The organism is Fontimonas thermophila, from assembly GCF_900113085.1.
Lineage (GTDB): Bacteria > Pseudomonadota > Gammaproteobacteria > Nevskiales > Nevskiaceae > Solimonas > Solimonas thermophila.
Genome location: NZ_FOOC01000003.1, coordinates 57,672 through 115,034, shown reverse-complemented (window position 1 = coordinate 115,034; position 57,363 = coordinate 57,672). Strand labels below are relative to the sequence as shown.

Here is a 57,363-nt window from a genome sequence, read left to right as displayed (position 1 = left end):
GGCGATTCCGGGAACAGCCGGCAGGGATCCGACCTGAACCATGAAGCAGTGCTCGATGCCCCGCCATTCGACCAGGCGCCGGCGCCGTTCGGCCACGCCCGGGAATTCGATCAGCAAAGTCGCTTTCCAGTTACTGCCGTCCGGAATCAGCGGGTTGTAGGCCGACAATTCGTCGGCAATGCCTTCGGGCTCGAAGATGCGCTCGATGCGCAGCATCTCCTGTATCTGGTACTGCACGGTCAGGCGGTCCTCGAACAGCAGCGTCAGGTGCGGACCCAGATGCACGGTACGCCGTCGCTTGTGGGCAATCGCCTGGCGGCGGAAATCGGCACGTTGGCGTGCGTAGGTTTCCAGCGACATCAAGTCTTCCGGCTTCAGCGGCTGCATGGTGTTCAAATCCCGTACGCGCGGCGCAGCAGCGAGATCGGATGCACCGCATGCCGTGCCCGATCGACTCCGTGCGCGAGATGCTCGCCGGCCATCGGACAATCGCTGCTGATGTGATCGGCCTGCACCTGACGGATTCTGGAGACGACCGGCCGTGCGATCTTCATCGCACGCTCATACGTCGCATCGCGCACGCCATAGGTGCCATCGTGACCCGAACAGCGTTCGATGCCTTCGATCTGCGTCCCCGGAATCAGCGAGAGCAGCTCGCGGGTCTTCGGACCGATGTTCTGCACGCGCTGATGGCAAGGCGCGTGATAGGCCACCTTGCCCAGCGGCTGCTTGAACTCGGTATTGAGCAAGCCGGCCTTGTGGCGGTGCATCAGGTATTCGAACGGATCGAAAATCGCCGCGCGCACCGCCTGGGCGTCGGAACTCTCCGGGAACAGCAGCGGAATCTCCTGGCGGAACATCAACACACAGGAGGGAATCGGCGCCGTGATGTCCCAGCCCTCGCGCACCGCCTGGGCGAGCACGGGCAGATTCGTCTGCGCGTAGCGCTCGATGCAGTCGAGATCCCCCAACTCGAGCTTGGGCATGCCGCAGCACTGCTCGCGCTCGAGCAGTCGCACGGAAATGCCGTTGTGGCGGAAGACGGCAACCAAATCCTCCACCACCTGCGGCATGTTGTGGTTGCCGTAGCAGGTGACGAACAAAGCCACGCGGCCGCGGGTCGGCCCGGCGGGTTGCGCATGGACATCCACCGCCTGCTTGCGCAGGCGCCGCCGCGCCGTGGGGTGGTGATATTCCGGCACTCGCGCGTCGGGATGAACCCCCATGATGGCCCGTACGGCCTTGCGCATCGTCGGACTGCGATTGATGGCATTGACCGTCTCGGCGACCACCGGAATCGACGCCAGCCGACCGATGCGCGTCGTATCGGTCAAGCGCCGGTGCTGCGCGCTGACCTCGCCGCGCCGAAACGCCTGCGCCTTGGCGCGCAGCATCAGGTGCGGGAAATCGACGTTCCATTCGTGCGGCGGCACATACGGACACTTGGTCTGGTAGCACAGATCGCAGAGGTAGCACTGCTCGACGACCTTGGCGTAGTCAGACTTCGCCACTGCGTCGAGTTCCATCGTCGGCGAGGCATCGACGAGATCGAACAGCGTCGGAAACGCATGGCACAGGCTGACGCAGCGGCGGCAACCGTGGCAAATGTCGAAAACCCGGTACAGCTCGGCCTCGAGCGCGTCACGGTCCCAGAATTCGGCGCTCCGCCATGGCAGGGGATGGCGTGTCGGCGCCTGCAGCCCCCCCTCGGCAGAGGGCCGATCGCGGAATGATTCGTTCATGGGCTGCCGGCGGGTTCCTCACGGACCCGCCGCCGGATCAGCTGATGTCCTGCAAGGCCTTGCTGAAGCGGTTGGCGTGCGAGCGCTCCGCCTTGGCCAGGGTCTCGAACCAGTCGGCGACTTCGTCGAAGCCTTCTTCACGCGCCGTCTTGGCCATGCCCGGGTACATGTCCGTGTACTCGTGCGTCTCGCCGGCGATCGCCGCCTTGAGGTTCAGCTTGGTCTCGCCAAATGGCAGGCCGGTAGCCGGATCACCACAGGCCTCGAGATACTCCAGATGCCCGTGGGCGTGGCCGGTTTCGCCTTCCGCCGTCGAGCGGAACACCGCGGCGACGTCGTTGTAGCCTTCGACATCCGCCTTCTGGGCGAAGTAGAGATAGCGCCGGTTGGCTTGCGATTCCCCGGCAAAAGCGGCTTTGAGGTTGGCTTCCGTCTTGCTGCCTTTGAGGTTTGCCATCGTCTTCTCCTCCTGGGTGGCACGGTAGACCGAGCCTACGCCTTTTGCAGCGGATGTGGTAGACAGACTTCGCTATCCAGACGATAACCTCGAACTATCGTCTCAGATGCCGGGCAGCGCCTTGCCGGGGTTGAGAATGCCACGGGGATCGAGCGTGCGCTTGATGGCGCGCATGACCCCGAGCGTGGCCTCGGCGATTTCCCAGCCCACATAGTCGCGTTTCTCGATGCCGACGCCGTGCTCACCGGAGAGCGTCCCCTCGAGTGCGAGGACGAGGCGGAAGACATCGCCAAGGCAGGCCTGCACGGCCTGCATCTGCGCCGGATCGTCCGGATCGGCGAGCAGGTTGGTGTGCAGGTTGCCGTTACCGGCATGACCGAAATTCACGATGCGGATGCCGTGCCGGCGCGACAGCGCGGCAAGTCCCTCGACCAGCTCGGGGATGCGCGTGACTGGCACGCAGACATCCTCGTTGACTTTCTTGGGGGCGATCTTGCGCAGACTCGGCGACAAGGCCTTGCGGCAGGCCCACAGTGCCTCGGTCTCGGCTGCGTTCGCAGCCGTGCGTAACTCGATGAGCCCCGGGCCGGACGCGGCGGCACACACGGCCTGCAGCGCTGCGTCGACCGACGCATCGCTGCCATCGACTTCCATCAGCAGCAGCGCGCCGGTACCAAGCGGGATACCGGTCGGCTGGTAGTCTTCCGCCAGACGCACGGCATCCCCGTCCATGAATTCCAGCGCACTGGGCGTCTGCGGCTGGTTCATCACCCGCGCCACGGCCTCGGCCGCCGACTTCACATCGGCGTAGCAGGCGCGCACAGTCTTGACCTGCTGCGGCCGCGGCAACAGCTTGAGTGTCGCCTCGGTGATGATCGCCAGCGTGCCTTCGCTGCCGACCAGAAGCCGCGTGAGATCGTAACCGACCACACCCTTGGTCGTCGTACAACCGGTCTTGATCGAATCACCGGCCCCGGTGACTGCACGCAGTCCCAGCACATTGTCGCGCGCCGTGCCGTACTTGACCGCGCGCGGCCCGCCGGCGCAGCAGCCGAGATTACCGCCGACCGTCGAATACGCGAGGCTGGTCGGATCCGGTGCCCAGAACAATCCGTACTTGGCTGCCTCGGCCTGCACGTCGCCGTTGAGCACGCCGGCCTCGCATTCGAGCAGGCGATCGCCGGGCATGACGCGCAAAATCCGGTTCATGCGCTCCAGCGACAGCACGACGCCGCCGTGGATCGGCACCGTTGCGCCGGTGGTATTGGTACCGCGCCCGCGCACCACCAGCGGCACCGAGAATTCGTTGCAAATCGCAACGACGGCGACGACATCCTCGTGCGACTGGGCGAGCACGACCGCCTGCGGCATCGCCATGCGCTTGGAATTGTCGTAGCCATAGGCGAGACGATCGGCGGGATCGGTATACAGACGCCCGGGCGGGAACACGTCGCGCAGACGCCGCAACACCGGTTCGGGCAAGGGTGGACTGGCCTGGATCTGCGGGGTGTGGACGCTCATCACGACACCGGATAGAGCAGTTCATCGATCGCATCGCACAGACAGTGCAGGAACAAAATGTGCACTTCCTGGATGCGGGCGGTGGCCGTGGCGGCGGCGCGCAGCTCGACGTCCTCAGGAGCGAGCAGCGCGGGGATGCGGCCACCATCGCGGCCAGTGAGGGCGACCACGCGCATGCCGCGTGCATGCGCGGCCTCGATGGCCTGGAGCACGTTCGGCGACCGGCCGGAGGTGGAAATCGCGAGCAGCACGTCACCGCTTCTGCCCAGCGCCTCGACTTGCTTGGAGAAGACGCGATCGAAACTGTAGTCGTTGGCGATCGCCGTCAGCGCCGAAGTATCGACCGTGAGCGCGATCGCAGGCATGCCCGGCCGCTCGCGCTCGAAACGACCAGTCAGCTCGGCGGCGAAATGCTGGGCATCGCCCGCCGAGCCACCATTGCCACAGGACAACACCTTGCCGCCGGCCTGCAGACAGTCGGCGAGCAGCACGGCAGCCCGTGCGAGTGCCGCCAGCGCCGTCTCCTGCGTATCGCGCTTGGCCTGGATGCTGGCTTCGAAATGAGCACGGAGGCGGGCTTCAATCGTCATGGGAAACCGGTACGTCCAGTGGGTTGATTCATTTTGAACCCTTGGTGGCTCAACCGTCGAACGCCGCCTGGATCCACTCGGCACGGTTGCCGTCATAGGCCACGAGGTCGAACCGCACGGCCCGCTGGGCATGGTGCGGATAGGCGAGCAGAAACATCTGTGTGGCCGCGACCAGGCGCGCCCGCTTGCGGGCATCGACCGACTCCGCCGCGCCGGCAAACCCCGGGTGTGTGCGCGCACGCACTTCGACGATGACGAGCACGTCGTCATCGAGCATGACTAGATCGAGCTCACCGCCGCGGCAGCGGAAATTGCGGGCGACGAGCTCAAGCCCTCGGCGCTGCAGCAGCGCAAGGGCTGCGTCTTCCGCCTGGGCGCCGCGGATCACACTCAAGGCAAAGCCGTCGGCACCAAGCCGCTCGCGCGCAGCTCGGCACAGTCGAGCCGCCGTGCCAGAACGCTGCTGCCGATCCATTCCAGGCGGCCGATGGCGCCGGTATAACCGTCACCGACGCGCAAGAACCCACGCTGCAGGGCCACGGCCAGGTCGTAGGCATCGCGGCCGAGGGCATAGAGGCGTGGATAGGCGGCAGCCGCCGGCAGGCGCGCGGCCAGCGCACGCTCTTGCGCCCAGACGCCCTGGGCATCGAGCATGAACGGTATGTCGCAAAACCGCAGACCGGTGAGCTCCGGATCGGGTTTGCCGTCGTAGGCCAGCGCCGTGGCGTAGTGCGGCAGGCCTCCGGCGCGATAAAAACGGAACTGCGGCAACAGCACGCGCGCATCCTGACTCCGTGCGCCGAGAAAGACGACGTCGATGTCGCCACGCCGGCGGGCTTCGAATACAGTTCGCGTCCCCAGTACGCTGGTCAGCGCGCGGTGGCGCTCCTCGCTCTCCGTCATGCCCATGAGCCGCGCGATCGACTCGCTCTGATCGCTGACGCCTTGGCGGTAGCGCGCAACGTCGATGATGTGTCCTCCCCCTTGCTGAAGTTGGTCCTCGAAGGCCGCAAGCACGCGCGTGCCCCAATCTCCTTCGGGCACGAGAACCACGGCGCGGCGGAGGTTCTTGCGAAGGGCATCGTCGGCCGCGGCACGAGCCTCGTCTTCGGGCGCAAGCCCCAACTGGTAAAAATTGAACGGCACCACGGCTCCCGGATCGAGGTAATTCAGCCCCAGCACCGGCACCGGCGGCTGCAGCATCGCGAGCTGGGCGACGCTCTCCTTCTTCAGCGGTCCGACGATGAAACCCGCCCCCAGATCGAGCGCGTGCTGATACGCCGACAACAAGGTTTGTGGACTGTCGCCGACGTCATAGATCCGGATCTCGCCATCATGCCCGCTATCGAAATGGCGCGACAAGAAACCGTCGCGCACGGCCTCCGCCGTGCTCGCATAAGGCCCGCTCAAGGGCAACAGCAGCGCCAGATGCCCGGTGTGCATCGCCGGCGGCGGTTCATGCAGCCAGGCTTGGACCTCGGCCGGCATGGGTTCGGGCTCGGTGGACGTGCGCTGCTCAAGCGGCGGCGATGTGTCGGGCGCTGGTTCGGATGCCGTCTGTGGCGCCGGCAGGTGACTGGCGCAGCCGAACAGGCTGGCGCCGATAACAACGGCCAGAACAACGGCCAGGGTTTGGGTTTGCATGCGCTCCAGAACCATAATCGCAAGTATGACATGCGACCTTCCTGATGCGCCGTGACCACGGCCTGCGTCACCCCGGGCACACTGTACGTCGTCGCCACACCGATCGGCCATCTCGGCGATTTGTCGCCGCGGGCACAGGCGGTGCTCGCGGCGGTCGATCGAATCTGTGCGGAAGACACCCGCACCAGCGGACATCTGCTGGCGCATTACGGCATCCGCCGGCCGATGACGGCACTGCATGAGCACAACGAAGCCACGCTCGTCGATGGCCTCGTCGCGGCGCTGCGCGACGGTGCGGCGCTGGCGCTGATTTCGGACGCCGGCACTCCGCTGATCTCCGATCCGGGGTTCGCTCTGGTCCGTGCGGCACGCACCGCCGGCGTGCCGGTCATCGCCGTCCCGGGCCCCTGCGCGGCAATCGCTGCGCTGTCGATCAGCGGACTGCCCACTGATCGCTTCGTCTTCGAAGGCTTTCTGCCGGCCAAACCGGCGGCACGCCGCCGTCGTCTGCAGACACTCGCGACGGAGCCGCGCACGCTGATCCTCTATGAATCCAGCCACCGCATTCTGGACACCGCAGAAGATCTGGCCGCCGTCCTGGGGTCGCGCAGCGTCTGCCTTGCGCGCGAACTGACCAAGCTGCACGAGCAAAGCGTCGTCCTGCCAGCGACGGCGCTCCCGGCCTGGCTGCGCGAGGATACCCACCGCTGCCGTGGTGAATTTGTGCTGCTCATCGCCGGCGCGCCGGCCCCGGAAGCCGATCATGGTGCCGAAGCCGAGCGCGTGCTGCGCATCCTGCTGCGCGAGCTGCCGGTCTCCAGCGCCGTCCGCATCGCCGCCGACATCACCGGCGCGCGCAAGAAAGAACTGTACGAGAGAGCGCTGCAACTGGCTCCACCGGGAGAACGCGATGCGCATGCGTAAGACCGCCACCGCGACCCTGCTCGCACTCGCCTTGTCGCTGCCGGGAACTTCCTTTGCCGATGCAGTCGCCGACCTGCATGCCCTGTTCGATGCAGAGTGGCAGCGCCAGCTCCGCGAGCAGCCGGAGCTGGCGAGCCATCTGGGCGACCGCCGCTACGAGGACCGCTGGACGGATCTCTCGCTCCAGGCGATCGCCGACCGCCATGCCGCCGATCGGGCAGCGCTTTCGCGCCTGGCCGCGATCGACCGCGCGCATCTGCCGCCCGATGAACAGCTCAACTACGACTTGTTCCAGCGCCAGTACCGCGAGGCGATCGAGGCGCACGCATTCCGCCGGTTCCTGATTCCGCTGAATCAGCGCGGCGGAATCCAGACCCAGGATGAAATCCTCGACGTGCTGCGCTTTGACGACGAGCGCGCCTACGAGAACTGGCTGGCGCGTCTGCAGGCACTGCCGCGCCTGATCGAACAAACCGAGCTGCTGATGCGCCAAGGGATGCGCGAAAAGCGCCTCAACCCGAAGATCGTCATGCAGCGGGTCGGACCGCAGCTCGAAAAACAGTTGGTCGAAAATCCGCAGGACAGCCCGTTCTACAAACCCTTTCTGCGCTTCCCCGATGCCATCCCACCGGATCGACGCGCGGCGTATGCCGCACGCGCGCGTGAACTGATCGCTGAAGCCATCGTGCCGGCGTACCGGCGCTTTCACCGGTTCTTCATCGAGGAATACCTGCCGGCCTGCCCGGACCAGGTCGGGGTCTGGGCTCAACCCGATGGCCGCGCGCTTTATGCGTTTCTTGCGCGCCAGTACACGACGACCACACTGACCCCCGCGCAAATCCACGATATCGGCCTGCGTGAGGTCCGGCGCATCCGCGCCGAGATGGAACAGCTCATCCGCGAGATTGGTTTCCAGGGCGACTTCAAGGCCTTTGTCGAACAACTACGCAGCGACCCTCGCCACTATTACCGGACCGGCGAAGAACTGCTGCAGGCCTATCGTGCGCTGGCCAAGCGCATCGACCCCGAACTGCCCCGGCTGTTCAAGACGATTCCACGCCTGCCCTATGGCGTGCGTCCCGTCCCGGACGCCATCGCTGCGGATACGACGACGGCTTATTACCTGCCCGGCGCGGCCGATGGCACGCGTCCGGGCTGGTATTACGTCAACCTGTACCGGCCGGAGACGCGACCCAAGTACGAGATGGAAGCACTGAGCCTGCACGAAGCCGTGCCCGGCCACCATTTCCAGATCGCCCGCGCGCAGGAGCTGGGCGACCTACCGGAGTTCCGCAGAAACGGCCCCGGGTTCACCGCCTTCGTCGAGGGCTGGGCGCTGTACGCCGAATCGCTGGGCGAGGAACTGGGGCTTTATCAGGATCCCTACTCGAAGTTCGGCGCGCTCACCTATGAGATGTGGCGTGCAGTGCGACTGGTCGTCGATACCGGCATCCACGACCGGCAGTGGACCCGACAGCAGGCGATCGACTTCTTCATGACCCACGCGGCGAAATCCGAGCTCGACATCGTCAACGAAGTCGACCGCTACATCGCCTGGCCCGGTCAGGCGCTCGCCTACAAGATCGGGCAACTCAAAATCCGCGAGCTGCGCACCCGCGCCGAACAGTCGCTGGGAGAGCGCTTCGATCTGCGCGAATTCCACGATGTCGTCCTGGGCAGCGGCGCTGTCCCGCTCGACATCCTCGAACGCACCGTCGAAGCCTGGATCGCCCAACGGCAGCCTGCGCGCCCATAAAGTCGCTCGCTGCGCGAAATCCCGCGTCTAGCCCACCCAACCTGCGCGCCGTGTGCGAGCACGGGGTGCGGCGCAGCGGGACACAGACCGCGCCGGATGGCGCGCGATTGACTTGTAGCAGGGCGAATGCGTCCGTACAATGCGCGGCCTTGTCCCCGCTGGGCATGCGTGTCCGTGCGCGCCTCAAGCGGGTTTGGGGCCCCAATCCGCGGGCCGATTTTGGGAGATTTCGCATCGCTTTGGAACGTGAAGACCGGCGCAACCATCAGATCACCGCGCCGCGCGTACGTGTCATCGCAGAAGACGGCAGCCAGCTCGGCATCCTGCCGACCCGTGAAGCGCTGCTGAGGGCCGAGGAGGCGGGGCTAGATCTCGTCGAGGTCTCCCCCAATGCCGATCCGCCGGTCTGCAAGATCATGGATTACGGCAAGTACCTTTACCAAAAGGACAAGGCCGCGCAAGCTGCAAAGAAAAAGCAGAAGCAGATCCAGGTCAAGGAGATCAAATTCCGGCCGACGACCGAGGAAGCGGACTACCAGACCAAGCTGCGCGCGATCCTGCGTTTCCTCGAAGACGGCGACAAGGTCAAGATCGTCGTCCGCTTCCGTGGGCGCGAGCTGGCTCATCAGGAACTCGGCATGCAGATGATGGACCGCCTGCGTAACGATCTGGGCGATCTGGTCGTGGTCGAGCAACTCCCGAAAATGGAAGGCCGCCAGTCGGTCATGGTCATCGCACCCAAGCGCAAGTAGCGAATCGCGCAAGCTGCGGCGGCGCCGGCGTATACCCTGCGCCGCCGTGCGACTTGAAACTTCCTGCGGGAACGGCAACAATCGCGCCCCTTTCTGCGGTCGCCGCAGAATTTTTTGGAAGTCCTCCCCGTTCCGGGGAGGCCCGGCCAGCTCCCGAGGCATGGATGCGAAGCCGGCAACGACCCAACAGGAGCCCAAGAAATGCCTAAGATGAAAACCGTGAAAAGCGCGGCCAAGCGCTTTGCCAAAACCGGCAAAGGCGGCTTCAAGCGCTCCCACTCGCACAAGCGCCACCTGCTGACCAAAAAGTCGGGCAAGCGCATCCGCCAGCTTCGCGGCGAGACGCAAGTGCATCCGTCCGATCTGCGCGAAGTCCGCATCATGCTGCCGTACGCTTGAGCGATAAGGAGACATCACGATGGCACGCGTCAAAAGAGGTGTGACCGCCCGCGCCAAGCACAAGAAAGTGCTCAAGCAGGCCAAGGGCTATTACGGCGCCAAGTCGCGTCAGTTCCGCTCCGCCAAGGAGCAGGTCATGAAGTCGGGCCAGTATGCCTACCGTGACCGCCGCGTGAAGAAACGCGATTTCCGCGCGCTGTGGATCATCCGCATCGGTGCGGCGGCCAAGGCATTGGGTCTGTCCTACAGCCGGTTCATCAGCGGGCTCGCCAAGGCCGGCGTCGCCCTCGACCGCAAAGTGCTCGCAGATCTCGCGGTTCACGACAAGGCGGCGTTCAGCGCCCTGGTGGCCCAGGCCAAAGCCCAGCTCGGCGCCTGAAGTCCCTTCGTCGTCTTCGCAGTACCCGACAAGGGGAACGGCTGGCCGCCGTTCCCCTTTCGTTTTTTCCGAGCCGAGCCGAAACTTCATGCGCCGCCGGTCCGATCGATCAGGCCGGCGCATGCATGATCGATCCATCTTCCGCCATGACGACTGCATCCCTCGAAGACCTGTTGCATCAGGCCCAGGCCGACATCGCCGCAGCCGCGGACACCCGCACACTCGATGCGCTGCGCGTCGATTTGCTGGGCAAGAAAGGCCGCATCACCGAGCTGCTCAAACAGCTCGGCACCATGGCTCCGGACGAACGCAAGGCTTTCGGCGAGCGCGTCAACCGCCTCAAGGAGACGGTGGCGCAAGCCATCGAACAGCGTGCCCGCGCGCTCGAGGCCCAGGCGCTCGCGCAAAGGCTCGCCAGCGAGCGCATCGACGTCACCTTGCCGGGCCGCGGCGAGCTGCCCGGCGGCCTGCATCCGATCACGCGCACGATTGAGCGTATCAGCCGTCTGTTCGGCGAACTCGGTTTCGAAACCGTCGAGGGGCCGGAGATCGAGGATGATTTCCACAATTTCAGCGCCCTCAACATTCCAGAGGCGCATCCGGCGCGGGCCATGCAGGATACGTTTTACGTCATGAACGGAACGCGCCTGCTGCGCACGCACACAAGCCCCGTACAAATCCGCACGATGCAGACGCGCAAGCCACCGATCCGCATCATCTGCCCGGGCCGCGTCTATCGCTGCGATTCGGATCGCACGCACAGCCCGATGTTCCATCAGGTCGAGGGCCTGTACGTCGCCGAGAGGGTGACGTTCGCCGATCTCAAGTATGACCTGCAAACCTTTCTGTCGCGTTTCTTCGAACGGGAAGTCGAGGCCTTGTTCCGCCCGTCGTACTTTCCATTCGTCGAGCCGGGCGCCGACGTGCACATGCGCTGGGGTGACCGCTGGCTGGAGCTGCTCGGCTGCGGCATGGTACATCCCAAGGTATTCGAAGCCGTCGGCATCGACCCGGAGCGTTACACCGGTTATGCCTTCGGCATGGGCGTCGAGCGCATGGCGATGTTGCGCTATGGCGTCGATGATCTACGCCTGTTCTTCGACAACGATTTGCGCTTCCTGGAGCAGTTCAAGTGAAACTGAGCGAAACCTGGCTGCGTGAGTGGGTCAACCCGCCCGCCACGATCCACGACATCGCCCAGCGCCTGGTGATGGGCGGATTCGAGCTGGACATCGAGCCGGCCATGGACACTTTGCCGGAAGGTGTCGTCGTCGGCCGCATCGTCTCCGCCGAAAAGCATCCGCAGGCCGATCGTCTCCAGGTCTGCCGCGTCGACGTCGGCACGGGCGAGCCGCTACAAATCGTTTGCGGCGCACCCAATGCGCGCCCCGGCCTTCATGCGCCTTGCGCACTGGTGGGCGCGCGTCTGCCCGGTGGCATGGAAATCACGCAGGCCCGGCTGCGGGGCGTGGACAGCTTCGGCATGCTGTGTTCGGCCAAGGAGCTGGCATTGTCCGATAAGTCGGAGGGGCTGCTGGAGCTCGACGCCACCGCCAAGCCGGGCCAGCCGATCACCGACTATCTGAATCTCCAGGACCACGTGCTGAACCTGGAGATCACCCCCAACCGCGGGGACTGCCTGTCGGTCCTGGGTCTTGCACGCGACATCGCCGCGCTCTACGGCGTCAACATGAAGCGGCCCAATCTGCCACCGGCAATCGTCGTCGGCCACCAAATGCTCAAGGTGGAAATCGACGATCCGGCAACCTGCCCGACCTACGCCGGCCGCATCATCTCCAGGCTCAATCCCAAGGCGCGCACCCCGGACTGGATGCGCGAGCGCCTGCGCCGCAGCGGCTTGCGGTGCATCCACCCGGTCGTCGATGTCACCAATTACGTGATGCTCGAGCTGGGCCAGCCGCTGCATGCCTTCGACCGCGAAAAACTCACGGGCACCGTGCGCGTGCGCCGCGCCCGCGCCGGCGAACATCTGGAGGTATTGACGGGAGAAGTGCTGACGCTGGCGCACGGTGAGCTGCTGATTGCCGACGACAAAAGACCTTTGGCGCTGGCAGGCGTGATGGGCGGCCGCGACTCCGGCGTCACCGAGACCACCACCTGCATCTTCCTCGAGTCGGCGTGCTTTGCACCCCATGCGATCTCCGGCACCGCGCGCCGCCACAAGCTCACCTCCGATGCCGCTTACCGCTTCGAGCGCGGTGTCGATCCGGCCTTGCAGCGCGCGGCCCTGGATCGTGCCACCCAGCTCATCACCGAGATCTGCGGCGGCGAAGTCCATCCGGTGACGCAAGTCGGTCGCACCCAGCCGGAGACAGTCATGGTGCGTCTGCGCCATGCGCGCCTGGTGCAGCTGCTCGGCCACGACATCCCGCCACGCGAGGTCGAACACTTGCTGGGTCGGTTAGGTATTGCCCTACGCAACGAAATCGGCGACAGCTGGGTCTGCCGCATTCCCAGCCACCGGTACGATCTGCGCATCGAAGCCGACCTGATCGAAGAGGTCGCGCGTCTGTACGGCTATGACCGCATCCCGGCCAAACCCTATCTCGCCGCGTTGGCACCAGCGCAGTCATCCGAGAGCACGCGCACGCTCAGCGCCGCGCGCGCGACCTTGACCGCGCGTGGCTGGCAGGAGGTGGTGACGCTTGCGTTTGCCGATCCACGCTTGCAGCAAGCCCTATCACCGCAGACCACACCGGTTCCGATCGACAATCCGATGGCCGACACCCAGTCGGTCATGCGCACCACGCTGTGGTCGGGCCTGATTTCTGCCTGGCTGTACAACCGCCAGCGCCAGACCACACGTGTGCGCCTGTTCGAAGCAGGGGTCTGTTTCTCGCTGGAGGCCGGCACCGTCATCGAGACGCAGCGGCTCGCGGGCCTGGCCACCGGCAGCGCCGCCACCGAACAATGGGGCAAGAAAAATCGCCCGGTAGATTTCTACGATCTCAAAGCCGAGGTCGTCGCGCTGCTCGGCGCATCCGCGGACGAATACCGTTTCGAGGCGCTCGCGCACCCGGCGCTGCATCCCGGCCGCTGCGCACGCATCCTGCGCGGTGAACGGCCGGCCGGCTGGATCGGCGAGCTGCATCCGCAGGTCGCCCAGACGCTCGATCTGCCCGAAGCCCCTCTGGTCTTCGAACTTGACTGGAACATCGTCCGCGAGGTGCCGGTACCACGCCCCAGACCGCTGTCGGAATTCCCCTCCTCGCGCCGCGACATCGCCGTCGTCGTCGCCGACGATCTGCCCGTAGAAACGCTGCTGACGGTCGCATGCCGCGCCGGTGGCCCTCTCTTGCAGAAAATCCTCGTGTTCGACATCTACCGTGGCGAAGGTCTCGGAAAGGGCTGCAAAAGCGTTGCTTTGGGCTTGATTTTCAATGACTATTCGCGCACGCTAACCGTGCAAGACATCGACGCGGCGACGGCCTCCATCGCCCAGGCACTGGCGCAGGACGTGGGCGCCGCAATCCGCCAATAAGCATTCCAGAAAGGGACTGTACGTGGCGCTGACGAAGGCAGAACTGGCAGAAGCCTTGTTCGATGAGCTGGGTCTGAACAAGCGCGAAGCCAAGGAATTCGTGGACCTCTTTTTCGAGGAGATTCGCCGCTGCCTGGAAACCGGCGAGGAGGTCAAGCTCTCCGGCTTTGGTAATTTCGAACTGCGCTCGAAGAACCAGCGCCCGGGCCGCAATCCCAAAACCGGCGAGGAGATTCCGATTTCCGCGCGCCGTGTCGTAACGTTCCGTCCTGGCCAGAAACTACGCCTGAGGGTCGAAACCGATGTCACCCGCCGATAGCAAGCCGTTGCCGGAGATTCCGCGCAAGCGCTACTTCGCGATCGGCGAGGTCAGCGCGCTGTGCGAAGTCAAACCACACGTGCTGCGCTACTGGGAGCAGGAATTCCCGCAGCTTAGGCCGGTGAAACGGCGCGGCAACCGCCGCTATTACCAGCAGGAAGACGTGTTGATGGTGCGCCGCATCCGCAGTCTGCTCTACGAGCAGGGCTTCACGATCGGCGGTGCACGCCAGCGCCTCAAGGAAATGGGCAAGGCGCCAACGCCCGTCAACGATCACTCCGCCACCGCGTCCGCCAACAGCGGCCGACCGGTGAGCAATCGGGCCGAGGAAATCAAAAAACTGCGCGACGAGCTGGAATCGCTGTTGCGCATGCTGCCCGACTGAGCATTCGCTTTCATTGCCCGTGGGCGTCGGCTACACTGCGCGCCCCTCATCTTTTCCCGTGTCGGGGCGTAGCGCAGCCTGGTAGCGCACCTCCTTGGGGTGGAGGTGGTCGGAGGTTCAAATCCTCTCGCCCCGACCAGTTCGTTCATACCCCGTCGCCACTGGCACGGCGGGTGATGAGCCTGCAAGGCAATCACCGCCGTTCCGTCGGCGCGCAGCAGATCCGGCTCACCGGGCGATCGCGGCGCGCGCGATCAAGACATCCATCGGCGCATCGGCCGGCAGCGTGCCGTAATTGAGGCCATGTTCGCCGCCCAGGCGCGTCGCACAAAAGGTATCGGCAACGGCAGCATTGCCGGCACGCACGAGCACCGCCGCCTGCAGCGCCAGCGCCATGCGCTCGACGACCATGCGACTGCGCAACTCCAGCGTGGTGACATCGTCGAAGGCCGTGGCGAGCCACGCGATTTCGCGGTCGAGATGGGCGTTGCCGCCCTTGGCGGTCATCAGCTCGCCGAAAAAGACCTCGCGCGTCTCCGGTTCCTTGGACAGTGCGCGCAGCACGTCGAGACACTGGATGTTGCCGCTGCCCTCCCAGATCGAATTCAGCGGCGCCTGCCGGTACAGGCGCGGCAGAATCGACTCTTCGACATAACCGGCGCCGCCCAGGCACTCCTGCGCTTCATTCACGAAAGCAGGCGCGCGCTTGCAGATCCAGTATTTGCCAATGGCCGTGGCGATGCGTGCGAACGCTGATTCGTGGGCCGTGCGCGGCGCGCCGTCCACCGCCCGCGCAACACGCAAGGCGAGGGCCATGCTCGCCTCGGCATCGAGCGCCAGATCGGCGAGCACGTTCTTCATCAGCACCTGCTCGACGAGTCGCTTGCCGAAGGCCTTGCGATGCTGTGCGTGATGGATGGCCTGAACCAGCGCCTGCCGCATCAACGCGCTGGAACCGATCATGCAGTCCAGGCGCGTCAGCGCGACCATTTCCAGAATCGTGGCCACGCCGCGCCCCTCGGGGCCGACGCGCTGGGCCCAGGCCCCGTGGAATTCGACTTCGCTCGACGCATTGCTCCAATCGCCGAGCTTGTCTTTCAGACGCTGGATATGGATCGCGTTACGCGAGCCGTCGGGCCGCAGCTTGGGCATCAAGAAACAGCCCAGCCCAGCATCGGTATACGCGAGCACGAGCCAGGCATCGCACATGGGCGCGGAGAAAAACCACTTGTGCCCGACGATCTCGTAACTGCCATCGGCCTGCGCATACGCGCGCGTCGTGTTCGCGCGCACATCCGACCCCCCCTGTTTCTCGGTCATGCCCATACCGATCGTGCATGCGGTTTTCTGCGCCGCCGGCAGCACGCGCGGGTCGTACTCGTATGCCGTGATTTTCGGCAACCACAGCGCGGCGAGCGCTGGCTCGCGGCGCAACACCGGCACCGCCGAATGGGTCATCGTCAGCGGACAACCCGTACCGGCCTCGGCCTGGCTGTGCATGTATGACAGCGCCGCGCGGGCGACATGCGCGCCGGGCGTGGATTCGTTGCGCCATGCGAAAGCATGCACGCCGTGCTGCATCGCGAGCTGCATCACGCGGTGATAAGCCGGATGGAATTCAACCTCATCGATCCGGTGGCCGTAGCGGTCGAAGGCGCGCAGTTTCGGCTTGTTCTCGTTCGCCGCGAAGCCGAGTTCCATCAGCTCGCCCCCCGCGACGACACCAAAAGCAGCGAGCTCGGGCTCGGCCCAGAGCCCTCCCTCGCGCTCGACCGCCTCGCGCAAGGCGATATCGGTCGTCCAGGCGTCGTAACGGCCCAGCGGCGGCGCCTGGTTTTCGACGACATGGGTCTTGAAGCGCTCGGCAACGCTCATACGCTCTCCGGTGTCGTGGCATGCCATGAGATCTCTATGTTTGCACATTCCACGATTGTTGCCGCGCCAGCGCCCGACCCAAGGACGGTCTCACGCACACCCATCGATGACAGGCATCGATGTACAACCACCTGCGGTAACCTGCGAACACACCGATCGCATCACTGTGAGCGTGCACAAGCTTCGTGCTGGTTGCCGTGATGGTTGTGAACTGAACAAGCTTGAGTTTTACTCGCTGTACCGGTCTGAAACCGGCGCTGAGACAAATTTTTTACCGATATCCGATCTGCTCGGGCACAACAAGCATCCCAGGACGCCGATATGACACCACCCCCCGATCCTTACGGCCGCTCCGCGCCAGATCCGTTCATCCGTCGCTGGCTGTTCATGACGGCGTGCATCGCCGCGCTCATGCTGCTGTGGCAGTTCCTGCCAGCGATCGAGGCTCTGCTGAGTCCGCGCGTGGCGAGCGAACGCACGGTCACGCCACGCGGGGATCTGGCCGCAGACGAGCAGGCGACGATCGAGCTGTTCGAGAAAGCCCGCGACTCGGTGGTCTATATCAGCACCGCACAGTGGGTGCGCGATGTCTGGACCCGCAACGTCTTTTCCGTGCCGCGCGGGACGGGTTCCGGCTTCATCTGGGACGATGCCGGCCACGTCGTCACCAATTTCCATGTCATCCAGGGCGCCTCCGAAGCCACGGTCAAGCTGGCCGATGGCCGCAGCTACCGCGCTGCGCTGGTGGGCACAAGCCCGGCGCACGACATCGCCGTGCTCAAGATCGGTGTCGGTTTCAAGCGCCCGCCGGCCGTGCCCATCGGTACCAGCGCCGATCTCAAGGTAGGACAGAAAGTGTTTGCGATCGGCAATCCGTTCGGCCTTGACTGGACGCTGACCACCGGCATCGTCTCCGCGCTCGACCGCTCCTTGCCAGGCGAAGCCGGCGGCCCGACGATCGACCATCTGATCCAGACCGACGCCGCGATCAATCCCGGCAATTCCGGCGGCCCGCTGCTCGACTCGGCCGGGCGTCTGATCGGCATCAATACCGCGATCTACAGCCCGTCAGGGGCATCGGCGGGAATCGGCTTTGCCGTACCGGTCGATACGGTCATGCGCGTGGTCCCCCAGCTCATCAAGACCGGCCGTTACATCCGCCCGGCGCTGGGCATCGAAGTGGATGAGGATCTCAACGCGCATCTGCAACTGCTGACCGGGCAAAAGGGCGTGTTCGTTCTGCGCGTCATCCCCGGCTCGGCGGCAGACAAAGCCGGGCTGATCGGGGCCCAAATCGTTGGCGGGAATATCGTTCCCGGCGACCGCATCGCACGGATCGATGGCCAACCCGTGGACGATGTCGCCGCCCTGCTCGCGCGGCTCGACGACCGCAACGTCGGCGACGTGGTGACCCTGTCCGTCGAGCGCTCCGGACAACACCGCGACGTGCAGGTCGAGCTGCAGGCCGGAGTGTAATCGCGCGATCACACCCGAATCACGCCGCGCATCGCATGGCAGACGCTCGCGCGCGTCGGGAAATCCCGGCGAGCAGAAATTCTTACTTGTGGGTTTTGAGCAGCGCGGCGACTTTGTCGATGTACTTTTTCATCGCTTCGTCGGTTTTCATGCCCTTGAGCTTGGCCCAGGCGTCGTACTTGGCGCGACCGACCATGTCGAGCATGCCCGGACGGCTGCCGTGGACATCGCCTTCCGTGGCCTGTTTGTAATGCGCGTAGAGAAACAGCATGGTGTCGTTGTCGGGGCGCCGGGTCAGCGTCTTGACGTCTTGCTGCGCCTGCGCGAACTGTGCCTTGAGGTCGGCCATCTCGTCTCTCCGTGAATGAAAGCCCGTGATCGGGCGCGGACATGCTCACGCGAGCATAACAAAGGCGATCAAAACCGCGCGCAAGGGATGCTCAGACACGGCTTGCAAAAATCCGTCCGGAACCGCCATCGAGCGGGATCGCATACCCGATTTCGGCCTCGAAATCGACGAAATGCGAAAAACGAATGCGCAATCCAAGCCCCAGGCTGCCGTAAATGCGATCGAAGCCAACGTCCTGCGGGCGCGCGAACACATTACCGGCCTCGGCGAGGACGACCCAGCGCAGCCAGCGCTTCCAGATCGGCCGCGCGAACTCGACGGTGACGTAGTAGTAAGCGTTGCCCTCGATGAAATTGCTGTCGTAGCCGCGCAGGCGGCTGGCACCGCCGAGTCCGTATTGCACGACGCCATCGGGGCCATCGAAGTACTGGCCCGTTTGCGCCAGCAGATGCAGGGTCTGGTGCGCAGTGGTGCCGACCGCAAAACTGCCCACATAGGCGGTGTCCAGACTCACAAAACTGTAATCGCTGCCCCAGCCGTCCGCGGCAAAAGCAGTGCTCACGCTCCAGCGCTGACCGACCTCGCTGTAGATACGGTTGTGAGAATCGCGGTACCCGACGGACAGCGTGGGCGACAGCGCATCGCCGTACGCCGGCGGAGCCGCTGCACCGCTGGTACGCTGCCGGGTCCAGGCCAGACCGGTGCCGAGCGTTAAGCCTTGGCTCGCCGGACCGTCGGAAAAAGTGCGCGACAGACGTACGCTGGCGCGCCGGAAAGTCTCCGTGTACTCCCCGCCGTCCCCGGTAACCGGGCGTGTCGTGTAACTGACACCTCCTCCCAGCCGGTACAGGCCATCGGCAAAAAAGGGCGCATCGTAGCTGGTGAAGACATGCGTTTCCTTGCCGATGCCCTGCCGCTGCGCGTTTTCCTGCTCGGCAACGAGGCGAAAGGTGTGGTTGAGCCCGGCGACATTGTCCCAGCGCAACTGGGCGCCATAGGCATAGCGGCCGTCGCTTTTGATGTCCCCGCGCGGCATCGGCAGCACGTAGTAGCGCTCATCGACGCTGAAGATCACCCGCACGCCGCCCTCGACCGTTTCGGTACGCAGATGCACACGCCGGAACAGACCAAGATCGAGCAGGCCCTGACGGCTGCGTTCGAGTGCGACGGGATCGGCCGGATCGCCGACGCGCACCACCAGCTCACGCAGCATGACGCTGCGACGGGTGACCGCATTGCCCTCGAAAACGATCTCGGCAATCGGCGGATGGGACTGAACTTCGGCGAGCGCCGGAAATCCGCACGCCCACAGCACCGCGGCATACCATCGCTTCACGATTTGCGCTCCAGCAGCTTGAAGCAGTAGGCGTATGGATGGTGCGCATCCGCAGGATGCGGTTCGGCCCACACCTCGCGCCACTGACTGGGCTTTAGCTCGGGAAAATATGTATCGCCGGGCAGTTCCGCGTCCACTTCCGTGAGATAGATCCGCTCCGTTTGCGGCAGCGTTTGCCGATACAGCTCGGCGCCCCCGATCACCATCAATTCACCGTGACGATGCGCCTCGAGGGCTGCCTCGAGGGTGTGGAACACCCGGCAGCCGGGCGCGGCAAAGCGAGGATCGCGTGTCAGCACCCAGTTTTCGCGCTCGGGCAGCGGGCGCCCCAGTGAATCCCAGGTTTTGCGCCCCATCAGCACGGTCTTGCCGACGGTCAGACGCTTGAAATGCCGCAGGTCGTTCGGCAATCGCCATGGCAGCCCGCCCGCGCGGCCGATCAGGCGACTGCGGTCCATCGCGACGATGATGGCCAGCACAGAGGGCTCGATACTCATGGTCGCACACACCCGCCGCCCGGTCCCATCTCGCCCTTCCTTGCGCCCAGGCGCCCGTCCAGAAACGGTCCCTGCTACACCGCCACCGGCGCTTTGATATGCGGATGGGGATCGTATCCGATGAGTTCAAAATCCTCGTACTGGAACGCAAACAAATCCTTGACGTCCGGATTGAGTTTCATCACCGGCAGCGGCCGCGGCGTGCGCGACAGCTGTTCACGCGCCTGCTCCAGGTGATTGAGGTAGAGGTGACAGTCGCCACCGGTCCAGATGAACTCGCCAGGTTTTAGATCCGTGACCTGCGCGATCATCATCGTCAGCAATGCATAGCTGGCGATGTTGAAGGGCAGGCCAAGGAAAATATCGGCACTGCGCTGATAGAGCTGGCACGACAAGTGCCCCTGCGCGACGTAGAACTGGAACAAGGCGTGGCAGGGCATCAGGGCCATCTGGTCCAGCTCGCCGACGTTCCAGGCCGAGACGATCAGCCGCCGCGAATCCGGATTGCCGCGGATCTGGTCGAGCAGAAGTTGGATCTGGTCGATGTAACGGCCATCGGCGGTCGGCCAGGATCGCCATTGCCTGCCGTAGACCGGGCCGAGTTCGCCGTTTTCGTCGGCCCATTCGTCCCAGATGGTGACCCCGTTTTCCCTCAGGTAACGGATGTTGGTCTCACCCCTGAGGAACCACAGCAACTCGTGGATGATCGAGCGCACGTGGAGTTTCTTGGTCGTCACCAGCGGAAACCCGTCGCTGAGACGAAAACGCATTTGGTAACCGAACACCGACAACGTACCGGTCCCGGTACGGTCGCTTTTCTCCACCCCGTGCTCGAGCACGTGGCGCATCAGGTCGTGATACTGGCGCATGGCCCCATTCTAGCCCGAGCCGCGGGCGCTGCCCCCCACGGGTGCATACACCGGATGACGGTAAGCCAGAACCATCATCACCAGACCTGCGACCCACATCGGCGCGCTGAGCACCATCCCCATCGTCAGCCAGTCGGTACCGGCGAGATAGCCGATGTGCGCATCCGGCAGGCGCACGAACTCGACCAGCGTGCGGAACACCCCATACCCGAGCAGGAACAACCCCGACACCGCCATGCGCGGCCGCGGCCTGCGGCCGAACCACCAGAGGATGGCAAACAGCACCAGACCTTCGAGCAGCGCCTCGTAGAGCATCGAGGGATGGCGCGGCACGGCATCCACGCGCGGGAACACCATGCCCCAGGGCAGGCTGGTCGGCGCCCCCCAGAGTTCGCCGTTGATGAAATTGCCGATGCGGCCGGTGAACAAACCGACCGGAATCATCGGCACCGCGAAATCGCCGACATCGAAGAAGTTGAGCCGCTGGATGCGCGCGTACCAGCCGATTGCGACGAGCACGCCGATCAGTCCGCCGTGGAAAGACATGCCGCCCTCCCAGATGCGCAGGACCGACAGTGGCTCCGCGATGAACCGGTCCAGACCATAGAACACCGTATAGCCGATGCGGCCGCCCAGAATCACGCCGAGCACGCCGTAGAACAACAGGTCCGAGACGCGTTCGCGCGGCCAGTTGACGTGCGGTAGCGCCGCGCGGCGCAAACCCAGCCACCAGAATCCGAGAAACCCGAGCAGATACATCAGCCCGTACCAGTGCACGGACAACGGCCCGAGCCGCAGCGCAACGGGATCGATATTGGGATGGATAAGCATGGCGAGCGATTGTAGCCGTTGCCAGTCGGGAAACGCGGGTGGAAAGACCAGGGGTGACGCGCCATAGCGCGTCGTTCAGCCTTTCCACGCGCGACAATAAAACGCCTTCAAGTAACGTGTTTCCGGGATCGCCGGATGCACCGGATGATCCGGCCCCTGCCCGCCCTGCTCCAGGATTTGCAGCCGCCGGCCAACCTGGCGTGACTCCCGCAACAAAACCCGTTGCAGGGCATCGGCGTCGAGATGATACGAACACGAGCAGGCCACGAGGATGCCGTCCGGTGCCAACACGTGCAATGCGGCGCGGTGGAGTGCGGCGTAATGGGCAAGACCGGCCTCGTAATCCTTGCGCCGCTTGATCAGCGCTGGCGGATCGACGATGACGACATCGAAACGGCGTTCGGCTGCGCGCAGGGACTTCAGCGCATCGAGGGCATCGCCGTGGATCGTTTCCAGGGTATGGCCATTGAGCGCGGCATTGCCACGCGCCGCATCCAGCGCGGATGCCGACGCATCGATACACGCTGCCGATGCCGCGCCGTAGCGCAGGGCATGCAGGGCCCAGGCCCCGACGTAGCTGAACACGTCGAGTACGCGAGCGCCGCGCACATAGCGTTGCAAGCGGCTGCGATTGTCGCGCTGATCGAAGAAAAAACCGGTCTTCTGCCCCTCCCGCAGATCGACGCGCAAACGCAGACCGTCCTCGACGACCTCGACCGTCTCCGGCACCACCCCCAGAATCTCGTCATCGGCCGGCAAACCCTCGAGTGCGCGCATGGCGCCATCGCCGCGCAGCACGATGCCGTCGGGCCGCAACGTGCTGCGCAGCGCATCGATCAGCAGCGGCTTGAGCCGCTCCATGCCGGCCGTCGTGACCTGCACGACGAGGATGCCCCCATAGCGATCGACGACGACACCCGGCAAACCATCGGACTCGCCGTGAACGAGCCGGTAGTACGGCTGCGCATACAGCCGTTCGCGCAACGCCAGCGCCGCGTGCAGACGCCGCTCGAACCAGGCAAGGTCGATCGTTGCCCGCGCATCGCTGCTGAGCAGCCGCACGGCAAGCACGGTATGCGGGTTGACGTAGCCAATGCCGAGCGGCTTGCCGCGGCTGTCCACCACCCGGCACAGGCTGCCGGGCGCGATCGTACGAAACTGCGCGTCGGTTTCGATCTCGTTGGAATAAATCCAGAGATGACCGGCGCGCACGCGCCGCTCCTCGTGCGGCTTGAGCGTGAGGGTGAGCATGGGCGCGGCGCCAAAGGCCTCAGGCGAAATCGAAACGGAATTCCCGGCGGAAACGCTCGCGGAATTCGTCGATGTGGAACCGGTGGTTCTGCGTACCGGGCCGTTCGATGTTGTAGGCCCCCATCAACGCGGCGATGCGCCCCGTCGTCTCCCAATCCATACCCTGCAGCATGCCGTACAGCAGCCCGCCACGGTAGGCGTCGCCACAGCCGGTCGGATCGGTCAGCGAATCGGCTCTGGCGCAGGGGATGTCATATACCTTGCCGTTCGCATAAATCTGCGAACCCTTGGCGCCCCGGGTCACAATCAGCGCTTCGACACGTGCGGCGATCTGCTTGAGGGACCAGCCGGTGCGCTCCATCAGCAGCTCGGACTCATAATCGTTGACGGCGACATAGCTGGCCTGCTCGATGAACGTCTTGAGCTCATCGCCGGTGAACATCGGCAGACCCTGCCCGGGGTCGAACAGAAAGGGAATGCCGGCCTGCGCGAACTGGCGCGCATGCTTGATCATGCCCTCACGGCCATCGGGAGACACCGAGCCAATGCGGATTCCCGCCGTCGGAATGTCCTGGGTATGCGCATGGTTCATCGCCCCGGGATGAAACGCGGTGATCTGGTTGTCGTCGAGGTCGGTGGTGATATAGGCCTGGGCGGTGTAAGTGCCGGGAATGGTCTTGATGTACTGCCGCGATATCCCGAGCCTGTCGAGCCATTCGGCATAGCGGTCGAAATCTTCGCCAACGGTCCCCATCGGCAAGACCTCAGCGCCGAGCAGCCTGAGGTTGTACGCGATGTTGCCCGCGGTACCCCCGAACTCGCGCCGCAGCTGCGGCACCAGGAATGCCACGTTGAGGATGTGGACCTTGTCCGGGAGAATTTCGTTCTTGAAGCGTCCCGGGAACACCATGATGGTGTCGTAGGCCAGAGAACCGCAAATCAAAGCCGACATCGTCGATTCGTCCTTTATTTCGGTGAGAGGGTCGTCATACCGCAAACCAGTGTGGCGCAAATACACCGCGCCTGCCGCCTGAAGCTTTTGTGAAACCCATTAGCTTTTCTTAAGGAGCAGCGCAGAAAATCTCTGTTGTTGCAATGCAACAAAACGCCCATAAATAGGTCCAACGGATGGGCCGCAATCCTGTGGTCCTTTGTAAGTCAAGGAGTTGGACAATGGACGTACTTCCTTTGGTCAGTTTCGTGCTGTGGGCCACCGGCCTGAGCGTCGCTGCGCTGGCGGGGCTGATGCTGCTGGACTGGCATAGCGCACGGCAACAACGCCGGGCGTCACCCCAGCCTCCGGTCCATCGGGTCGCTCCTTGCGCGCAAGGCACCACTGCCGCGAACGCGCCCGAGGCTCGCCCCCTGCGCAAGGCGGCCTGAGGTGCCGACAAAAGCCCGCCCACCGGCGGGCTTTTTCGTACCCGTTCCTCCCTTACGCGGGGGGCAGATAACGCAGGTCGAGCTGGCGGGCGGCGCGCACATCGTCAAGCCGGCGCACCGGCATCGTGTACGGTGCGCCCCTGACCTTGCCGATATCGGTCCGGGCTTCCTCCCAGATCGCCACCAGCGCATCTACAAAGGCATCGAGCGTTTCCTTGTCCTCCGTCTCGGTCGGCTCGATCAGCAGGCACTCTGGAACCAGCAGCGGGAAATAAATGGTCGGTGCGTGAAAGCCGTAGTCGAGCAGGCGCTTGGCGACGTCGGTCGCGGTCAGGCCGATTTCCTGCTTCTGGCGCTTGAGCGTGATGATGAACTCGTGGGAGGCGCGACGCCGCGGGAAGGCGAGCTCGAAGCCCTTCTCGGCCAGGCGTGCCGCAAGGTAATTGGCGTTGAGCGTCGCAAACTCGGCGACGCGATGCATCCCCTCGCGTCCCAGCATGCGGGCATAGACGTAGGCGCGCAGCAGCACGCCGGCATTGCCCATCCAGGCGGACAGGCGACCGATGGTCTGCGGTAGATCGCGCTCGTCGAGCCAGCGGTAGCGATCGCCCTGCCGGCCGACGATCGGGATCGGCAGGAACGGCTTGAGCCGCTCGGACACACCGACCGCCCCGGCGCCGGGACCGCCGCCGCCATGCGGCGTCGAGAAAGTCTTGTGCAGGTTCATGTGGATGACATCGAAGCCCATGTCACCCGGCCGCACCTTGCCGAGAATCGCGTTGAGGTTGGCGCCGTCGTAGTACAGCAAACCGCCGGCGCGATGGACGATGCCGGCGATCTCCTCGATGCGCCGTTCGAACACGCCCAAGGTCGAGGGATTGGTGAGCATGATGCCCGCGGTCTGCGGCCCGACCGCTGCCCTGAGCGCCTCGACATCGACGTCCCCATCGGCATTGGTCGGAATCTCGCGCACAGTGCAGCCGAGCATGGCCGCCGTCGCCGGGTTGGTGCCGTGCGCGGCATCGGGGACGAGAATCTCCTTGCGCGCATGATCGTTGCGCGCGCGGTGATAGGCCTGGATCATCGCCACGCCGGCGAACTCGCCCTGCGCGCCGGCCATCGGCGTCAGCGACACGCCGGCCATGCCGGTCACTTCCTTGAGGATTTCCTGCAGCTCGAACAGACAGGCGAGAAAACCCTGTGAGTGGGATTCCGGTGCGAGCGGATGGCGCGCGAGAAACTCCGGCAGCATCGCCAGGCGATTGCAGGCACGTGGGTTGTACTTCATCGTGCACGAACCCAGCGGGTAGAAGTGCGTATCGATCGAGAAGTTCTTCTGCGACAGCCGGGTGAAATGACGCACCGCCTGCAGTTCGGAGACTTCCGGCAGGCGTGGCCTGTCGCAGCGGCGCAAGGCCTGCGGAATGCCGGAGATGTCGATGCCCGCACCGGGGTTTTGCGCAGAAGCGACGCGTCCAGGGCGGGAGATTTCAAAGATCAGCTTTTCGGTCATGGGTAACAGGCCTTAGCTCAACAACTCGGCGAGCGCGGCGCGATAGGCGTCGATATCGGCATCGGTCTTGGTCTCGGTGGCGCAGACGAGCAGGGCATTGCCGAGTTCCGGATAGTGCCGCGACAGGTCGAAGCCGCCGAAGATGTCGCGCCGCGACAGCGCTTCCAGCACCGGAGCGACGGCCTTGGGCAGGCGGATCACGGCCTCGTGGAAACGCGCGCCGGAGAACACGGACTCAACTCCGGGAATCGTGGTCAATGCGGCGACGAGCTTGCGCGTGTTGGCCATGCAGCTCGACGCCACCTGGGCAAGCCCCTCGGGGCCGAGCAGGGACAGGTGGATCGTCGCCGCGGTGACCAGCAAGCCCTGGTTGGTGCAGATGTTGGATTTGGCCTTGGCGCGACGGATATGCTGCTCGCGCGCCTGCAGCGTCAGCGTGAATCCCGGCTTGCCATCGAGATCGACGGTGCGACCGACGATGCGACCCGGCATCTCGCGCACCAGCGCCATCCTGGTCGTCAAAAAACCGAAATACGGTCCGCCCGAGGACAGCGGTGCCCCCAGCGGCTGCCCATCCCCGCAGACGATGTCGGCCCCTTTTGCACCCCATAGCCCTGGCGGCTTGAGCAGCGCCAGTGATACCGGGTTGACGACGGCGACGACCAGCGCATTGTGCGCATGCGCCCAGTCGGTCAGGGCATCGACGTCTTCGAGCATGCCGAAAAAGTTCGGCTGCGGAATCACGACTGCAGTCAGATCCTGCCCCTCGTAGGGCTTGAGTGCATCGAGCAGCGTCGTCCCCGTTGCCGGGGCGTAGTCGAGCAGCACCGGCTGAATCCCCTGCGCCTGCGTGGTGCTGCGCACCACGTCGCGGTAATACGGGTGCACCGTGCGCGGCATCAGCACGCGTCCGGAGGCGTTCGTCCGGTTGGCGCGCAATGCCATCAACAGCGCTTCGCCGAGCGCGCTCGCGCCGTCGTACATCGATGCGTTGGAGACTTCCATGCCGGTGAGCGCGCACATCATGGTCTGGTACTCGTAGAGCACCTGCAGCGTGCCCTGGCTCGCCTCGGCCTGGTACGGCGTGTATGCCGAGTAAAACTCACCGCGCGTGGCGATGTCCCAGACGGCGGCAGGGATGTGGTGCTCGTAGGCGCCGGCGCCGATGAAATTGAGCGCCAGTCCGTCCTGCTCGGCGCGCCGGTGCATCAGCTGCGATACCTGCATCTCGGGCAGGCCTTCTGGAATATTGCGTAGCGATTGGCAGCGCAGCGCTGCCGGAATCTCGTCGAACAGTGCATCGATGCTCGACACGCCGATCGCGGCAAGCATCTCCTTTACGTCGGCTTCGGTATGGGGGATGAAGGGCATGAGCAGTCGTCAGACGCAGTTAATCACAGTGTCTTGAGATAGGCCTGGTAACCGGCGGCATCGAGCAGCGCATCGAAATCGGCGGGATCGGCAGGGCGCTGCTTCCACATCCAGCCCGCGCCATACGGATCGCGGTTGAGCAGCTCGGGATTCGTGCTCAGCGCCTCGTTCACGGCGATGATCTCGCCGGACAGCGGCGCATAGACATCCGACGCCGCCTTCACCGACTCGACCACGGCACAGGCCTCGTGGGCGGCGACCCGGCGTCCGACGGCAGGCACCTCGACGAAGACCAGATCGCCGAGCGCAGCCTGGGCATGATCGGTGATGCCGATCGTGACCGTGCCGTCGGCTTCACGCCGGACCCATTCATGCGACTTCACGTATTTCAGTTCTGCGGGCACCTTGCTCATCGTTCTGCTCCGGATGGATCGATCAAACCAATACCGTGTTGTGACGCACGAAAGGCGGCTTGACCACACGTGCGGGAACCCACTGGCCGCGGATTTCCACCTCACAGTCGCCGTCCGCAGCGGCATCGACACGCGCCAGCGCGATCGACCGCTTCATCGTCGGCGAAAAGCCACCGCTCGTGACCTGGCCGGTGGCGCCATTGGCAAAGCGCACCGGCATGTGCGCACGCAGGATGCCGCGCCCGTTGAGCACCAATCCGACGAGCTTGCGTGCGGATCGGCCGCGTAACGCCTCGAGCGCCCTGCGGCCGATGAAATCGCGTTCGGCCGGCTCCCACGCAATCGTCCAGCCCAGGCCGGACTCCAACGGATGCGTGGACTCGTCCATATCCTGGCCGTAAAGATTCATTCCGGCCTCGAGCCGCAGCGTGTCACGCGCGCCAAGGCCACAGGGTTTGACGCCGGCCTGGAGCAGACACCCCCAGAGTGCGACCAGCGCCGCGTGCGGCAGGATGAGTTCGAAACCGTCTTCGCCGGTATACCCCGTGCGCGCGACGAAGACCTCGCGATCCTGCACGGCCTGGAAAGCACTGAGCGCCTGCGCCGGCGCGCGCAGCGCATCCGGCAGACACGGCAACACCCGGGCACGCGCCTGCGGGCCTTGCACGGCGAGAATGCCGAGATCGCATCGATGCCGCACCTCGACGCCGTATTCGGCGGCATGGCCGCGGATCCACGCCAGATCCTTGTCCGTCGTTGCGGCATTGACGACGACGCGAAACTCCGTATCGGTCAGCGCATAGACGATCAAATCGTCGAGGATGCCGCCATCCTCGCGCAGCATGCAGCTGTACATCGCCTTGCCCGGCTTGGTCAGCTTGGCAACGTCATTGGCGAGCAGACGGCGCAGCAATGCGCGCGCGTGTGCGCCGTGCAAATCGATCGCGGACATATGCGCGACGTCGAACATGCCGGCGTCCTGGCGCACGGCATGGTGCTCGTCGAGCTGAGAAGCGTACTGGATCGGCATCGCCCAGCCGGCGAAATCGACCAGGCGCGCGCCGAGGCGAACGTGCTCGGCGTATAAAGCGGTTTGCTTGAGCGTCAAAGCGGCACTCCGTTGGCGGCATCCACCGGGCGGCAAGCTGCCAGCGGCAGCATGCCCGATCCGGCCTACCCGCCCCTCTGTCCCTTTGACCTGAAAGTTCGGAAGCGACGCCGCGCTTCTGCCTCTTCGGTGGTCCGCACACAGGGCGGACGCTCTCCAGAGTGAATCGACGCTGCGCTCCTTTTACCTGAGCGATTCCGGGCGGATTTGCGCCTTCGGTGCCGCCGGGCATACCGGGCGGTCTCTCGCGCAACGTCGCTGCAACCTGCAGGGTAGGCATCTTAGCCTGCCGCCACGGGCGACGGAAAGATCGATTCTGCACCGCAGACCCGGGACCAGCCCATGTAGACTTGGTCACAGTCGGCGTTGGTGCGCGGTTGGAAGGACCATCTGCTTTCGCTATATAGTCGGCCCACTTCTGCCCGCCGCGCGGGCCGCAGCCGTCAGACCTGGGAGATGCCGCATGCGCATGTGTCTGAGACTCAACCCCGCCGTTTCCGCCGCGCTCATGGGAATCGGCATGCTGATTCATGCCGGCCATACCGCCGCGCAGACCACACAGCCCGGCGCGCCCCTGGTACCCCAGACAAACCCGCTGCCCGCCCAAGAGGCAATACCGCCGGAGGTTCGCACCCGCCCCAGTGCGGGCACGCCCCGTGAAACAGCCTTGGCGACCATCACCGTCCAGCGTTTCGTCTTCGAAGGCAACACGCTGTTTGGGGAGGCGCAGCTCCAGGCACTGATCGAAAGCTACGTCGGCCGCCCGATCACGCTGCTCGACCTCTACGCCGCCGCAGACAAGGTGGCGGCGTTCTATCACGAACAGGGCTACACACTGGCCTCGGTGAACGTACCACCGCAGCAAGTATCGGCCGGCACCGTGCGTCTGAGCGTGAGTGAAGGCCGCATCGCCGCAATCAAGGCTGAGGGCAACGTCTCATACCGCACGCACCAGCTCGCCGGGTATTTCCCCGGACTCAGAGGCAGCATCTACCGATCCGGAACCCTCGAACCCGGCCTGCGCACACTCAACACGCTGCCGGGGCTCAAAGTACGCGCCGTGCTCAAGCCCGGCGAAGCCCCTGGCACCAGCGAGCTCTGGATCAGGACCGAGGAAGACCGCCTCGCCGGCCTCGTCACCGTGGACAACTATGGCCGCGAGAGCATCGGCGAATACCGGCTGACCGGGCTGCTGCAACTCAACAACCCTCTACGCGTGGCCGATCAGCTGCAACTGCTCGCCCTGACCTCCGAAGACGGTCTGCTGAACTATGGTTACGGCGCCTACAGTCTGCCGGTCACCGTCCGCGGCACGCGGCTGACCCTGTCCTATGGCCACGCCGATTTCGAGATCGACGGAGCCCCGGTCGATGGCCGCAGCCGTTCCGGGCGCATCGTGCTGGACCACCCTTTCCTGCGTGACGCGCGTCACGTCCTGACCGGCTCGCTCGGCGCCTCGCGCACGCTGTCGAACGCCGACTTCGGCGGCGCAACCTTCAATGACACTTCCATCACACTTGCCGAGGCCGGGCTCACCTACACTCACACCCATCCGGGCTTTGCGGTGACGCAAGTGGCGACCACGATCGCGTCCAATTTCGACCAAGCAACGCGCGCCGAGCTCAACCCGCCGTCGGGCCGTGTGCGCGCCGACCAGCGCCTGCGCTGGGAGCTGGACGTACAGCATGCGCAGCCGGTATCCACACTGTTCCAGATCCGGGTGCATCTCAACGGTGTCTATTCGCCGGACCCGCTGGCCGCGCCACAGCAGTACGCCCTCGGTGGACCGACGACGATCCGCGGCTATGCGCCGGCCGAGATCCGCGGTGACCGCGGTTATTTTGGCAGCATCGAGCTGCACAAACCGTTCGCGTTCGGGAATGTGCGCGTCAATCCGCGGGTGTTCGCCGACGCCGGCAAGGCGATGCTCGTCGATGCACCGCCCGGCGTCAGCGACACGGAAACCCTGACCAGTGCGGGGGTCGGCGCCGATGCCAGCTACCGCTGGCTCACGCTCAAGCTCGACTGGGCGTTCCCGCTCGATCAACACCCGGCCAGCGACGGTCGCGACGACAGCCGCCTGTACGGTTCTCTCTCCGTCAAATTCTGAGGCGACGGCCATGACAGAGCATGCCCTGACTTGCATCGCGCGAATCCTGCGGCAGCGCACTCCGCTGCTCGCCTGGGGTGGTCTTCTCGCCCCGCTGGGAACGCTGGCGGCACCCACCGGTGCGGATGTCATCCACGGCCAGGTGGGCATTGCCTCGCCAGGCGCCGGCGGACTGGTCATCGAGCAGACTTCGGATACGGCGATCATCAACTGGGAGACGTTTTCGATCGGCAGCGGCGAATACGTCCTGTTCAACCAGCCATCGGCCTCCGCAGCGGTGCTCAACCGCGTGATCGGCGGCCTGCCGTCGGAGATTCTCGGCGATCTCACGGCCAATGGCCGGGTCTTCCTGATCAATCCGCAGGGCATCCTGTTCGGCGCCGGTAGCCGCATCGACGTCGGCGCGCTGGTGGCGACGACCCACGCGCTCTCCGACCAGGACTTCATCGATGGGCGTTACCTCTTCGCCGGCAGCAGCAGCGCCGGCGTCGTCAATGCCGGCACCATTCACGCCAGCGACGGTGGCTTCGTCGTGCTCGCCGCCGACCATGTGTACAACCGCGGCACGATCACGGCGCAAAGCGGCGATGTCGTGCTGGCCGCCGCCGGCCAGCTGTCCCTGCAGCTCGATCCAGAAGGCTTGGTCAGCGTCGCCGTCGATGCAGCGGCGCTGTCGGCTGCGGCCGGCGTGGACAACGCCGGCGCGATTGTCGCCGACGGCGGCAGCGTGTTGCTGCATGCGCGCGTCGCACAAGACCTGCTCCATCATGCCGTCAACAACAGCGGCCGCATCTCGGCACAGGCCATCGAGCAGCGCGGCGGCGAGATTTATCTCGTGGCCGCGGGCGGGGATATCGCCCACAGCGGCATCCTCGATGCTTCCGGCGGCGACGGCCGCATCGTGCTCGCCGGTGACCGCGACATCACGCTCACCAGCGGAGCCCTCGTCGAGGCCTCGGGTGATCGCGGCAGCGTACTGGCCATCGCCGGCGGCAGCCTCGACCATCAGGCGGGCGCGCATGTCGATGTCGGCGGTCAGGGCGGTACCGTGGAGCTGTCGGGACGCGGACGCGTGCGCATTGCCGGCAGCGTCGATCTGGGCAGGAACGGCCATCTGCTGATCGACCCCGCGACGATGACGATCGGCGATGGCGTGGATGCCGACCTGCAGACCTCCACGCTGGAGGCTTTGCTGCAGAACAACGACCGCGGCAGCACCGTGCACATCGTGGCCACGGATACGATCACGATTCAGGACCTGGGCGGCGACAACACGCTCAACGGCGTCAACCCGACGGATGACACCAAAGGCGCTGGCCTGCGGCTCGAAACCGGCACCTGCGATCAGTTTGGCGGCTTCGGCGAATGCATCGGCTCCGTCACACGCTCCAGCGCCGGCTCCATCGCCATCCAGGGCGCCGACGATACGCTGGACATCGCTGGTGACATCTCGATCTTCGGCGGTTCGAGCAGCGGCACGGTGAACGTGAATGCGCGCCTGATCAGCGGCGGTGATGTTTCCATCGAAGCAGCCGATGCCATCGACGTGACCAACACCATCGATGCCGGCGGCAATGTTGCGATGTATGCCAATGGCAACATCCATGTCGGCGGCGACATCCACGCACGCGGTCGTGTGGATCTCATGACCACTGCCGGCGGTATCGATGTGCAGAACGTCACCGTGACCGGACGCACGGGCATCGACGACCTCCACGATGCCGAGATCAACATCGCCCGCACCGGCGCCAGCACCTCTGCTGCCGTCAGCACCGGCACCCTGTCGGCGACGGCAAGTCTTGGTCTTGCCTCGATCGACCTCTTCAACGCCAATGGCGGTATCCAGGTCGGCGGGGACATCGTGGCCAGTGGCGGTGGTTTCAGCGCCTCGAGATCGGCAGAAAGCTCCGCTGCTGGGGTCTTCATGAACGCTTTCTCAGGCGCGATCGACGTCGATGGCGACGTGACCATCACCGGAGAGGCCATCGACTCGACGATCGACGATTCCGGCAGCATCGTCACAACGTCCAGGGGCGACGCCACGCTGTCCGCCTACGGCAGCTCGGTCAACTTCGATGGCTCGGTAACGGTCCACGGCATTGGCTCTGCCTATGTCAGTGCCGGCACTGGCATCGATACAGGCAGTGACATCAATTTCGGCGGCGCACTGACCATCACGGCCGAAACCGCAACCGAAACGGTCGATACCGGCGCGTCCCGGATCGAACGCCATTTCGGCGATGCTTCTGCTTACTTTTACACCGGTAACGGCACAATCACGACCCACGGCATCGACATCTCCGGTCCCAACGCATTTTTCGATGCCCATGCCGACCGTGTGGTCCTGGCAGGCTCGGCAGGCCAGGCGCTCCGCCTGATGGCGCGGCCGGGGGACAACACTTTCACCATACTCGATTCCGGCAACGTCACCGTCGTCGATTCCAGTTACGGTGTCGCTGCCGCCACCATCACCGGAACCGGCGGCAGCGCAACGAACCCCAGCATCATCGCGGGCGGCGACATCACGCTCAGCGGTCCGAGCGCTGCGCTGTTCATGAGCGCGAACCAAAGCGTCGCGATCGACGGTGACCTCGCGATCACCGGCCAGGGGTATCGGATCGAGGGCGACTGGACGGCCTTGGGTTTCGGGCATGCACCGGGTGATGATCAGTCCTTCACGGGAGGCGATGAAGTCACCCTGACCACGGGACACAGTGAATGGGGGGGCGCTCGACTGACGATCGCGGGCTTCGACAACTGGATGGCCGGAGACGTCAGCATCAGCGGCAACCTCAGCGTGAGCGGACAGGGGGGGGTGTACGCCGACATCAGCGCAACAGGCCTTTCCGTGGGAGGCGATGCGACGGTGCACGCCACAACCGGCTTCGTCTCCGGCACGCTCGTCCAGGAGGAGTGTGTCGATTCGCAATGCTACGAGGTTGAGCGCCAGATCGGCGAGACCGTCGTGTTCGATGGCGGCAATCCGACGGTCACGGGCACCGCACGGTACAGCGAAGCCCTGTTCACTTTTAACTCGGGCAACGCGGGAACGGATTTTGACATCGCCGGCACGCTAGAGGCGAGCGGCGACGCTGCGAGCATCGATATCATCCATATGGGCAGCGTGCATCTGGGCAGTGTCCGGGCGCTCGGCGCACTCGGCGCGCAGGCTCCGCATGTCGCCGATGTTGCGAACTACGGACCGCCCGTCGACAACCCCTCGGTGACCCCCATGGGGCCCTTCACCACCGAGGCCATCGGCGCCGTCAGCAGCGTGACCATCGGCTTTGCCGACGGCGGTACGCCGTCGAGCGTGACGATCGACGGCGACGTCCAGGTCCAGGGAACCGGCCTGGTCGGCGCGGTCATCCAGGGGAACACCGTCAGCATCGGTGGGACCATCAGCCTTCAACACGACGCAGGCCGCTACACCAGCGACGATCCAGCCCATTCCGTGCCGCCGCCGGACTTCGCGGCTGCGCTCCTGTACGTCGGCGGGGTCGGAACACCGGCAACGGTTACCGGCATCGACGCACAGGTCGATGGCCGGCTCGTCACCGGACTCGATGTCATTGCCAGCGGTGCCGTGACGTTGCAGGCCGATCGGCTGACGCAGACCCTGCCCGGCGTCTATTCTGACTTCGTACACCCGGCCTCCGTGAACGAGGGGGAGTCCGGCAATCCGGATCTCGTTTTCGATCCGCTGAACATCCAGGCAGACAGCATCACGCTCGACTTTGGCACCGACTCGGATCTGCGCGATGCCGCCCTGACCGCCGCCGGCACGCTGATGGTGAACGGCCATGGAGCGAGCCTCGACCTCGGCACCGCGAGCTGGAGTGCCGACAGCCTGTCGATCCAGAACACGACGATCACCGCCCTTGCGTTCAACGCAACCGCCAACCGCGAGCTGCGCATCATCGGCGGCAGGCTGAACACCGATTCCGCCATGCTCCGGACCCTAAGTGCCAGCGGCGCCGGCATTCTGATCGACCACAGCACGCTTGACTTCGACACCACGGCCATCGAATCCGCGAGCCTGTTCGAGCTGCGTGCGGATACGATCGATGCAGCGGCACTCGACGTCACCAGCATCGACCTCGCCCTGCTTGCCGACACCCATCTGTCCATCACCGGCGCCAATCTGGCCTATCGCATCGGCAGCTTCTCTGCTGGCGGGACACTGACGATCGACAATAGCGGACTCATCGGGGAGCAGACCACCTTGAGCGCACCCAGCGCTCTGATTCGCGACAGCCACATCCTCAGCGACAGCGGCACCGGCACCCTGCTGCTCGCCGGTGCGCAATGGACGATCCATGACAATACCCGCATCGAAGAACTCGGCAGCGTGACTTTCAGCGGAGCCCAGACCATCGAGCTCCAGAACACGGCGATCACGGCCGGCAGCATCGACGCAACAGCGAGCAGTGGCCTGCGCCTGATTCAAACCGAACTCGCAGGCCAGACACTGCGGCTGCAAACCCCGAATGCTGCGGGAAGCGGCATCGTGATCGATCAAAGCACTCTGTCCTTCGACGACACGATCACGCTCGAATCGGCCAGCACGATCGAGCTTCGGACCAGCCGCATCGAGAATTTCAACTCGCTCGAAGCCGTGGCCGGGGGTGATCTCGCGGTCAGCGGCTCTGGTATCACCGGCGGCGAGGTCCTGCTGGACGGCGCCAGCCAGACGCTCGACGGCATCATCGAGGGCGATCATGTCGATCTGATCAGCGTCGGATCCATCACCGCTGCCACCGCCGGGCTTGAGATCAATGCAGGTGCGCTCGATGTCTCTGCGCAATCGATCGACCTGACACACTCGACCCTCCACGTCGGTACGGGTCTTGCCCAGAAAGGCCAAGATCCCGACATGCTCGAACTGCTGGAAGACGTAGCGCCCGGTCTGCTCCCTGCGACCAGCGCGCCCAATGCCGCATTCATCGCGCAAGACGGTGTTTCGCTCGGCACGCTGACCATCGACGGCGGTTATTTGTTCGTGCGCGCGCCCTTCCTGGGCGCTGTATCGATCGCCGCGCCGGGCGATCTGTTCTACAACTACCGGCCGTTCAGCGACAGTGCCCCGATCCAGGTCGATCCGAACAGCGGCAGTTTCGAGGTCGGGGGCAGCCTCACGCTGGCCTTCGGGGGCACCGGCTATGCGGGCGATATCGAGATCTTCGCTCCAGAGATCGATATCCGATCACTCGAAGATGCCAACTACATCTTCTTGACCACGGGCCGACTGCGCAGGCTCGACGGCCTCAGCACGAATGGCCAGGTCGTGGTGCTCGGCGGCGAAATCGTCGTCGGGCCGCAGCAACCCGGGCCCGGCACGAACCCGGATCAGGAAACCGCAAGCGCAATCGTGCTGACCGATGATCTGGGCGGCGAAACGCTCGCCCATCAGAACCCCGAGACGGATGATAAGGCGCGTGATCCCGAATATGGCGATGGCGCGCAGATCGACATCGTCAGCGGCGAGCGTACCGAGCTGGCCTGTCCGTAACGCCGGAGACTTTCGCATGCACAAGTCCTTTACGCTGCTGCTCGCCTCGGTGCTGGCGCTGGGAGCCGGTCGTGGGATATCCGCCACGCCTGCCGGCGAGGTCTTGCTGATCACCGGCCGCGGCACGGCAACCGACCCACGGGCGGGAACGATCCGCGAACTCGCCAAGGGCGATGCCGTCCACGCCGGGGAGATCATCAGTTCATCGACCAACAGCTACATCAACCTCAAATTCGTCGATGGCGGCCATGTGCTCCTGCGTCCGAACACGCGGTTCATGATCGAGGACTATGCCCAGGCGCCCGTCGGGCAACCGCCTGCCACTACCACAGCAGCGGCTGCGCCTCCAGCCACGGCGTCCCCGCCTCCATCGGTTGGCGGCGACTGGTCGGTCATCGTCGAAACCTATGCCACTGCCGACGAGGCGCAGCGGATCGTCCGGCGCATGAATGCGCGCGGGCTCAAGGCCGAGGCGGTTGCAGTCCGCATCCGGCCGGGCACGACCTGGCACCGCGTGTATGTGCGCGAGCTCGCGGACCGCACCGCCGCGGAGAAGCTCATCTCCGATCTCAAACGCACCGGTTTTCGCAAGCCGTCGATCGTGCCGGGCACGACGACAACCCCAACACCGCCGGCACCGACCGTGGCACAGCCCGCACCGACAACCCCACCGGCGCCGGAGACGGTGCCCGTCGCCACCGCGCCCGCCGAGCCGGCCGTTTCGCGCGCCTATTTCCGCCTGCTCAGAGGCGGCTTTCGCGCAGTCTCCGGGCTGATCGGCAAGTCGGATCCGCAGGAATACCGCGTCAGCACGCCGGTTGCGACGATCGGCATCCGCGGCACCGACTATCTCGTCATCCTGTGCGATACCGCCTGCGCCAGGGATCCGGTGCTGTCAGACGCGCTGCCCGCGGGCAGCAGTGCGGAGAACGGGATCGTCGTCGGGGTGATCGAAGGCGGCGTCTTCGTCACCAGTGAGAGCGGCAAAACCGCGGATGTCGGCGCCGGGCAATACCTCGTCACACTGCCCGATGGCGCGCAGATCTATCTGCCGTTTGAGCCGCGCTTCCTGCGCATCGACCCGATTCCCAATCCGCTGACGATTTGCGCCCAGGAGTGAGCACGACGGCCTCGCCACTCCCAGCGCCCCGGCGGGGGAGTCGCGCGCTCGCATGAGCCGATCGCTTCGCCTGGGCGCCCCGCCCGGTTACGGAGGCGTGGTGCCGTTCGACCGTCGGCGCCACGCCGGCATGGGGCTTGTTCCGGGAATCGCCTATACGTGGTGTGCGACGCTCAATGCCGTTTACGTGAGCGCGGCAGAATTCGCGCGTGCCGCACTGGATTATCCGCTTGCCTTCGCACGCGAGCCCGGCGGTGAGTATCAACCGGTTGCCGTCCTTGGCCTGCGCAGCGGCGAAAACCTGTTCGTCGACACGAAGGGACACTGGCGATCCGGCGCCTACGTGCCGGCATACTGCCGGCGCTATCCGTTCTGCATCGCCGAAATCCCGGGTGAAACCCGTGTGTCCGGCGCGCGCCGGCTGATCTGCGTCGATGAGCGCGCGCTGACCCGCGATACCGCCCAGCCGCTGTTCGACGCGGACGGCAACCCGACGCCAGCCTGGTCACCGATCCAGCAGCTGATCGAGACCTTCGAAGGCGCGCGCCTGCAGACCCGTGTCCTGGCACGGCGTCTGGAGGCGCTCAACCTGCTGGTACCGTTCGACGCGCTGGCCTTGCCGCGGCAGGGGCCGCACCGCCGCCTGCAAGGCCTGTTCCGGGTCGACGAGCAGCGTCTGCAGCAGATCGCCGGCCGTGATCTGCGCACGCTGATGCACAAAGGCGAGCTGCGCGCGGTCTATGCCCATTTGATCTCGCTGGAAAACTTCGGCCGGCTGCTGGACCTCGCCACGGCACGCCATTGAGCGGGGGCAGACACTGCGTCGCCGCGGATTGTCCGCGGCTACAGGCCGCAGGCGCGGCGGACCAATGCCTGGCGTAGCGGTGTCAGCGCATTGACCAGACCCAACCCACGCTGGCGCAGCGATACCCAGCCGGGGATGCGTACGCGGTAAGCCCGGTACAAGCCGTCGGTCACCGCGATCATCTCGGTGACTTCGGCACGACGTGCACGCTGGTAGCGCTGGAGTACACGCAGGCTGCCGATGTCCTGCCGCAGGCGCTGGGCGTCTTCGACGACGCGCAGCAAGTCATCGACATCCCCCAGCCCCAGATTCATACCCTGCCCGGCCAGCGGGTGAACCACATGTGCCGCATCACCGGCCAGCACAAAACGCGGCTGCACGTACGTCCGGGCATGCTGCGCGGCGAGCGGAAACGTCAGCCGCCGGGTGCAGGCTTCGACAGCGCCCAGTACCTGCTGGCTCGCCGTCTCCAGCGCTGCGCAGAACGCGACATCGTCGAGCGCCATCAGGTCCGGCGCCTCGGTCGACGACCAAACGATCGAGCAACGTCCGTCGGCGAGCGGCAACAATGCCAGCGGGCCAGTGTCGAGAAAACGCTGATAGGCAAACCCGCGATGCGGCCTTTGTGTCCGCACGTGACAGACGATCGCGGTCTGCGCGTAAGTCTGACTCCACGCCTCGATGCCCTGCAGTTTCCGCAGCGGTGAAGATGGACCATCGGCGGCCACGATCAGGCGCGTGCGCAGCCGCGCGCCACCGTCGAGCGTCAGCACCGCGCTGCTCTCATCGGTGGTGCAATCGACGACGGCAGCGCCCTCCCGCAATACACCAGCCGGCAACGCCCGCCAGAGATGGCGCTGGATCACGCGGCCTTCGACGATGTAACCCAGCACATCGGCACGTATATCCGATGCATCGAAATGCAGCGCCTCGCTGGGTGCGGTCTCCCAAACCTGCATGTGCGTGTACGGGCTGACGCGCTCGGCCGCAATCGCGGCCCAAACCCCGAGCCGCTGCAATAGCCGCACGCTGCGCGGCGCGATGGCATACACCCGCAGATCGTAGTCATCATCGGATTCGGTGAAGGGCGCGCGTTCAAGCAGGCGCACGCGCAGGCCCGCCCGGTGCAAGCCCAGCGCCGCCGCGGCACCGACGCAACCGGCACCGACGACGACGACGTCGCAGTCGACATCAGCGCGCGGCGATGCGCGGATGGTCCGTGCCTGAGCGGACGACATGCTCATCGCGGCGTACGTGCGACCGCCGGCGTGTAGCCGGCATAACCGAGGTTTTGCCACAGTACCGCCTCGCGCAGGGGCGGCAGTAAATCGAGCGCAAGCAGACCGAGATGGCGCAGACCGCGCAAGCCGGGCAGGCGGTTCGAGAACACCCGCACGAGACCGTCCGTGAAATCGGCCACGCGCCGGCGATCGGCGCTGCGTAGATCCGCGTAGCGTTGCAATAGCTCGCCGTCACCGGGATCACCGCGATGCCCGGCGAGCAGCTCGATCAGCGTGGCCGCATCGCGCAGCCCCAGATTGAACCCCTGCGCGGCCACCGGATGCAGCGATTGCGCGGCATTGCCAACGAAAACCACGCGCGGGGCATGCACACGCCTGCTGACGACGCGGGCGAGCGGATACGCCTGCCGTCGGCCCAGCTCGACGAAGCGGCCGAGCCGCTCGCCGAAAGCGGCCTGGGCCTGCGCGAGGAACTCGGCGTCGCTCCAGGCCATGCGCGACGCCACCTCCGCCGCTGGCGTGGTCCAGATCAGCGAGCAGAGATGCTCTTCCGCCGCCCAGGGCTTGGGCAGCAGCGCGAGCGGGCCGCCGCAGGTGAAGCGCTCATAGGCGCAGCCCCGATGCGGGCGCGTGCAGCGCACGGCGGTGACGATAGCCGACTGTGCGTAGTCGCGATGCTCGGTATCGACACCCAGTAAACGGCGCAGCGGCGAATCGGCGCCGTCGGCCGCCACGACCAGCCGCGCCGCCAGCGTACCGCCACCGTCCAGCGCAAGCGCGACATGATGCGCGTGCATCGTGAGCGCGGCGACGCGCATCGGCGCGAATATCCGCGCATGGCCGTGCGCCAGCACGCGCTGCCACAGCAGCTCGCCGATACGGTGGATCGGCACGTTGTAGCCGAGCGCTTCCAAACCCGCCTCGTCGGCGGAAAAACGGGCGACACCGAATCGCCCCTGTTCCGAGATATGAGTGGACAGAATCGGCGCGGCAGCGCGCGACAGTTCCGGCCAGACGCCGAGCGCATCGAGGATGCGGTGACTGACATGATTGATGGCGATGCAGCGCTCGTCCCAGCTCGGCGGCGTGGGCCGCGGCGGGGCCGGTTCGATCAGGGCCACCGACAGCGGCGATCGGGCAAGTCCGAGCGCCACGCTGGCACCGATCAGCCCGCCGCCGACGATGGCGACATCGACCGGCTCGTCGATGCGCGCCGTCTCGGCGGTCTTTTCCGTGCTGCCGGCGCTCGAGCCGTCCGTGCCGGATCCGGATGCTGCCGTCATGCCTGCGCCATCAGCGACTCGATCTCGCGCACGGTCTTGGGCACGTCCGCGGTGAGCACCCGCGGCCCCTGTGTCGTCACGACGACATCGTCCTCGATGCGCACGCCGATCCCCCAGTACTTTCGCGGCACGCCAGGCGTTCCCGGCGCGATGTACAGCCCCGGTTCGACGGTCATGACCATACCCGGCTCAAATGGCCGCGGCTTGCCCTCGATCTTGTAGCGGCCCACGTCGTGCACGTCCATGCCCAACCAATGACCGGTACCGTGCATGAAGAACTGCCGGTGCTTGCCCGCCTTGATCAGCTCTGCCGGCTTGCCCTTGAGCAGACCGAGCTCGACCATGCCCTCGGTGAGCACACGCGTGGCCACCTCGTGCGGCCGGGCCGAAGAGTTTCCGGGCTTGAGCTCCCTGATCGCCTGCACATTGGCTTCGAGCACGACCTCGTAGACGGCACGCTGGGCCTTGCTGAAGCGCCCGTTGACCGGGAAAGTGCGCGTGATGTCGGCGGTATAGCCCTGCAGCTCGCCGCCGGCATCGATCAGGACGAGATCGCCATCGCGCAGCTCGGCATGATTGTCCACGTAATGCAGGATGCAGGCGTTCTCTCCGCTTCCGACGATCGTGCCGTAACCCGGCTCCATGTCGTGGCGCGCGAAGTGAGCGTGGATTTCGGCAGCGAGCTGCCATTCGTAAAGCCCGGGGCGCGCGGTGCGCATGGCGATGCAATGCGCCTCGGCGGTGATCGCGCAGGCGCTGGCCATGAGCTCCAGCTCGGCAGGCGATTTGCGCAGGCGCATTTCATGCAGCGTCGCCTCCAGCGCGATGAAATCCACCGGCGCGGCGGCACCGCGGCGCGACACCTCGCGGATCTCGCGCACGCAGGCGGTGAGCTTGGCGTCCCAGTGCGGATGTTCGCCCAGGGTGTAGTGCAGGTGGGTGCGCCCGGCGATCAGCCCCGGCAACTGGGCCTCGAACTCGGCGAGCGTGTAGGCCTCATCCGCGCCGTAGTCGCGGACCGCACCTTCCGGTCCGGCGCGGCGCCCATCCCAGATCTCGCGTTCCGGATTGCGCTCGCGCACGAACAAGATGTACTCGGCCTTGCGGCCGTTGCGCCGGCGCCCCGGCACCAGCACCGCGACCGCATCCGGCTCGGGGAAGCCGGTCAAGTAACGGAAATCGCTGTCCTGGCGAAACTTGTAATGGGTGTCGCGGGCGCGGATCACCTCGCGTGCGGCCGGGATGATGGCCACGCCATCCTCACCGATCAACTGCATCAGCCGCGCACGGCGCGCGGCATGCTCGGACGATGCGCCGCGGCGGCGCGCCGGAATACGGGTCGGCATGGATTTTTCAATGCACCTGTTGGGAATCGGAAGGGTCGAGCATCGGACGCGGATGCAGTTCCATGAAAACGAGCTGCGCGCCGACACGCACGTATTCGACCAGCTCGGCGTATGCGCTTTCCTCGATGTTCGGATCGGCCTCCTCGCCGACGGCAGCCCGGGTGAGCTCCGTGAAATCGCGAATGATCTCGCGCGTGTCCTCGGAACAGCGCGCCAGATCGAAACCCGGGCGACTGGCGAGGCCATAGAGAAAACCCTCGCACCACGCCGCCAGGGCCTGGACGCGCGGAACCAGCGCCGTATCGTCATCCGGCAGCAGCGGCGCGAAAATCATTTGGTCGTCGGAGAGCGCATCCAGGGTTTCGGCGCGCAAACGCTGCAGCAACTCGAGTGTCTGCGCATCGCGCTGCGCCGGCGCCTGCGCGCCGTGGTCGATCAGCGTGAACAGATCGATGTCGTCAGGCTTGCGCACGGACAAGGCGCCGCACAGGGCGCCGTGATACTCGGCGGCATCGTCGATGTATCCGATCCGCTGCAGGGCCGAGTTCAACTCGTCGTAGCCCAATAGTCGCTTCATGGCGGGATTATAGGCCGCCCTGCGCCAGGCCTGTGCAGAACGGGGCCTGGCGTGACCAGGCCCCCAATTTGGTGGACGGTACAGGGATTGAACCTGTGACCCCCGCCGTGTGAAAGCGGTGCTCTACCGCTGAGCTAACCGTCCGCGCGATAGGGGGCGGAATCATAGAGACGGCATCCGGCGTCGTCAAACCGACGCAGCGCATACACCCGCACAACCCACGTTGAGCCTGGCAAGAGCCGCGGTTAGGCTTGCGCCCCGCACACGACTTGCCACCCCGACACCGATGAGCGCCGTCCGCCCCTTGATGCATGCGATCCAGAGTCGCGACCTCGCCGCCGCCCGCGCCGCTCTGAAACGCGATCCCACGCAGGCGACCGATCCGCTGCCTGGCGGACTGTCGCCGCTGATGTTCGCGCTCTACAACGGCGCCGCCGAAATCGCCGAACTGCTCAAGGGATTTCGCCCGCTCGACGTGTTCGAGGCCGCGGCCAGCAACGATGCGCACCGGGTCGCCGCGCTGGTGAGCGCCGATCCGGCGCTGCTGCGGGCATACAGCGTCGATGGCTGGACAGCGCTGCATCTCGCCGCGTTCATGGGCGCGCGTGACAGCCTGCTGGTCCTGATCGGCCTGGGTGCGGACCTCGACGCGGTATCGCAAAACCCGATGGCGAACACCCCGATGCATGCCGGCATCGCCGGTGCCGACGGCGAGCGTCTGGCTCCCTTGCTCATCGCCCTGGGCGCGAACATCCAACATGTCGGCGGCAGTGGCGTCACCGCACTGCATCTCGCCGCCTCGCGCGGCTTTACGGCACTGTGCAGGCTGCTGCTCAACCGCGGTGCCGACCGCAACGCCCGAACCGAGGACGGCAAGACCGCCGCCGAGATCGCGCGCGATCGTGGCCATCTCGGCACTGCCGCGGCGCTCGAACTGGACTAGCCGGACTCAGCCTGGAGCCATCGCACGGCGCCGCGCACGGAAAAACTGCTTGAGGATGCCACCACAGGCGTCCTCGAGCACACCGCCGTGCCACTCCACGCGGTGGTTCAGGCGCGGCTGAGCGATGACGTCGTACACCGAGCGCACGGCACCGGCCTTGGGGTCCCAGGCGCCGAACACGAGCCGGGCTACACGCGCATGCACGATGGCGCCGGCGCACATCACGCAGGGCTCGAGAGTTACATACAGCGTCGTGCCGGTCAGCCGGTAATTGCCGAGCCGCCGTGCCGCCGCGCGCAGTGCGACCAGCTCGGCATGGGCGCTGGGATCGCAGGTGCCGATCGGGCGGTTCCAGCCCTCGCCGACGATGCGTCCGTCATGGACGACGACGGCACCCACCGGCACCTCACCGGCGGCCTGCGCGCGATGCGCAAGCAGCAGGGCATGGCGCATGAACACGCCATCCTGCGCCGACGGTTCGGACTCATTCTCCGGCGGGCTCCGCAGCGTTGCGGACACGGCGCATCATCCGGTCAGCGCCGAGCGCAAGGTCCAGCCGCCGATCAGGATGAACCCGACGCCAGCGACGAGCTGCAAGTGCTTGGCGCTCACGTGCTGCGACAACCAGGTTCCCGCGAGCACGCCGATTCCTGCTGCCAGCACCAGCGCAGAGGCCGAACCCGCGAACACGGTCCATTTCGACGCCGGCTTGTCGGCCGAAAACAGCAGTGTCGCCAGCTGGGTCTTGTCGCCCAGCTCGGCGAGAAAGACCGTCGCAAAGACGGTCGCGAATACCTTCAGATCCACGCGTACTCCTACTCGGTTTGTCCGCAAACGAAAAGCCCCCGCGCCGATGCAAAAAACCGGTGCGCCTCGCGAGAGGTTTTGCGGCGAATGATACCGCTACGGCAGACACCGCCGCCCCGATCCGTGAAAGATGCAGCACAAACCGCCGGCCATCGGCCTGCGCTCACCCGCCGAGAATCGCGCGCGCGGCGTTGCGCCCCGGCGCGCCGCTGACGCCGCCACCGGGATGTGCTCCGGCACCACAGAGATAAAGCCCCGCGAGCGGGGTGCGGTAGTCGCTCCAGCCCGGCACGGGGCGAAAACCGAACAACTGGTGCAGCGACATCGCGCCGTGGAAGATGTTGCCGCCGGTGAGCGCGAAACGTCTTTCCAGATCGACAGGGGTCAGCACCTGGCGGTGCAGAATCGCGGCGCGGAAATTCGGCGCATAGTGCGTCACGACATCGATGCAAAGATCCGCGTAATCCGCACCGATCTCGTCCCAGTGCCCATCGCGCAGGGCATATGGGGCGTACTGGACGAACAGTTGCGCGATGTGATGTCCCGGCGGCGCCAGTGTCGTGTCCACCGAAGTGGGGAGGGTCAGCTCGATGACGGGTGCGCGTGAGGGCTGTCCCTGCCGGGCATCGGCATATGCCGCTTCGATGTAATCCAGCGTCGGGCTGATATGAATCGTGCCGCGATGCTGCGGGCCGACGGCGTCCTTGCCGGGACAGCAACGGAAGTCCGGCAGCTCGGAAAGCGCGAGGTTGATCTTCATCGAAGCACTCGCATAGTCGATGCGTGCAACCGCCTCGCGGAAAGAGATCGGCAGCACCTCGGCACCGAGCAGCCGCCGGAAGGTGACCTCGGGCGTGGCATTGGAGACGACGATGCGTCCGGCGATGCGTTCGCCGCTCGCCAGACGCACACCGCTGACGTGTCCGCCGGCAGTTTCGATCTGTACCACTTCGGCTCCGGTGCGGATCTGCACCCCGCGCGCCTCGGCGGCCTTGCGCATCGCCGTGGTCAACGCCCCCATGCCGCCTTCGACATAACCCCAGACGCCGCGCGCGCCGCCGGCCGTCCCCATGACGTGATGCAGCAGCACATAGCCGGTGCCGGGCGCGGACGGCGGCGCGAATGCGCCGATGATGGCGTCGGTCGCGAGCGTGGCTTTGAGCGCCGGCGATTCGAACCAGCGATCGAGGATCGGCGTCGCCGCACCGGTCAGCAGTTCCAGCGCCGACGGCAAATCCTCGCCGAGACGCGCAAGGCTGCGGTGGAAGCGCAGCGCGCGGCGCAGATTGGCCAGACGCTCGCGAAAACCGCGGCGGCGAAACGTCTGCGGCAGCGGCAGCAGATCGGCAGGAATGTCTTCGAGCGCCGGTTCCAGCGCCTCGGCGATGCGCGTCAGCCAGGCCTCGTAGCGCGGATAGGCCACCGCATCGCGGGCCGAGAACTTGCCGATCTCGCGGCGGTTGAGCTCGGCATCCGGCCCCATGAGCAGATAACGCCCGTCCGGTAACGGCGTGAACGAGGATGGATGGCGCGTGAGTACGCGATAGCCATGCTCGCGCAAGCCGAGATCGCGCTCGATCTCTGGCAGCAGCAGCGACACCAGGTAGGCGGCGGTCGACGCGCGATACCCTGGCGCGATCTCCTCGGTGACCGCTGCCCCACCGACGATATCCCGGCGTTCGAGGACGAGCACCTTGCGGCCCGCCGCGGCGAGATAGGCGGCACATACCAGACCGTTGTGGCCCGCACCAATGACGATGCAGTCGTAGACATCCGTGCGCATCAGTGCCGGCCTTCGCGGATCAGACCCGTCGATGCATCATCTGCGCCATCGTGCGGTTCAGGGGGTTGCCCGCTGCGGCACGGCGGCGAGCGGCAGCCGTCCGATCGCCGCAGCGGTGAGGCTCCCCATATAAAGCATCTCGCCGGCGCGTTCGACGCTCGTGATCGGCGCATAGGCTCCGTCGCCGCGGTACTGCAGATCGGCGACGAGCCGGCCATCGAGGTCGAAACCAAGCACCCAGGCATGATGCACCGGTGCCGGGTGCAAAAACTCCGGCAGACGGAACACGAGCTTGCGCAGATACGGACGTGGCAATAGCGCGTCGAGCAGCGACTGGCGCGGCGCATACAGCGCCACCCAGATGCGACCCTCGCCGTCATAGCTGAGGTTGTCCGGGAAACCCGGCAGATTATCGACGAACACATCCGACGTGCCGGCCTTCTCACCCTTGAGCCAATAGCGGCGGATGCGGTACTCGGTCGTCTCGGAGACGAGCACATAGGCATCCTCGGGGCCCACCGCGACGCCATTGGCGAAATACAGCCCGCTCAACAGCACGCGCGTCTGGCCGGTGTCGAAGTCGTATTCGAGCAGGCGGCCGTTGGGGCGGTGCTCGAACGCGTCGCTCATCACCTCGTGGATGCCGAATCGCGAAGAGGCATCGCTGAAAAACACGCGCGCGTCGAAGTGCGCACGGTCGACGTCGTCGACGAACTTGAAGGCCAGGCCGTCGGCCTCGCGCGACAGCGTCTTCACACCGCTGTCGTCCACGAGCAGCAAACCCTGCACGGCATCGGCCACGACCAATCCACCGTGCGGCGCGAAGCTCAAACCCAGCGGTCGGCCACCGGTGTCGGCGAGCAGGCGCGGATCGCCGCCGTCGCGGTCGAAGGACATCACGCGACCATCGTCATAGCCGGTGTACAGACGCCCGGCATCATCGATGGCGATGCCCTCGGGCCCGCGGCCGACGCCTTCGGCCAGTCGTTCGATGCCCTTGAGCGCCTCGTTGTATGGATGGCGATCGCTGGGCATGGGCGGCGGCGTCCACGCAGCCGGATCGATGGGCACTGGCCAGAACAGCAGATAGGCCGCGACCAGCGCCAGCGGCCCGATCAGATAACCCAAAAGTCTCATACGACCCCCTTGCGTGCGTCCTGTCCCAGGATTGTTCCAGGATTGTGCGGGGGCTTGCATTGCGCCGTCCATCGCCATGCGTGCCCGGCCACGGTGCCGGATCGATCACAAAACCGGCAAGGGCCGAAAGCCGGCTGCGAGCCTATTATAATGCCCGCCCGGTCGTCCGTTTCCGCGACGGCAAACGCGCGCGGCCGAGGCAGCGGCCACAACGGCGCACGGGGACGCCCAGGCCGCACACATCCACCAACCCGCGATGGGGGAAACCGAATGTCGCTCAAAAACCCGGTCGAGACCTTGCTGCAATGGGCCAAGGAGAGGCCCAATCAGGGCTGGCTTTACCAACCCGTCAATGGCGTATGGAAACGATACACCTGGCCGAATGCGAGGCGCAGGTGCGCTCGATGGCCACTGCCCTGCGCAACCTGGGGCTCGAACCCGGCGCCCGGATCGCCATCTCCGGACGCAACACCGCGCACTGGTTCCTGGCCGACCTGGCGATTGCAATGGCCGGCTATGTGAGCGTGGGCCTGTATCCGAAGCAGGCGCCGGAAGCGGTCAAGTACATCCTGACCCATTCCGAGGCCAAGGCCATCTTCATCGGGCCGATGCCCGACGTCGGCGAATTCATGGGCGCGCTGCCGCAGGGCATCATCACGATCGCCTTCCCCTACCCCGACGTTCCTGCCTGTACCTACAACTGGGACGACCTGGTCCGCGCCAACGAGCCCTTCGCCGGCTACCAGGCGCCCGATCCCAAGCAGCTGATCTCGCTGATCTACACCTCGGGCACGACCGGCAATCCCAAGGGCGTGATGATCAACGGCGAGAACCTGATGTTCGCGACGCAGGGCCTGCTCAAGGTGATGCCGGCGCAGGGCCAGGAACGCTTCTTCTCGTACCTGCCGCTGGCGCACGCCTTCGAGCGCGGCGCCGTCGAGATGGCATCGATCTACCTGGGCGCCGAAGTCTGGTTCCTGGAAAACCTCGACAAACTCGCCGAACAGCTCAAGGAAGTCGCGCCGACGCGCTTCTACGGCGTGCCGCTGGTCTACAACCGCATCCAGAGCGGCGTGCTCAAGAAGATGCCGCAGGAAAAACTCGACCGGCTGCTGAAGATTCCGCTGCTGTCGAGCTACGTGAAGAAGAAGATCAAGAAGGGCATCGGCCTGCACAACGCCCGCTATCTGTTCGTCGGTGCCGCGCCGATGCCGGTGCCGCTGATGCAATGGTTCCAGAAGATCGGCATCACCGTGCTGCAGGGCTATGGCATGACCGAGAACAACATCTACGCCACGGCCAACCTGCCCCACGCCAACCGCCTGGGCTCCGTCGGCCGCGCGCTGCCCGGCGCCGACATGCGCATCTATGAGCCCGACGACAAGGGCGAGGGCGAGATCCAGTTCAAGCACCCCGGCGTCACGCCCGGCTATTACAAGGATCCGGAGAAAACCGCCGAGCTGTTCACCGCCGACGGCTGGCTGCGCACCGGCGACAAGGGCCGCATCGACCAGGACGGCTATCTGTTCATCACCGGCCGCGTCAAGGACATCTTCAAGACGCTCAAGGGCAAATACGTCGCGCCCGCGCCCATCGAAGGTGCGCTGTCGCGCAACACCGATATCGACCAGCTTTGCCTGGTCGGCGCCGGACTCAAGCAGCCGGTGATGATCGTGACGCTGTCCCAGGCCGGGCTGGCCAAGCCGCGCGAAGAAGTCGAACAGGGGCTGGTCGCCGACATGGAAGCGGTCAATGCGACGCTCGAACCCCATGAACAAATCGCCAAGATCCTCATCGTCAAGGACGCCTGGACGATCGACAACGGCATCATGACGCCGACGATGAAAGTCAAGCGCAACGAGGTCGAAAAACGCTACATGCCGCTGCTGCAGCGCCACGATGGCGACTACAAAACCAAGGTGATCTGGGAATAAACCGGCACACCGGCAACAACCACGGCCCCGCGCAGTGCACTGCGCGGGGCTTTTTCGTCAACGGCACCGCCGCCGCGTGCACACAACAGCCCAGTGCATGGTCCGCCTGTTTCAGGCAAAGACGATGGTCTTGTTGCCGTTGACGATGATGCGATCCTCGACATGCCAGCGCACGGCGCGTGCGAGTACCTGACGCTCGAGATCGCGGCCGAGGTGGCGCAGATCGGCCACCTCGTGGCGATGCGAGACCCGCGCGGTATCCTGCTCGATGATCGGACCCTGATCGAGCTCCGAGGTCACGTAGTGCGCCGTCGCGCCGATGATCTTGACGCCCCGCTCGGACGCCTGCCGGTACGGATCGGCGCCGACGAAAGCCGGCAGAAAGCTGTGGTGGATGTTGATGATCCGGTTCGGGTAGCGCGCGACGAAGTTCGGCGAGAGGATGCGCATATAGCGCGCCAGCACGATGAAATCGACTCCCGGCGGCTCATCGAGCAGTGCGAGCATGCGCGCCTCGGCCTGCGCATGGGTCGCTGTGTCGATCGGCACGTGTTCGAAGCGCACACCGAAGCGTTCGACCGCCGCGCGTAGATCGGGATGATTGGAAATCACGACCGGGATATCGACCCGCAGCTCGCCCCGCTCCCAGCGCCACAACAACTCCATCAGCGCATGATCGTGTTTGGACACCAGAATCGCCATGCGCGGGCGGTCGGCGGCGTAGCTGATGTGCCACTGCATGTCGAAACGCCGGCCGACGACATCACCGAAAGCCTGTGCCAGCGCATTGCGCGACACGTCAAGGTGTGGCGTCTGGAATTCCAGCCGCATGAAGAAACGCCCACCCTCGGGATCGGTCGAATGCTGGTCCAGCTCGGTGATGTTGACCCCGTGGTGATAGAGGAACGTGGTCACTGCCGAGACGATGCCCGGGCGGTCCGGACAGGCGATCAGCAGGCGGGCAGTGGTATCGGGATCGGTGGTCATGGACAAAGCGGCCACGGCTCGGAGATGCGGCGCGACCTTATACCGGAAGCGGACGTTTTGCGCGACGCCTCAGGCAGCGCCGCGGATCAGGGCTTTGAGCCGTGCGGCTTCCTCCGGGAACCAGGGGCCGTTGGCCTTGAGCGCCTCGGCAGCGATGCGCCGCGCATCGTCGGCGCGGCCGAGCGCCTGCAACGCGCGTACGCGCTGCTCGGCGACCTGCAGGCGGTTGACGCCATAGGCATGTGCCGCCGCCTGATCCAGATAGGGCAGCGCCTCGGCGGCCTTGCCGCGGGCGAGCAAGCTGCGCCCATGCCGGAACGGATAGACATAGTCGCCGGGCCAGGCCGCGATCAGACGCAGCATCCACGCATCGAGACGACTGTAGTCGCCGCTGAGCTGGGCCAGGCGGTCCAGATAGGCACGCAGGTTGTCGGCGAGATTGCGATCGGCGGCGACGGCGTCACCGATGCGCTGCGCAAGATCTGCAGCAGCACGCTCGATCAGCGCCTGCTCGGCCTCGCGTTCGCCCAGCGCCGCGTACATGTCGGCCGCCGTGAGCACCACTGAACGCTCGTCGGCGCACCGCGCGGATCCGAACACGCCGCTGTCGAGCAGCGCCTGCATCGGCGCACGCTGCGCCGCGATCAGCGAACGTGCCTGCGGATGTGACCCGGCGCACCCAAGAAAGCGGGAAAGCTCGTAGGCGCGATCGCAGCCGAGTTCAGCGCGCAAGACCTCGGCTCCCCAGGCCAGGCAGGCCGCAGCGTCCTTGCGCTGTGCCGCATCGAGAAAACGCAACCGTGCAAGCCACTGCGCAGCCACCATGTCGGATGCAAGGGCATCGTGCGCATCCGGCGACAATCGCGCATACCAGGAGAGCGCGCCGGCACCGTCCTGGCGGGCGTGATAGGCGGCCAGCACCTGGCGCGCGGCCGACACCGATTCCGGATCGCGTCCCGTGACCCGTGCAGCGAGCGCCTCCAGCGTGCTGCCGCGATCGAGCAGCGCATCGAGACGGGCGTAGAAATCCTTGCGTGTCTGCTCACCGAGAATGCGGCCCAGCTCGCGCCCCTGGGCGTCGAGCACCAGATACGTCGGCAGCGCCTTGACCCGCCATTGCTGCTGGAGCGCGCGGCCTTGCGGCGAATCGACATCCTGCTCAAGGACGACGGCACGGCGCAGCACGGCCTCCCATTCCGGCCCATTGAGGACATTGCGCGCCATGTAGTAACACGAGTAACACCACGGCGCGTGGAAATCGATGATCACGGCCGCGTTGCGCACGCGGGCGGCCTCGAGTGCGGTGGCAAGCTCGCCGCTTGGCGTGGACGACGGCCTGGGCCCGCAGCCGGCGACGATCAGGGCGAGCGCGGCCATGACCATGCGCAAGGTGGATCGGCAGATGCTGTGCATCGCTATAGTATGCGCTGCGAAGGATCGCGGTGCCGCCGCGGGAAAACAGCGTGGCGCAGGTCAATGGGCGACACGCCTACCCTGCCGTTCCATGGCCGGCGCGATCCGACGGGGAGTGCCTTGTGGGGGGGTGCCTTGAACATCCTGCTGGTCGACGATCACGAACTGTTCCGGGCCGGGCTGAAGCTGCTGCTCGCCGATCTCGCCGATCGGCTGTCGTTCGCCGAGGCGGCGGACTGCGCTGCGGCGCTCGGCCTGGCCGAGCAGCAAGCCTTCGATGTCATCCTGCTCGATTTCCGCCTGCCCGGTACCTGCGGCCTGGATGCATTGCAGGCATTGCGCGAGAAAGCGCAGACCGCGGCCATCGTCGTGCTCTCGGCCGAGGACAGCCCGACCTTGATCCGCCGGGTCATCGATGCCGGTGCCGCCGGCTTCATCCCCAAGGCGTCGAGCCACGCGGTGATGATGGCGGCACTGCGCCTGATCCTCGCCGGTGGCACTTATCTGCCGCCACACGCACTGAACGCGCCTGCCGAAGACCCGTTCATGCCAGCGCCGCCGGTCTATGACCGGCGCGCGCTCGAACAGCTGACCGCGCGCCAGCGGCACGTCCTGCGTCTGGTGATGCAAGGCAAATCCAACAAGATCATCGCCCAGGAAGTAGGGGTTTCCGAGGCGACCATCAAGGCGCATCTGGCTGCTGCGTTCCGCGTGCTCGGTGTGAAAAACCGCACTGAGGCCGTATTTGCCTGCGCCAGAACCGGCCTGCTGATCGAAGGCATGGCCTGAAACAGCGCACGTCAGGACAGCTCGGCTTCGCCGCAGCGCTGCGGGGCATCACTGCCGTCGTCGTATTCCACGCGTAGCTTCCAGGACGATCCGGCGCTGCGCGCCAGTTCGAGAAAGGTAAAACCCGCACCCTCGAATACGCGCGTGTGCAGCGTACAACGATACCGGTAGCGCCCATCGGCGGAGGCGAACGCAAAATCGTCGGCCAGCACGAAGTCGGATCGCTGGGCATTGGCGAAACGGTAAGGTGTGTAAAGCCCGGCGGTGTGCACCGACTCGAAACGCACGTCACGATCGACGATGTCATGCTGCATGCGCTGCACACGCGCCTGCACCCACAGGCCCAGATGCTCATCGCCCGAGAGCAGCACCAGCCCACAGATGCCGCTGTCGGCGATACGCGCGAGCACGGCCTGCCAGCTCGCCGGCCAGCCATCCCAGCCATCCGACTGCACGGCCGCTGCAGCGGTACCCGGGCCGCCGGTTGCGCAAAGAGCGTAGCGGTGGCGCGGCAGCATCGCCGCAGGGGCGACCAACAGCTTGGGACGGTCGTGCTGCGCACCGCGGTCGATCCAGTCCAGCAAGGCGGCGTGCTGCGCTGGATCCATGATCGGCGCGAGTGCGGCCGTCCTGCTGTCGCGGCATCCGCGCTCGCTGCGCGTATCGGCGAAAAACACTTCCACCTCGTGCAGGCGGGTCTCGAACCACAGCGGCGTCGTCGCACGAGCGCGCTGATAGCGCTGGAAGGCCTCGACGCCGAATCGCCGATACTCGGCGTTGCGCGCGCGCAGCGCAGCAGGCGCCGTCTGCGGCAATGGCGCCCAGTCGTTGTCGATCTCGTGATCGTCGAGCATCGTATAAACCGGCAGACGGCGCAGTGCGTCACGCACGTGGCGCTGATGCAGCCAGTGTTCGTAGGGTTTGCGGTAGCGCTCGTCGCGCTGTGATGGATCGAGCAGCCCGGCGGTGGCATCGACATAAACCTGATCGCCGGTGAGGATCAGCGCGTGTGGCCGCCGCCGCGGGTCTGCGCAGCGTGTGACGAGACGCTGCCAGGCCGCATAAGCGGGCACGTCGTCGAAAATGCCAGCCGGATATTGGCAACTACCGAGCGCAAGACGCAGAGCAGCGCCGTCTGCCTGCCGCCATCCCAGATCGACAATGCCCGGCGGCAGGGCATCGGCCATTGCGTCCATGCCAGCGAGCGCACGGTCCACCGCGGCATCGACGGCATCGGCATCCGGCACATCCGCCTGCGCGGTGCCGGCATAAACGAACAGTGCGGCCAGATGGGTCACCGCGAAATCATCCGCCCACGCCGGCAAGGGCTCGGTCAGCCAGTCGCCGACCGGCGTCGTATCGAGATAACGGCGCTGCACCGGCCACCCGGCGCGGCGCCGGAAACCCGCCTGTGTGCGTTCGACGGCAACGAGCACGAATGCCAGCGGAAACCCCCGCCCCGGATCGGCACCGGCACCCAGCACGTATGCACCGCCTGCTGGATCCGGCAACAGCATCGGCCCCATCCACGGAGCCTGCGCCAACAGCGCCGGCTCGGACACCGGCCGTGCCCCGCGCCCGCGCGGCGGTTCATCCAGAAAAGCACGGATGCGCTCGAACAGGGGATCGAGGTGCTTGCCGATCAGGCAGTCCTGATGGCCGTAGCCCGGCACCGGCACCGGCGTGAAGTCGCAGCCGGCCTGCTGCATCAGCCGCGCCATGTGCGCGAGCGTCGCGATGTCGGCAAGACCGTTGTCCTCGCCATGAATGCTCATCGTCGGAAATCTCCACAGCGCAGCCAGCCGCTGTGGACTGACGAAACGGTTGCGACCGATGCGGTTGGCGAGCCGGCGCAGCCGCGCGAGATGAATCACCTGGGCCAGGGTATCCATCGACAGCGGGCCGAAGAAGTCGTCGATGTGTTCGAGCACGGCGGAATCGAGATTGGCCAGCTTGAAGGTGCAGCCGTAGAGCGCATCCATGCGGTGCCGGGTGCCGACATAGCCGGTCTTGCGCCAGAACTGCCATGGCTGTTCCGCGCGCAGCTCCTCGTCGTCATAGGGCACGCTGGCGAGCAGCCGGTCCAACAGGTCGAGCGCCATTCCCTGATCCGGTTCGGGACGGAAGCTGTACGTGAACGGTCCGAACAACTGCTCGGCGAACGACATCACGAAAGCGCGGAAGATATTGCGCTGGCTGAGCACGACGGCCGGCCCGACCTGCGACAGCACGAGGCGGCGAATGCGCCCGGGCAAGGCCTGGCGTGCGCTCCGGAAGCGATCGACGAAATCCCCGTCGCGCGCACTGAGCACACCGCTGCCGTGCGCGGGTAAATCGGCGGAGAGCACGGCCATGCTCAGCATCGCCGCCCCCATGCAGTGGGCGATGACATCGAGCTGGGCGCAACCGGTCACCCGGCAGACGTGATCGACGAGGGCCGGGATGTCGGAGAGCGCGATGCGCTCGAAGGTCCATGGCCGGGTCGCCCCCGGCATGCCACAGCTGCTGCGCAGATCGGCGACCCAGACGTCGCGCCCGGCGAGCGCCAGGGCGCGCGCGAGGCCCGGCCGCAGCGCCGGATGCGCAAACGTGGTGCCGCTCGCGCTGTAACCGTGGATCATCAGCACCGGCGGCAGCGCCGGACGTGGCTGCGGACCACGGTAGCGGGTCAGACGCGCGATGACCGCTGCGCCATCGCAGTGATCGACCGCCACGGTGTGGATCTCTGGGGCCGGCAGGCCCGGCAAAGGACCGGGCAGACGCACGGGAACGCGCGGGCCCGGCGCATCGGGCTTGCGCGTATTCCACAAATGGATCGGCAGCAGTCCGCGCAGCAGCGTCAGCGCAAGTCCGGCGAGATCGACCAGCGCCTCGAAATGATCACGCTGGGACTCGAGCCGCAACAGGGCCTGCGCCCGCGCCGCGAGATACTGCTGGTCGAGCGCGAGTACCGCCGGGCGGCCGGGCACCAGCGCATCACCGACGCGACTGAGGGTCAGCTCCTGCAACTGCCGCCAGGGATTGGAGGGCCGTGCATAGGTGATGCGCTTGCATCCTGCGAGCGGCAGGCCGCTGAAATGCGCCGGCGGATCGAAGCGCTGCGGCGCATCACCCTCGGGCGGCGGTGCATCAGGCAGCGCGCGACCGATGGTCAGGGCGTAACGGAAGGTGCGCACGGCGCCGGCCTGACTCGCCAGGCGCCAGGCATCACGGAGAAGCGGCCCCGCGCCGAGCAGCACACGCCAGCCGTCGCGCCGCAGCGCCTGGTCGGCATCGCGCAGACCGCGGTTGAGTACCCAGGCGAAAAACGCGCGCGCACTGCGCTGCAGCGGTCGGCTGGCCTCGCGTTCGAACACGGTCAGGCGCCCGTCCAGGGCCCAGCTCCGCGCGGCCGCGTCCTCCAGACGGCGCCGCGTCTCATCCTCCGGCAGATCGCGGATGCGCCGCCACTCGTCGAGCAGAAAGATGCGCAGCCGTCCCGGCGGGGATGGATCGGCCGACACCGGCACCTCGAGCACCGCGTCGCGCAAGCGCCCTTCGCAATCAGGGCGGAACAGCGCCGATGGGGCGAACGGAGCGTAGTTCAAGGTCAGCTCGACCCAGCAGTCGCGCACCCGGCCACTGGCATCGCGCAGCGCCACGACGCCGGCGAGCCGTTCACTGACCGATGCACGCGCCACCGGCTTTGCCGCCTGCGCGTCGATGTCGGCATCGATCTCGGCGCGCGTGCGCAGCAAGGGTCGTTCCAGTGGCGCCACCGTCTGCGCGGGCGGCGCTTGCAGACCCCATTCGGCGCGCAGGTAATCCACCGCCTGCAGCGCCAGCGCCGCAATCGTCAGCGCCGGATTGGCGCCTAGCGCACAGGGCACGATGGAGCCGTCGAGCACGACCAGGCCGTCGTGCACGGCCCCTGGCGCACGGGCATCGTAAACACGGCCATAGCGATCGACCACGCCTTGTGTGACATCCGCACCGATCGCGCACCCGCCGAGGGGATGCACGGTGAGCTGCGGACCGCGGCCGATGCCGGTCATCGCCTCGACCTTTTCCGGAACAAAACGCCACATCGGATTGGGAATGGTCAGGCCGCCGAAAACAGCCGCGCGCTTGCACAGATAATCGGTCTGCGCATCGAACAACGGGTGCCGACGCAGATCCGGCCAGACCACGTCGATCTGGCCGTCCCGATCGCTGGCGGCATCGATGCACAGCCGCAGCTCGCCGGCGGCGCCGTCGTCGCCCATCGCCGCAAACACCGAGGTGCGCAGCATGCGCTGCGGATCGACCGCGCAAGGATCGTCCGGCGGATGCCCCTGCGCATGCTGCGATCCATCGCGCCGCTCCAGCGCATACAGCGCGGCAGCCGTCGTCACCATCTCCTCGGCGAAACGCCGCAGCGCACCGGGCACCGCCATTTCCTCGATCAGCATCGGTTGAGACGGACGCAGCGCTGCGTCGGTCATGCGCGGATCGATGACACCGGTGATCGTCGGACCGATATGACGCTCGCCCGGGCGACGGTTCTCGTCGGCCATCGCGTTGGCGATGCCGCCGCCATCCGCGGCGCGGTAGTCATGGCCGAACAGCAGCAGATCGCCATTGGTCGAAAACCGCCGGCCGAGCTGCAGCGACAGCGCCGGCCCCGCTTCGGCGCACTGCGAGCGCAGCAGAATCTCGGTCGAGCCGAGCGCGCCGGCGGCGAGCACGACCTTTCGCGCGGCGATCCAGCGCGGTGGACCCTCGCGGGCGCGCAGGTGCGGATCGGTATGCGCGACCTGCAGGCACCACAAGCTCGGTTCGCGCTCGGAGCGCTGCAGGCGCAGCACCGTCGCACCGCAGTAAATCACGGCTCCGCGCTGGCGCGCGGTGACCAGTAGATTGGTGTCCAGGGATTCCTTGGCGTTCTGGTTGCACCCCGTCGCGCAATCACCGCA

The 57,363-nt window shown here is 65.8% G+C and carries 48 protein-coding genes, 2 tRNA genes and 1 riboswitch (2 of these 51 running past the window's edge); of the genes, 19 read left to right on the top strand and 31 right to left on the bottom strand.

Annotated features, from left to right (window positions below; translation table 11 throughout):
- The 7 genes from BMZ48_RS03835 to BMZ48_RS12865 form a co-directional block, all read right to left on the bottom strand.
- Positions 1-387, bottom strand: the 5' portion of a protein-coding gene (locus BMZ48_RS03835; protein ID WP_091532097.1) for a DUF3501 family protein. It extends 195 nt beyond the left edge of the window; only the first 387 of its 582 coding nucleotides appear in the window; the start codon lies at positions 385-387; its stop codon lies beyond the left edge, outside the window.
- Positions 388-392: 5 nt separating this feature from the next.
- On the bottom strand, positions 393-1,742 hold the full coding sequence (locus BMZ48_RS03830; protein WP_091532095.1) for a heterodisulfide reductase-related iron-sulfur binding cluster: 1,350 nt from the start codon (positions 1,740-1,742) through the stop codon (positions 393-395).
- Positions 1,743-1,779: 37 nt separating this feature from the next.
- Complete coding sequence (locus BMZ48_RS03825) at positions 1,780-2,199, bottom strand: rubrerythrin family protein (RefSeq protein ID WP_091532093.1); 420 nt, start codon at positions 2,197-2,199, stop codon at positions 1,780-1,782.
- Between the two features lie 102 nt (positions 2,200-2,301).
- Positions 2,302-3,720 carry an FAD-binding oxidoreductase gene (locus BMZ48_RS03820; protein ID WP_091532091.1) on the bottom strand — a complete coding sequence of 473 codons (1,419 nt, stop codon included), beginning with the start codon at positions 3,718-3,720 and terminating at the stop codon, positions 2,302-2,304.
- Positions 3,720-4,310 carry a phosphoheptose isomerase gene (locus BMZ48_RS03815; protein WP_091532089.1) on the bottom strand — a complete coding sequence of 197 codons (591 nt, stop codon included), beginning with the start codon at positions 4,308-4,310 and terminating at the stop codon, positions 3,720-3,722. Before BMZ48_RS03815 ends, BMZ48_RS03820 begins: the two co-directional genes overlap by 1 nt.
- A 49-nt stretch (positions 4,311-4,359) precedes the next feature.
- Positions 4,360-4,698 carry a YraN family protein gene (locus BMZ48_RS03810; protein ID WP_234981523.1) on the bottom strand — a complete coding sequence of 113 codons (339 nt, stop codon included), beginning with the start codon at positions 4,696-4,698 and terminating at the stop codon, positions 4,360-4,362.
- A 2-nt stretch (positions 4,699-4,700) separates the two neighbouring features.
- Entirely contained in the window at positions 4,701-5,954 is a 1,254-nt protein-coding gene (locus BMZ48_RS12865) for a penicillin-binding protein activator (protein ID WP_159431069.1), read from the bottom strand.
- 51 nt (positions 5,955-6,005) lie between these two features.
- Between BMZ48_RS12865 and rsmI the strand changes: the two genes are divergently transcribed.
- The 10 genes from rsmI to BMZ48_RS03760 all read left to right on the top strand — a co-directional run bounded on the left by rsmI (position 6,006) and on the right by BMZ48_RS03760 (position 14,509).
- Entirely contained in the window at positions 6,006-6,878 is an 873-nt protein-coding gene (rsmI, locus tag BMZ48_RS12860; protein ID WP_143383618.1) for a 16S rRNA (cytidine(1402)-2'-O)-methyltransferase, read from the top strand.
- Positions 6,865-8,634 (top strand): DUF885 domain-containing protein, encoded by a 1,770-nt coding sequence (locus BMZ48_RS03800; protein ID WP_200769506.1) that lies wholly within the window; start codon positions 6,865-6,867, stop codon positions 8,632-8,634. Before rsmI ends, BMZ48_RS03800 begins: the two co-directional genes overlap by 14 nt.
- A gap of 164 nt (positions 8,635-8,798) precedes the next feature.
- Positions 8,799-9,386, top strand: a complete 588-nt coding sequence (infC, locus tag BMZ48_RS03795) for a translation initiation factor IF-3 (protein ID WP_091532081.1) — start codon at positions 8,799-8,801, stop codon at positions 9,384-9,386.
- A gap of 201 nt (positions 9,387-9,587) precedes the next feature.
- Complete coding sequence (gene rpmI / locus BMZ48_RS03790; protein WP_091532079.1) at positions 9,588-9,785, top strand: 50S ribosomal protein L35; 198 nt, start codon at positions 9,588-9,590, stop codon at positions 9,783-9,785.
- Positions 9,786-9,804: 19 nt separating this feature from the next.
- Complete coding sequence (gene rplT, locus BMZ48_RS03785; protein WP_091532077.1) at positions 9,805-10,164, top strand: 50S ribosomal protein L20; 360 nt, start codon at positions 9,805-9,807, stop codon at positions 10,162-10,164.
- 146 nt (positions 10,165-10,310) lie between these two features.
- A complete protein-coding gene (gene pheS / locus BMZ48_RS03780; protein ID WP_091532450.1) occupies positions 10,311-11,300 on the top strand; it encodes a phenylalanine--tRNA ligase subunit alpha in 990 nt (329 codons plus the stop codon).
- Positions 11,297-13,666: a phenylalanine--tRNA ligase subunit beta gene (gene pheT / locus BMZ48_RS03775; RefSeq protein ID WP_091532075.1), complete on the top strand. Its 2,370-nt coding sequence runs from the start codon at positions 11,297-11,299 to the stop codon at positions 13,664-13,666. Before pheS ends, pheT begins: the two co-directional genes overlap by 4 nt.
- A gap of 22 nt (positions 13,667-13,688) precedes the next feature.
- Positions 13,689-13,985, top strand: a complete 297-nt coding sequence (locus BMZ48_RS03770; protein ID WP_091532073.1) for an integration host factor subunit alpha — start codon at positions 13,689-13,691, stop codon at positions 13,983-13,985.
- Positions 13,969-14,370, top strand: a complete 402-nt coding sequence (locus BMZ48_RS03765; protein WP_091532071.1) for a MerR family transcriptional regulator — start codon at positions 13,969-13,971, stop codon at positions 14,368-14,370. Before BMZ48_RS03770 ends, BMZ48_RS03765 begins: the two co-directional genes overlap by 17 nt.
- Before the next feature lie 62 nt (positions 14,371-14,432).
- A tRNA-Pro gene (locus tag BMZ48_RS03760) sits at positions 14,433-14,509 on the top strand.
- Positions 14,510-14,598: 89 nt separating this feature from the next.
- Here BMZ48_RS03760 and BMZ48_RS03755 read toward each other — a convergent pair.
- Positions 14,599-16,245 carry an isovaleryl-CoA dehydrogenase gene (locus BMZ48_RS03755; RefSeq protein WP_091532069.1) on the bottom strand — a complete coding sequence of 549 codons (1,647 nt, stop codon included), beginning with the start codon at positions 16,243-16,245 and terminating at the stop codon, positions 14,599-14,601.
- A gap of 321 nt (positions 16,246-16,566) precedes the next feature.
- Between BMZ48_RS03755 and BMZ48_RS03750 the strand changes: the two genes are divergently transcribed.
- Positions 16,567-17,721 carry a S1C family serine protease gene (locus BMZ48_RS03750; protein WP_091532067.1) on the top strand — a complete coding sequence of 385 codons (1,155 nt, stop codon included), beginning with the start codon at positions 16,567-16,569 and terminating at the stop codon, positions 17,719-17,721.
- An 82-nt stretch (positions 17,722-17,803) separates the two neighbouring features.
- On the opposite strand, the gene BMZ48_RS03745 is transcribed toward BMZ48_RS03750, so the two are convergent.
- The 7 genes from BMZ48_RS03745 to BMZ48_RS03715 all read right to left on the bottom strand — a co-directional run bounded on the left by BMZ48_RS03745 (position 17,804) and on the right by BMZ48_RS03715 (position 23,806).
- Complete coding sequence (locus BMZ48_RS03745) at positions 17,804-18,070, bottom strand: acyl-CoA-binding protein (protein ID WP_091532065.1); 267 nt, start codon at positions 18,068-18,070, stop codon at positions 17,804-17,806.
- A gap of 91 nt (positions 18,071-18,161) precedes the next feature.
- Positions 18,162-19,406 carry a POTRA domain-containing protein gene (locus BMZ48_RS03740; RefSeq protein WP_159431068.1) on the bottom strand — a complete coding sequence of 415 codons (1,245 nt, stop codon included), beginning with the start codon at positions 19,404-19,406 and terminating at the stop codon, positions 18,162-18,164.
- On the bottom strand, positions 19,403-19,903 hold the full coding sequence (locus BMZ48_RS03735) for a dihydrofolate reductase (RefSeq protein ID WP_091532062.1): 501 nt from the start codon (positions 19,901-19,903) through the stop codon (positions 19,403-19,405). Before BMZ48_RS03735 ends, BMZ48_RS03740 begins: the two co-directional genes overlap by 4 nt.
- Before the next feature lie 74 nt (positions 19,904-19,977).
- Complete coding sequence (locus BMZ48_RS03730; protein WP_091532059.1) at positions 19,978-20,772, bottom strand: thymidylate synthase; 795 nt, start codon at positions 20,770-20,772, stop codon at positions 19,978-19,980.
- Between the two features lie 9 nt (positions 20,773-20,781).
- Positions 20,782-21,603 carry a prolipoprotein diacylglyceryl transferase gene (lgt, locus tag BMZ48_RS03725; RefSeq protein WP_091532057.1) on the bottom strand — a complete coding sequence of 274 codons (822 nt, stop codon included), beginning with the start codon at positions 21,601-21,603 and terminating at the stop codon, positions 20,782-20,784.
- 75 nt (positions 21,604-21,678) lie between these two features.
- The gene (locus tag BMZ48_RS03720) at positions 21,679-22,854 is read right to left on the bottom strand and encodes a class I SAM-dependent rRNA methyltransferase (protein ID WP_091532055.1); all 1,176 of its coding nucleotides are present in this window, start codon (positions 22,852-22,854) and stop codon (positions 21,679-21,681) included.
- 19 nt (positions 22,855-22,873) lie between these two features.
- On the bottom strand, positions 22,874-23,806 hold the full coding sequence (locus tag BMZ48_RS03715; RefSeq protein ID WP_091532448.1) for a carbohydrate kinase family protein: 933 nt from the start codon (positions 23,804-23,806) through the stop codon (positions 22,874-22,876).
- Positions 23,807-24,027: 221 nt separating this feature from the next.
- Between BMZ48_RS03715 and BMZ48_RS12850 the strand changes: the two genes are divergently transcribed.
- Entirely contained in the window at positions 24,028-24,237 is a 210-nt protein-coding gene (locus tag BMZ48_RS12850; RefSeq protein WP_143383616.1) for a hypothetical protein, read from the top strand.
- Between the two features lie 52 nt (positions 24,238-24,289).
- On the opposite strand, the gene gcvPB is transcribed toward BMZ48_RS12850, so the two are convergent.
- The 4 genes from gcvPB to gcvT are packed head-to-tail and all read right to left on the bottom strand — an operon-like array spanning position 24,290 to position 28,642.
- On the bottom strand, positions 24,290-25,750 hold the full coding sequence (gcvPB, locus tag BMZ48_RS03710) for an aminomethyl-transferring glycine dehydrogenase subunit GcvPB (protein ID WP_091532053.1): 1,461 nt from the start codon (positions 25,748-25,750) through the stop codon (positions 24,290-24,292).
- A gap of 12 nt (positions 25,751-25,762) precedes the next feature.
- Positions 25,763-27,121 carry an aminomethyl-transferring glycine dehydrogenase subunit GcvPA gene (gene gcvPA, locus BMZ48_RS03705; RefSeq protein ID WP_091532051.1) on the bottom strand — a complete coding sequence of 453 codons (1,359 nt, stop codon included), beginning with the start codon at positions 27,119-27,121 and terminating at the stop codon, positions 25,763-25,765.
- A 23-nt stretch (positions 27,122-27,144) separates the two neighbouring features.
- Complete coding sequence (gene gcvH / locus BMZ48_RS03700; RefSeq protein WP_091532048.1) at positions 27,145-27,534, bottom strand: glycine cleavage system protein GcvH; 390 nt, start codon at positions 27,532-27,534, stop codon at positions 27,145-27,147.
- 22 nt (positions 27,535-27,556) lie between these two features.
- Positions 27,557-28,642: a glycine cleavage system aminomethyltransferase GcvT gene (gcvT, locus tag BMZ48_RS03695; RefSeq protein ID WP_091532046.1), complete on the bottom strand. Its 1,086-nt coding sequence runs from the start codon at positions 28,640-28,642 to the stop codon at positions 27,557-27,559.
- A 165-nt stretch (positions 28,643-28,807) separates the two neighbouring features.
- Positions 28,808-28,902: riboswitch (glycine riboswitch) on the bottom strand.
- 407 nt (positions 28,903-29,309) lie between these two features.
- Here gcvT and BMZ48_RS03690 point away from each other — a divergent pair.
- Genes BMZ48_RS03690 through BMZ48_RS03675 form a run of 4 tightly spaced genes read left to right on the top strand, consistent with a single transcriptional unit; the run spans position 29,310 to position 38,189 of the window.
- Positions 29,310-30,752, top strand: a complete 1,443-nt coding sequence (locus BMZ48_RS03690; protein WP_159431067.1) for a ShlB/FhaC/HecB family hemolysin secretion/activation protein — start codon at positions 29,310-29,312, stop codon at positions 30,750-30,752.
- Between the two features lie 10 nt (positions 30,753-30,762).
- On the top strand, positions 30,763-36,264 hold the full coding sequence (locus BMZ48_RS03685; RefSeq protein WP_159431066.1) for a two-partner secretion domain-containing protein: 5,502 nt from the start codon (positions 30,763-30,765) through the stop codon (positions 36,262-36,264).
- Positions 36,265-36,280: 16 nt separating this feature from the next.
- Entirely contained in the window at positions 36,281-37,384 is a 1,104-nt protein-coding gene (locus BMZ48_RS03680; RefSeq protein WP_159431065.1) for an SPOR domain-containing protein, read from the top strand.
- 52 nt (positions 37,385-37,436) lie between these two features.
- The gene (locus BMZ48_RS03675; RefSeq protein ID WP_091532038.1) at positions 37,437-38,189 is read left to right on the top strand and encodes a SapC family protein; all 753 of its coding nucleotides are present in this window, start codon (positions 37,437-37,439) and stop codon (positions 38,187-38,189) included.
- Positions 38,190-38,227: 38 nt separating this feature from the next.
- On the opposite strand, the gene BMZ48_RS03670 is transcribed toward BMZ48_RS03675, so the two are convergent.
- The 5 genes from BMZ48_RS03670 to BMZ48_RS03650 form a co-directional block, all read right to left on the bottom strand.
- Positions 38,228-39,433: a UbiH/UbiF/VisC/COQ6 family ubiquinone biosynthesis hydroxylase gene (locus tag BMZ48_RS03670; protein WP_200769505.1), complete on the bottom strand. Its 1,206-nt coding sequence runs from the start codon at positions 39,431-39,433 to the stop codon at positions 38,228-38,230.
- A complete protein-coding gene (gene ubiH / locus BMZ48_RS03665; RefSeq protein ID WP_091532036.1) occupies positions 39,430-40,713 on the bottom strand; it encodes a 2-octaprenyl-6-methoxyphenyl hydroxylase in 1,284 nt (427 codons plus the stop codon). Before ubiH ends, BMZ48_RS03670 begins: the two co-directional genes overlap by 4 nt.
- Entirely contained in the window at positions 40,710-42,059 is a 1,350-nt protein-coding gene (pepP, locus tag BMZ48_RS03660; protein ID WP_091532035.1) for a Xaa-Pro aminopeptidase, read from the bottom strand. The genes ubiH and pepP overlap by 4 nt, the downstream gene beginning before the upstream one ends.
- 7 nt (positions 42,060-42,066) lie before the next feature.
- Positions 42,067-42,636: a UPF0149 family protein gene (locus BMZ48_RS03655; protein ID WP_091532034.1), complete on the bottom strand. Its 570-nt coding sequence runs from the start codon at positions 42,634-42,636 to the stop codon at positions 42,067-42,069.
- Between the two features lie 69 nt (positions 42,637-42,705).
- Positions 42,706-42,780 (bottom strand) — tRNA-Val (locus BMZ48_RS03650).
- A 142-nt stretch (positions 42,781-42,922) separates the two neighbouring features.
- Between BMZ48_RS03650 and BMZ48_RS03645 the strand changes: the two genes are divergently transcribed.
- A complete protein-coding gene (locus BMZ48_RS03645; protein WP_091532033.1) occupies positions 42,923-43,579 on the top strand; it encodes an ankyrin repeat domain-containing protein in 657 nt (218 codons plus the stop codon).
- Positions 43,580-43,585: 6 nt separating this feature from the next.
- Here the strand turns inward: BMZ48_RS03645 and tadA are convergent, their stop codons facing one another.
- The 4 genes from tadA to BMZ48_RS03625 form a co-directional block, all read right to left on the bottom strand.
- Positions 43,586-44,098 (bottom strand): tRNA adenosine(34) deaminase TadA, encoded by a 513-nt coding sequence (tadA, locus tag BMZ48_RS03640; RefSeq protein WP_234981512.1) that lies wholly within the window; start codon positions 44,096-44,098, stop codon positions 43,586-43,588.
- A 6-nt stretch (positions 44,099-44,104) separates the two neighbouring features.
- Positions 44,105-44,386: a TMEM165/GDT1 family protein gene (locus BMZ48_RS03635; protein ID WP_091532032.1), complete on the bottom strand. Its 282-nt coding sequence runs from the start codon at positions 44,384-44,386 to the stop codon at positions 44,105-44,107.
- 163 nt (positions 44,387-44,549) lie between these two features.
- On the bottom strand, positions 44,550-46,169 hold the full coding sequence (locus tag BMZ48_RS03630; RefSeq protein ID WP_091532030.1) for a phytoene desaturase family protein: 1,620 nt from the start codon (positions 46,167-46,169) through the stop codon (positions 44,550-44,552).
- Positions 46,170-46,226: 57 nt separating this feature from the next.
- Positions 46,227-47,306 carry an SMP-30/gluconolactonase/LRE family protein gene (locus BMZ48_RS03625; protein WP_091532028.1) on the bottom strand — a complete coding sequence of 360 codons (1,080 nt, stop codon included), beginning with the start codon at positions 47,304-47,306 and terminating at the stop codon, positions 46,227-46,229.
- A gap of 359 nt (positions 47,307-47,665) precedes the next feature.
- Here BMZ48_RS03625 and BMZ48_RS03620 point away from each other — a divergent pair, with 359 nt between their 5' ends.
- Complete coding sequence (locus BMZ48_RS03620; RefSeq protein ID WP_200769504.1) at positions 47,666-49,240, top strand: AMP-binding protein; 1,575 nt, start codon at positions 47,666-47,668, stop codon at positions 49,238-49,240.
- A gap of 111 nt (positions 49,241-49,351) precedes the next feature.
- Here the strand turns inward: BMZ48_RS03620 and purU are convergent, their stop codons facing one another.
- Both purU and BMZ48_RS03610 read right to left on the bottom strand, forming a co-directional pair.
- A complete protein-coding gene (gene purU, locus BMZ48_RS03615; RefSeq protein ID WP_091532024.1) occupies positions 49,352-50,227 on the bottom strand; it encodes a formyltetrahydrofolate deformylase in 876 nt (291 codons plus the stop codon).
- A 69-nt stretch (positions 50,228-50,296) separates the two neighbouring features.
- On the bottom strand, positions 50,297-51,640 hold the full coding sequence (locus tag BMZ48_RS03610) for a thioredoxin fold domain-containing protein (protein ID WP_091532023.1): 1,344 nt from the start codon (positions 51,638-51,640) through the stop codon (positions 50,297-50,299).
- 63 nt (positions 51,641-51,703) lie between these two features.
- On the opposite strand from BMZ48_RS03610, the gene BMZ48_RS03605 reads away from it, so the two are divergent.
- The gene (locus tag BMZ48_RS03605) at positions 51,704-52,429 is read left to right on the top strand and encodes a response regulator (RefSeq protein ID WP_159431064.1); all 726 of its coding nucleotides are present in this window, start codon (positions 51,704-51,706) and stop codon (positions 52,427-52,429) included.
- A gap of 11 nt (positions 52,430-52,440) precedes the next feature.
- Here BMZ48_RS03605 and BMZ48_RS03600 read toward each other — a convergent pair whose 3' ends face one another.
- Positions 52,441-57,363, bottom strand: partial view of an alpha/beta fold hydrolase gene (locus BMZ48_RS03600; RefSeq protein WP_091532019.1) — the 3' portion only. It continues 753 nt past the right edge of the window; 4,923 of the gene's 5,676 nt are visible here — the last part of the coding sequence; the start codon falls outside the window, past its right edge; it ends in the stop codon at positions 52,441-52,443.

Excerpts from the sequence above, each read along its gene's own strand:
- BMZ48_RS03830 (WP_091532095.1), bottom strand. The coding sequence starts at position 1,742 with ATGAACGAATCATTCCGCGATCGGCCCTCTGCCGAGGGGGGGCTGCAG.
- BMZ48_RS03825 (WP_091532093.1), bottom strand. The coding sequence starts at position 2,199 with ATGGCAAACCTCAAAGGCAGCAAGACGGAAGCCAACCTCAAAGCCGCT.
- BMZ48_RS03820 (WP_091532091.1), bottom strand. The coding sequence starts at position 3,720 with ATGAGCGTCCACACCCCGCAGATCCAGGCCAGTCCACCCTTGCCCGAA.
- BMZ48_RS03815 (WP_091532089.1), bottom strand. The coding sequence starts at position 4,310 with ATGACGATTGAAGCCCGCCTCCGTGCTCATTTCGAAGCCAGCATCCAG.
- BMZ48_RS12865 (WP_159431069.1), bottom strand. The coding sequence starts at position 5,954 with ATGCAAACCCAAACCCTGGCCGTTGTTCTGGCCGTTGTTATCGGCGCC.
- BMZ48_RS03800 (WP_200769506.1), top strand. The coding sequence starts at position 6,865 with ATGCGCATGCGTAAGACCGCCACCGCGACCCTGCTCGCACTCGCCTTG.
- infC (WP_091532081.1), top strand. The coding sequence starts at position 8,799 with ATGCGTGTCCGTGCGCGCCTCAAGCGGGTTTGGGGCCCCAATCCGCGG.
- rpmI (WP_091532079.1), top strand. The coding sequence starts at position 9,588 with ATGCCTAAGATGAAAACCGTGAAAAGCGCGGCCAAGCGCTTTGCCAAA.
- rplT (WP_091532077.1), top strand. The coding sequence starts at position 9,805 with ATGGCACGCGTCAAAAGAGGTGTGACCGCCCGCGCCAAGCACAAGAAA.
- pheS (WP_091532450.1), top strand. The coding sequence starts at position 10,311 with ATGACGACTGCATCCCTCGAAGACCTGTTGCATCAGGCCCAGGCCGAC.
- BMZ48_RS03765 (WP_091532071.1), top strand. The coding sequence starts at position 13,969 with ATGTCACCCGCCGATAGCAAGCCGTTGCCGGAGATTCCGCGCAAGCGC.
- BMZ48_RS03755 (WP_091532069.1), bottom strand. The coding sequence starts at position 16,245 with ATGAGCGTTGCCGAGCGCTTCAAGACCCATGTCGTCGAAAACCAGGCG.
- BMZ48_RS03750 (WP_091532067.1), top strand. The coding sequence starts at position 16,567 with ATGACACCACCCCCCGATCCTTACGGCCGCTCCGCGCCAGATCCGTTC.
- BMZ48_RS03745 (WP_091532065.1), bottom strand. The coding sequence starts at position 18,070 with ATGGCCGACCTCAAGGCACAGTTCGCGCAGGCGCAGCAAGACGTCAAG.
- BMZ48_RS03735 (WP_091532062.1), bottom strand. The coding sequence starts at position 19,903 with ATGAGTATCGAGCCCTCTGTGCTGGCCATCATCGTCGCGATGGACCGC.
- BMZ48_RS03730 (WP_091532059.1), bottom strand. The coding sequence starts at position 20,772 with ATGCGCCAGTATCACGACCTGATGCGCCACGTGCTCGAGCACGGGGTG.
- lgt (WP_091532057.1), bottom strand. The coding sequence starts at position 21,603 with ATGCTTATCCATCCCAATATCGATCCCGTTGCGCTGCGGCTCGGGCCG.
- BMZ48_RS03720 (WP_091532055.1), bottom strand. The coding sequence starts at position 22,854 with ATGCTCACCCTCACGCTCAAGCCGCACGAGGAGCGGCGCGTGCGCGCC.
- BMZ48_RS03715 (WP_091532448.1), bottom strand. The coding sequence starts at position 23,806 with ATGTCGGCTTTGATTTGCGGTTCTCTGGCCTACGACACCATCATGGTG.
- BMZ48_RS12850 (WP_143383616.1), top strand. The coding sequence starts at position 24,028 with ATGGACGTACTTCCTTTGGTCAGTTTCGTGCTGTGGGCCACCGGCCTG.
- gcvPB (WP_091532053.1), bottom strand. The coding sequence starts at position 25,750 with ATGACCGAAAAGCTGATCTTTGAAATCTCCCGCCCTGGACGCGTCGCT.
- gcvPA (WP_091532051.1), bottom strand. The coding sequence starts at position 27,121 with ATGCCCTTCATCCCCCATACCGAAGCCGACGTAAAGGAGATGCTTGCC.
- gcvH (WP_091532048.1), bottom strand. The coding sequence starts at position 27,534 with ATGAGCAAGGTGCCCGCAGAACTGAAATACGTGAAGTCGCATGAATGG.
- BMZ48_RS03685 (WP_159431066.1), top strand. The coding sequence starts at position 30,763 with ATGACAGAGCATGCCCTGACTTGCATCGCGCGAATCCTGCGGCAGCGC.
- BMZ48_RS03680 (WP_159431065.1), top strand. The coding sequence starts at position 36,281 with ATGCACAAGTCCTTTACGCTGCTGCTCGCCTCGGTGCTGGCGCTGGGA.
- BMZ48_RS03675 (WP_091532038.1), top strand. The coding sequence starts at position 37,437 with ATGAGCCGATCGCTTCGCCTGGGCGCCCCGCCCGGTTACGGAGGCGTG.
- BMZ48_RS03670 (WP_200769505.1), bottom strand. The coding sequence starts at position 39,433 with ATGAGCATGTCGTCCGCTCAGGCACGGACCATCCGCGCATCGCCGCGC.
- ubiH (WP_091532036.1), bottom strand. The coding sequence starts at position 40,713 with ATGACGGCAGCATCCGGATCCGGCACGGACGGCTCGAGCGCCGGCAGC.
- pepP (WP_091532035.1), bottom strand. The coding sequence starts at position 42,059 with ATGCCGACCCGTATTCCGGCGCGCCGCCGCGGCGCATCGTCCGAGCAT.
- BMZ48_RS03655 (WP_091532034.1), bottom strand. The coding sequence starts at position 42,636 with ATGAAGCGACTATTGGGCTACGACGAGTTGAACTCGGCCCTGCAGCGG.
- BMZ48_RS03645 (WP_091532033.1), top strand. The coding sequence starts at position 42,923 with ATGAGCGCCGTCCGCCCCTTGATGCATGCGATCCAGAGTCGCGACCTC.
- BMZ48_RS03630 (WP_091532030.1), bottom strand. The coding sequence starts at position 46,169 with ATGCGCACGGATGTCTACGACTGCATCGTCATTGGTGCGGGCCACAAC.
- BMZ48_RS03625 (WP_091532028.1), bottom strand. The coding sequence starts at position 47,306 with ATGAGACTTTTGGGTTATCTGATCGGGCCGCTGGCGCTGGTCGCGGCC.
- BMZ48_RS03620 (WP_200769504.1), top strand. The coding sequence starts at position 47,666 with ATGGAAACGATACACCTGGCCGAATGCGAGGCGCAGGTGCGCTCGATG.
- purU (WP_091532024.1), bottom strand. The coding sequence starts at position 50,227 with ATGACCACCGATCCCGATACCACTGCCCGCCTGCTGATCGCCTGTCCG.
- BMZ48_RS03610 (WP_091532023.1), bottom strand. The coding sequence starts at position 51,640 with ATGCACAGCATCTGCCGATCCACCTTGCGCATGGTCATGGCCGCGCTC.
- BMZ48_RS03605 (WP_159431064.1), top strand. The coding sequence starts at position 51,704 with ATGGGCGACACGCCTACCCTGCCGTTCCATGGCCGGCGCGATCCGACG.